Source organism: Acetatifactor aquisgranensis (genome assembly GCF_943193215.1).
GTDB classification, from domain to species: Bacteria; Bacillota; Clostridia; order Lachnospirales; family Lachnospiraceae; genus Acetatifactor; species Acetatifactor aquisgranensis.
Window position 1 is genome coordinate 57,672 of the sequence record NZ_CALPDH010000007.1, and the last position, 57,671, is coordinate 115,342.

At 52.3% G+C, this 57,671-nt stretch carries 51 protein-coding genes, 1 pseudogene and 1 riboswitch (2 of these 53 cut by a window edge); of the genes and pseudogenes, 17 read left to right on the forward strand and 35 right to left on the reverse strand.

Annotated elements, in window-relative coordinates; all coding sequences use genetic code 11:
- A protein-coding gene (locus NFS35_RS07945; RefSeq protein WP_251206593.1) for an ABC transporter permease subunit crosses the window boundary here: on the reverse strand, positions 1–48 show its beginning. Its footprint begins 1,923 nt before the window's first position; only the first 48 of its 1,971 coding nucleotides appear in the window; its start codon is at positions 46–48; its stop codon lies off the left edge, out of view.
- Positions 49–179: 131 nt separating this feature from the next.
- The gene (locus tag NFS35_RS07950) at positions 180–1,877 is read right to left on the reverse strand and encodes an ABC transporter substrate-binding protein (protein ID WP_251206594.1); all 1,698 of its coding nucleotides are present in this window, start codon (positions 1,875–1,877) and stop codon (positions 180–182) included.
- 556 nt (positions 1,878–2,433) lie between these two features.
- Between NFS35_RS07950 and NFS35_RS07955 the strand changes: the two genes are divergently transcribed.
- From NFS35_RS07955 to NFS35_RS07965, 3 genes are all read left to right on the forward strand, one after another.
- Complete coding sequence (locus NFS35_RS07955) at positions 2,434–3,276, forward strand: ComEC/Rec2 family competence protein (RefSeq protein WP_251206595.1); 843 nt, start codon at positions 2,434–2,436, stop codon at positions 3,274–3,276.
- A 49-nt stretch (positions 3,277–3,325) separates the two neighbouring features.
- Positions 3,326–4,168: a ComEC/Rec2 family competence protein gene (locus NFS35_RS07960; protein WP_251206596.1), complete on the forward strand. Its 843-nt coding sequence runs from the start codon at positions 3,326–3,328 to the stop codon at positions 4,166–4,168.
- A 248-nt stretch (positions 4,169–4,416) separates the two neighbouring features.
- A complete protein-coding gene (locus NFS35_RS07965) occupies positions 4,417–5,133 on the forward strand; it encodes a hypothetical protein (protein ID WP_251206597.1) in 717 nt (238 codons plus the stop codon).
- 100 nt (positions 5,134–5,233) lie between these two features.
- Here NFS35_RS07965 and cysK read toward each other — a convergent pair whose 3' ends face one another.
- Positions 5,234–6,166, reverse strand: coding sequence for a cysteine synthase A (cysK, locus tag NFS35_RS07970; RefSeq protein ID WP_251206598.1), 933 nt, complete (start codon positions 6,164–6,166; stop codon positions 5,234–5,236).
- 205 nt (positions 6,167–6,371) lie between these two features.
- Here cysK and NFS35_RS07975 point away from each other — a divergent pair, with 205 nt between their 5' ends.
- Positions 6,372–6,803 (forward strand): RrF2 family transcriptional regulator, encoded by a 432-nt coding sequence (locus NFS35_RS07975; protein ID WP_251206599.1) that lies wholly within the window; start codon positions 6,372–6,374, stop codon positions 6,801–6,803.
- 357 nt (positions 6,804–7,160) lie between these two features.
- Positions 7,161–8,057 (forward strand): helix-turn-helix transcriptional regulator, encoded by an 897-nt coding sequence (locus NFS35_RS07980; RefSeq protein WP_251206600.1) that lies wholly within the window; start codon positions 7,161–7,163, stop codon positions 8,055–8,057.
- A 22-nt stretch (positions 8,058–8,079) separates the two neighbouring features.
- Here NFS35_RS07980 and NFS35_RS07985 read toward each other — a convergent pair whose 3' ends face one another.
- Positions 8,080–8,526 (reverse strand): hypothetical protein, encoded by a 447-nt coding sequence (locus NFS35_RS07985; RefSeq protein ID WP_251206601.1) that lies wholly within the window; start codon positions 8,524–8,526, stop codon positions 8,080–8,082.
- A gap of 145 nt (positions 8,527–8,671) precedes the next feature.
- Here NFS35_RS07985 and NFS35_RS07990 point away from each other — a divergent pair, with 145 nt between their 5' ends.
- A complete protein-coding gene (locus tag NFS35_RS07990; RefSeq protein ID WP_251206602.1) occupies positions 8,672–8,968 on the forward strand; it encodes a DUF3795 domain-containing protein in 297 nt (98 codons plus the stop codon).
- Positions 8,969–9,124: 156 nt separating this feature from the next.
- On the opposite strand, the gene NFS35_RS07995 is transcribed toward NFS35_RS07990, so the two are convergent.
- Complete coding sequence (locus tag NFS35_RS07995; RefSeq protein ID WP_251206603.1) at positions 9,125–10,771, reverse strand: helix-turn-helix domain-containing protein; 1,647 nt, start codon at positions 10,769–10,771, stop codon at positions 9,125–9,127.
- Positions 10,768–12,510, reverse strand: coding sequence for a sensor histidine kinase (locus NFS35_RS08000; RefSeq protein ID WP_251206604.1), 1,743 nt, complete (start codon positions 12,508–12,510; stop codon positions 10,768–10,770). Before NFS35_RS08000 ends, NFS35_RS07995 begins: the two co-directional genes overlap by 4 nt.
- A gap of 230 nt (positions 12,511–12,740) precedes the next feature.
- Here NFS35_RS08000 and NFS35_RS08005 point away from each other — a divergent pair, with 230 nt between their 5' ends.
- From NFS35_RS08005 to NFS35_RS08020, 4 genes are all read left to right on the forward strand, one after another.
- Positions 12,741–14,426, forward strand: a complete 1,686-nt coding sequence (locus NFS35_RS08005; protein WP_251206605.1) for an extracellular solute-binding protein — start codon at positions 12,741–12,743, stop codon at positions 14,424–14,426.
- Between the two features lie 47 nt (positions 14,427–14,473).
- Positions 14,474–15,364, forward strand: a complete 891-nt coding sequence (locus NFS35_RS08010) for an ABC transporter permease (RefSeq protein WP_334303550.1) — start codon at positions 14,474–14,476, stop codon at positions 15,362–15,364.
- Positions 15,365–15,379: 15 nt separating this feature from the next.
- A complete protein-coding gene (locus NFS35_RS08015; protein ID WP_251206607.1) occupies positions 15,380–16,273 on the forward strand; it encodes a carbohydrate ABC transporter permease in 894 nt (297 codons plus the stop codon).
- 72 nt (positions 16,274–16,345) lie between these two features.
- A complete protein-coding gene (locus NFS35_RS08020) occupies positions 16,346–18,094 on the forward strand; it encodes a beta-L-arabinofuranosidase domain-containing protein (protein WP_251206608.1) in 1,749 nt (582 codons plus the stop codon).
- Positions 18,095–18,109: 15 nt separating this feature from the next.
- On the opposite strand, the gene NFS35_RS08025 is transcribed toward NFS35_RS08020, so the two are convergent.
- The 5 genes from NFS35_RS08025 to NFS35_RS08045 all read right to left on the reverse strand — a co-directional run bounded on the left by NFS35_RS08025 (position 18,110) and on the right by NFS35_RS08045 (position 23,425).
- The gene (locus tag NFS35_RS08025; protein WP_251206609.1) at positions 18,110–20,209 is read right to left on the reverse strand and encodes an endonuclease MutS2; all 2,100 of its coding nucleotides are present in this window, start codon (positions 20,207–20,209) and stop codon (positions 18,110–18,112) included.
- A gap of 130 nt (positions 20,210–20,339) precedes the next feature.
- Positions 20,340–21,128 carry an ABC transporter permease gene (locus NFS35_RS08030; RefSeq protein ID WP_251206610.1) on the reverse strand — a complete coding sequence of 263 codons (789 nt, stop codon included), beginning with the start codon at positions 21,126–21,128 and terminating at the stop codon, positions 20,340–20,342.
- Positions 21,129–21,201: 73 nt separating this feature from the next.
- Positions 21,202–22,005: an ABC transporter permease gene (locus tag NFS35_RS08035; protein ID WP_251206611.1), complete on the reverse strand. Its 804-nt coding sequence runs from the start codon at positions 22,003–22,005 to the stop codon at positions 21,202–21,204.
- A complete protein-coding gene (locus NFS35_RS08040; RefSeq protein WP_330640103.1) occupies positions 22,002–23,045 on the reverse strand; it encodes an ABC transporter ATP-binding protein in 1,044 nt (347 codons plus the stop codon). Before NFS35_RS08040 ends, NFS35_RS08035 begins: the two co-directional genes overlap by 4 nt.
- Positions 23,042–23,425 (reverse strand): hypothetical protein, encoded by a 384-nt coding sequence (locus NFS35_RS08045; RefSeq protein WP_251206612.1) that lies wholly within the window; start codon positions 23,423–23,425, stop codon positions 23,042–23,044. Before NFS35_RS08045 ends, NFS35_RS08040 begins: the two co-directional genes overlap by 4 nt.
- A 344-nt stretch (positions 23,426–23,769) precedes the next feature.
- Here NFS35_RS08045 and NFS35_RS29630 point away from each other — a divergent pair.
- Positions 23,770–23,958 (forward strand): annotated as a pseudogene (locus NFS35_RS29630) (recombinase family protein); the annotation flags it as partial.
- Between the two features lie 3 nt (positions 23,959–23,961).
- Here the strand turns inward: NFS35_RS29630 and NFS35_RS29245 are convergent.
- From NFS35_RS29245 to NFS35_RS29250, 3 genes are all read right to left on the reverse strand, one after another.
- A complete protein-coding gene (locus NFS35_RS29245) occupies positions 23,962–24,690 on the reverse strand; it encodes a DUF3239 domain-containing protein (protein WP_330640105.1) in 729 nt (242 codons plus the stop codon).
- Between the two features lie 123 nt (positions 24,691–24,813).
- The gene (locus NFS35_RS08060) at positions 24,814–25,263 is read right to left on the reverse strand and encodes a helix-turn-helix domain-containing protein (RefSeq protein WP_251206614.1); all 450 of its coding nucleotides are present in this window, start codon (positions 25,261–25,263) and stop codon (positions 24,814–24,816) included.
- Positions 25,264–25,545: 282 nt separating this feature from the next.
- Positions 25,546–25,836 (reverse strand): DUF6609 family protein, encoded by a 291-nt coding sequence (locus tag NFS35_RS29250; RefSeq protein WP_330640118.1) that lies wholly within the window; start codon positions 25,834–25,836, stop codon positions 25,546–25,548.
- 85 nt (positions 25,837–25,921) lie between these two features.
- On the opposite strand from NFS35_RS29250, the gene NFS35_RS08070 reads away from it, so the two are divergent.
- Complete coding sequence (locus NFS35_RS08070) at positions 25,922–26,164, forward strand: uroporphyrinogen decarboxylase family protein (RefSeq protein WP_251206616.1); 243 nt, start codon at positions 25,922–25,924, stop codon at positions 26,162–26,164.
- A gap of 106 nt (positions 26,165–26,270) precedes the next feature.
- On the opposite strand, the gene NFS35_RS08075 is transcribed toward NFS35_RS08070, so the two are convergent.
- The 6 genes from NFS35_RS08075 to NFS35_RS08100 all read right to left on the reverse strand — a co-directional run bounded on the left by NFS35_RS08075 (position 26,271) and on the right by NFS35_RS08100 (position 33,357).
- Positions 26,271–27,098, reverse strand: a complete 828-nt coding sequence (locus tag NFS35_RS08075; protein WP_251206617.1) for a pyridoxamine kinase — start codon at positions 27,096–27,098, stop codon at positions 26,271–26,273.
- Between the two features lie 211 nt (positions 27,099–27,309).
- Positions 27,310–27,555, reverse strand: coding sequence for an HPr family phosphocarrier protein (locus NFS35_RS08080; RefSeq protein ID WP_251206618.1), 246 nt, complete (start codon positions 27,553–27,555; stop codon positions 27,310–27,312).
- Positions 27,556–27,955: 400 nt separating this feature from the next.
- Positions 27,956–29,095 carry a dipeptidase gene (locus NFS35_RS08085; RefSeq protein ID WP_251206619.1) on the reverse strand — a complete coding sequence of 380 codons (1,140 nt, stop codon included), beginning with the start codon at positions 29,093–29,095 and terminating at the stop codon, positions 27,956–27,958.
- Between the two features lie 129 nt (positions 29,096–29,224).
- Positions 29,225–30,619, reverse strand: a complete 1,395-nt coding sequence (locus NFS35_RS08090) for a uracil-xanthine permease family protein (protein WP_251206620.1) — start codon at positions 30,617–30,619, stop codon at positions 29,225–29,227.
- Positions 30,620–30,810: 191 nt separating this feature from the next.
- On the reverse strand, positions 30,811–31,938 hold the full coding sequence (locus tag NFS35_RS08095) for a GDSL-type esterase/lipase family protein (protein ID WP_251206621.1): 1,128 nt from the start codon (positions 31,936–31,938) through the stop codon (positions 30,811–30,813).
- 78 nt (positions 31,939–32,016) lie between these two features.
- Positions 32,017–33,357 carry an MBOAT family O-acyltransferase gene (locus NFS35_RS08100; protein WP_251206622.1) on the reverse strand — a complete coding sequence of 447 codons (1,341 nt, stop codon included), beginning with the start codon at positions 33,355–33,357 and terminating at the stop codon, positions 32,017–32,019.
- A gap of 257 nt (positions 33,358–33,614) precedes the next feature.
- Here NFS35_RS08100 and NFS35_RS08105 point away from each other — a divergent pair, with 257 nt between their 5' ends.
- Entirely contained in the window at positions 33,615–34,373 is a 759-nt protein-coding gene (locus NFS35_RS08105; RefSeq protein ID WP_251206623.1) for a DUF6062 family protein, read from the forward strand.
- Between the two features lie 21 nt (positions 34,374–34,394).
- Here the strand turns inward: NFS35_RS08105 and NFS35_RS08110 are convergent, their stop codons facing one another.
- Positions 34,395–34,997, reverse strand: coding sequence for a TetR/AcrR family transcriptional regulator (locus tag NFS35_RS08110; protein WP_251206624.1), 603 nt, complete (start codon positions 34,995–34,997; stop codon positions 34,395–34,397).
- Between the two features lie 174 nt (positions 34,998–35,171).
- Here NFS35_RS08110 and NFS35_RS08115 point away from each other — a divergent pair, with 174 nt between their 5' ends.
- Positions 35,172–35,573 (forward strand): hypothetical protein, encoded by a 402-nt coding sequence (locus NFS35_RS08115; protein ID WP_251206625.1) that lies wholly within the window; start codon positions 35,172–35,174, stop codon positions 35,571–35,573.
- A 181-nt stretch (positions 35,574–35,754) separates the two neighbouring features.
- Here NFS35_RS08115 and pdxR read toward each other — a convergent pair whose 3' ends face one another.
- From pdxR to NFS35_RS08145, 6 genes are all read right to left on the reverse strand, one after another.
- Positions 35,755–37,173 (reverse strand): MocR-like pyridoxine biosynthesis transcription factor PdxR, encoded by a 1,419-nt coding sequence (pdxR, locus tag NFS35_RS08120; protein ID WP_330640119.1) that lies wholly within the window; start codon positions 37,171–37,173, stop codon positions 35,755–35,757.
- Between the two features lie 22 nt (positions 37,174–37,195).
- On the reverse strand, positions 37,196–38,131 hold the full coding sequence (locus NFS35_RS08125) for a DUF2225 domain-containing protein (protein ID WP_251206627.1): 936 nt from the start codon (positions 38,129–38,131) through the stop codon (positions 37,196–37,198).
- Between the two features lie 80 nt (positions 38,132–38,211).
- A complete protein-coding gene (locus tag NFS35_RS08130; protein ID WP_251206628.1) occupies positions 38,212–39,888 on the reverse strand; it encodes a glutamine--tRNA ligase/YqeY domain fusion protein in 1,677 nt (558 codons plus the stop codon).
- Positions 39,889–40,083: 195 nt separating this feature from the next.
- Complete coding sequence (locus NFS35_RS08135; protein ID WP_251206629.1) at positions 40,084–40,470, reverse strand: NUDIX hydrolase; 387 nt, start codon at positions 40,468–40,470, stop codon at positions 40,084–40,086.
- 160 nt (positions 40,471–40,630) lie between these two features.
- A complete protein-coding gene (locus NFS35_RS08140) occupies positions 40,631–41,848 on the reverse strand; it encodes a phosphoribosylaminoimidazolecarboxamide formyltransferase (protein ID WP_275564672.1) in 1,218 nt (405 codons plus the stop codon).
- A 124-nt stretch (positions 41,849–41,972) separates the two neighbouring features.
- Positions 41,973–42,698 carry an IMP cyclohydrolase gene (locus NFS35_RS08145; protein ID WP_251206630.1) on the reverse strand — a complete coding sequence of 242 codons (726 nt, stop codon included), beginning with the start codon at positions 42,696–42,698 and terminating at the stop codon, positions 41,973–41,975.
- Positions 42,699–42,814: 116 nt separating this feature from the next.
- Positions 42,815–42,893: riboswitch (ZMP/ZTP riboswitch) on the reverse strand.
- A gap of 281 nt (positions 42,894–43,174) precedes the next feature.
- Between NFS35_RS08145 and NFS35_RS08150 the strand changes: the two genes are divergently transcribed.
- Both NFS35_RS08150 and NFS35_RS08155 read left to right on the forward strand, forming a co-directional pair.
- On the forward strand, positions 43,175–43,933 hold the full coding sequence (locus tag NFS35_RS08150; protein ID WP_251206631.1) for a flagellin N-terminal helical domain-containing protein: 759 nt from the start codon (positions 43,175–43,177) through the stop codon (positions 43,931–43,933).
- A gap of 123 nt (positions 43,934–44,056) precedes the next feature.
- Entirely contained in the window at positions 44,057–45,340 is a 1,284-nt protein-coding gene (locus NFS35_RS08155; RefSeq protein WP_251206632.1) for an amidohydrolase family protein, read from the forward strand.
- An 88-nt stretch (positions 45,341–45,428) separates the two neighbouring features.
- Here NFS35_RS08155 and NFS35_RS08160 read toward each other — a convergent pair whose 3' ends face one another.
- The 7 genes from NFS35_RS08160 to NFS35_RS08190 all read right to left on the reverse strand — a co-directional run bounded on the left by NFS35_RS08160 (position 45,429) and on the right by NFS35_RS08190 (position 55,235).
- Positions 45,429–46,790 (reverse strand): glycoside hydrolase family 28 protein, encoded by a 1,362-nt coding sequence (locus NFS35_RS08160; RefSeq protein ID WP_251206633.1) that lies wholly within the window; start codon positions 46,788–46,790, stop codon positions 45,429–45,431.
- Between the two features lie 28 nt (positions 46,791–46,818).
- Positions 46,819–49,056 carry a helix-turn-helix domain-containing protein gene (locus NFS35_RS08165; RefSeq protein ID WP_251206634.1) on the reverse strand — a complete coding sequence of 746 codons (2,238 nt, stop codon included), beginning with the start codon at positions 49,054–49,056 and terminating at the stop codon, positions 46,819–46,821.
- An 88-nt stretch (positions 49,057–49,144) separates the two neighbouring features.
- Complete coding sequence (locus NFS35_RS08170; RefSeq protein ID WP_251206635.1) at positions 49,145–50,944, reverse strand: extracellular solute-binding protein; 1,800 nt, start codon at positions 50,942–50,944, stop codon at positions 49,145–49,147.
- 124 nt (positions 50,945–51,068) lie between these two features.
- Positions 51,069–52,019: a carbohydrate ABC transporter permease gene (locus NFS35_RS08175; RefSeq protein ID WP_251206636.1), complete on the reverse strand. Its 951-nt coding sequence runs from the start codon at positions 52,017–52,019 to the stop codon at positions 51,069–51,071.
- Positions 52,020–52,030: 11 nt separating this feature from the next.
- Positions 52,031–52,960, reverse strand: a complete 930-nt coding sequence (locus NFS35_RS08180) for an ABC transporter permease (RefSeq protein ID WP_251206637.1) — start codon at positions 52,958–52,960, stop codon at positions 52,031–52,033.
- 217 nt (positions 52,961–53,177) lie between these two features.
- Complete coding sequence (guaB, locus tag NFS35_RS08185) at positions 53,178–54,632, reverse strand: IMP dehydrogenase (protein WP_251206638.1); 1,455 nt, start codon at positions 54,630–54,632, stop codon at positions 53,178–53,180.
- Between the two features lie 93 nt (positions 54,633–54,725).
- A complete protein-coding gene (locus tag NFS35_RS08190) occupies positions 54,726–55,235 on the reverse strand; it encodes a DUF6106 family protein (protein ID WP_251206639.1) in 510 nt (169 codons plus the stop codon).
- 260 nt (positions 55,236–55,495) lie between these two features.
- Here NFS35_RS08190 and NFS35_RS08195 point away from each other — a divergent pair, with 260 nt between their 5' ends.
- A complete protein-coding gene (locus NFS35_RS08195) occupies positions 55,496–56,263 on the forward strand; it encodes a hypothetical protein (RefSeq protein WP_251206640.1) in 768 nt (255 codons plus the stop codon).
- 64 nt (positions 56,264–56,327) lie between these two features.
- On the opposite strand, the gene gatB is transcribed toward NFS35_RS08195, so the two are convergent.
- Positions 56,328–57,671: the 3' portion of an Asp-tRNA(Asn)/Glu-tRNA(Gln) amidotransferase subunit GatB gene (gatB, locus tag NFS35_RS08200; protein WP_251206699.1), read on the reverse strand. Its footprint extends 114 nt past the window's final position; only the last 1,344 of its 1,458 coding nucleotides appear in the window; its start codon lies off the right edge, out of view; the stop codon is at positions 56,328–56,330.

Here is a 57,671-nt window from a genome sequence, read left to right on the forward strand (position 1 = left end):
AACCAGACAGATAATTGCCGATACTATCCATACGCTTTTTTTCTTCATCCTAACCTCCGCTCCGTCTACCCCTGCTCCAAGTGCGAGAAAATCAACTGTCTGACTGAAATTGGCTACCCTTTCAGGCAGCCAATTCCAATTCATAAACTCACATTTCTTTCTTCAATTGCATTCTGTGATTATTCACCGGTAGGCTCATTTGCAGGATTTTCAAGGTCTTCCAGGGTGATTTTGGAGTTCGTCATACCTGTCTCAAAGTTCTCGTCGATGTTTGCCTGATGCTTCTCGAGGAAAGTATCTACATCAATCTTGCCCTGCAGCAGTTCCAGACAATAGTCATAGAACGCGCGATAGGACTCGGGAATCTCGTTGAAGCCTCTCGCCAGGGAGTTGCCATAGCTCTTCTGGCAGTTGCCGATCATCGTCAGGTTCTCAAATGCGTTCTGAACCTCATCCGGATATGTCACGCCATATACAAGGCTGGGGCCGCTGGGAACAAAGCCGTCTTCCAGAGCAGCATCCATAAATACGGACATTCCCTCTGAAGAAGAATAGTACATCATGAAGTCCATAACCAGATCATCATGATCCTGAGACTTGGAAACGGCGCCAAGGAATCCGTTGGAAACCTCGATTGTCCTTGCCTTTCCTTCGATTCCGTCACCCTCCATGGAAGGCATATCGAAAGTGCCGAGCGTAAAGCCCACCACATCTTCTACAGCATTGTCATTGAAAGAAATTTCCTGACCGCTGGCCAGCTTCTCCATATCCTGAGCGAACTGTACGATAGCCCAGCCGCCGTCTACGTACATAGCAGCCTTGCCCTGATAGAACAGTGTCTTTGCGCCGTCTTTGTTGGTTCCGAACATCACTTCATTGCCTGCATATTTAGGGAACACATCCGCGAAACCGCTCCACACAGTCTTCATACCGGGCGTAACGGCACTGTAGGTGTGATCTTTCACTGCAGCGTAAAAACGGACAGGGTTACGTGTAACCTTAGTCGTATCATCATTGAAAGGATCTGTAGGATCATAGGTATAGTAATCATCTATTGTAGGATCGTAGGTATAGTCGCCGGGCTGGGACCTCCAGATTTCGACGCTGGAACGTGTGGTCTGGTCTGCGTAGCACTGCGCAAGCCATCCCATGGTTCCGGAGTAGAAGCTGTCATAGTCGCCGGGCATTGCAATAGGCTGATAACCGGCAGCCTGAATCTTCTCGCATACGTCAATCAGCTCTGACCATGTGGTCGGAATGCTGACGCCTACTTCATCAAAAATATCCTGATTGTACAGCCAGAGAACCTTGACGGACTGAAGGCTCAACGCGCTGAAGTTGCCTGTACCGGCATCCACGGTCTGCATGTCGTACTCGAACTGCTCTCTCCAGGGGCCGCCTGAATACGGGCTGTCGTTCTCCATATAGTCCGCATAGTTGATAGCCTTGCCTGAAGCGGCTTCCGCAGCCAGATTAATATTTACTATATCCACTGATGTAGTTTCATTGTTATTGAAGACATTAGTCGCCCACTGGTCATAACCCTCTGACGGCTTCAAATCCACGACTACGTTCACTTCCGGATGTTTCTCCATGTAAGCCGCAGCCACTGCCGTCCAGCCGGCTTCCTCGCCTTCCGTGTTCTGTGTGCTGATCGTAATGGTCATATCGCCGCCCTCTGTACCGGCAGCTTCCTCGGAAGACTCTTCCGGTTCGGATGACTCTTCCTCTGTTGACTCGTCCTCTGTTGACTCGTCCTCAGAGGATGACTCCCCCTGACTTGACGCATCGGCATTGGAAGGAGTATCTCCACAGCCTGCCAGACTACCGACTGTCATCATTGCAGTCAACAGTAATGCAATCGTTCTTTTTTTCATATCTAATCCTCCATAGTTTGTATCTGCCGCGCTGACCCGAATTTCCTGTACAGCATCCGGCACATGAAATATTCCGCATCCCAAAATCTGTCGCCTGGTCGTCCTTAGCCTTTCTGCTTTCCAGCCGCCTCCCTCCTCCCTGACCGTTTTTAATAGCGCAATCAAGAATGCAATATCGCCCCAAAAAGTACACTTTTTGGAGACCCAAATCACCTCTGGAACGATTGCTTGATTATACTACATAAAGTTGAAAAAATCAAGGCGTTTTTGAAATAATTTTGGTAATTTTGACAAAAAACTATGAGCGTTCCCTAAAGTGTGCTTTTTGGAGATTGTTTTTTTACATGAAAAAAGCCAGTATTTAAGGGCAAGATATACTAATTGTAATTAAATATTACTTAACATATAACGAAATATCATATTTTTCTTATGGCGGGATTTGGTAAAACACTTCTTGCGGAATTTCTGATATGAATGTAGAATAAAGCTGACACATCGGGCCGCCGTATATGGCCCGAGGCGGCTACAAAAGTCAATTCGGAAGGAGAAGACACACATGCGGACTACACTGTACATGCTGCACGAACAAAGTCCTACCCAGATGATGTCCTATGTCCTGCAGACCAGCGGGGGAAAGCTGATTGTCATTGACGGAGGCAACAAGCAGGACGCCGGGCATCTGCAGGACACGCTGATCCGGCTGGGAGGGCCTGAGCCGGTAGTGGATTTATGGCTGCTGACCCACCCCCATCTCGACCATGTGGATGCGCTGCTGGAGATTTTTTCCAGGCCGCATCCCCTGAAAGTCAAAAAGGTTTACAGCTGTTTCCTGTCGTACGAGTTCTACAAGGCGAATGATTTCGAGGGCTGTACGGACGCCAGGACTACCCGGGAATTCAACGCATTTGCGGCAGAACATCCTGATATTTGCCACACATTTGAAAAAGGCCAGCGGTTCACGATAGATTCGGTGGAAATCAATGTGCTGCATGTGCCGGAAGGGGAGACTCTTCCTATGAATGTCATTAATAATTCTTCCGTGGTATTCCGAGTCGATGCGGAGGGGCAGCGCATTTTGTTTGTCGGTGACCTGGGGGAAGAAGCAGGCGACAGAGTGCTAGAGACGGTTCCGGCTGAGGCGCTGCATGCGGATTTCGTACAGATGGCCCATCATGGGCAAAATGGCGTGAAAAAAAGCTTCTATGAAGCAGTCGCCCCCAAAGCCTGCCTTTGGAACACGCCTGACTGGCTCTGGGATAATGATGCCGGCGGTGGACATGATACAGGCCCCTGGAGGACAGTGGAAGTGCGGGGATGGATGGAGGAGCTGGGAGTACGGCATCATTTTGTTTCCAAAGACGGTGACCAGGTTCTGGAGCTGCCCTGCAGGCTGGACTGATGCTGCAGCTCCCCGGTGAAAACGGGCATTGTATTATAAAGAGGTAAATATGCAGACTACATTATATATGCTTCAGGAGCAGCGCCGCTCCCCGATGATGTCTTTCATCCTGCAGACCAAGAACGGGAAGATCATTGTCATCGATGGCGGTTTCCGGGAGGACGCGCAATATCTTCTGGATACTCTTACGCAATTGGGCGGGCCCAATCCGGAAATAGAACTTTGGCTGCTGACCCATCCGCACCTGGATCACGCGGACGCGCTGCCGGAGATTTTTACCAGGCCCAATCCTCCGCGGGTAAAAGCCATCTACAGCCGTTTCCTGTCCTATGAATTCTATAAGGCCAATGACTTCGAGGGCTGTACGGATGCCAAGACCACCCGGGAATTCAATGAATTCGCAGCGGAGCATCCTGACATCTGCCATACTTTTGAGAAAGGCCAGCGTTTTGCGGTGGATTCCGCGGTGATCAATGTGCTGCGCGTGCCGGAGGACGAGTCGCTGACTAATAATGCCATAAACAATTCTTCTGTGGTATTCCGGCTGGATACCGAGGGACAGCGCATCCTGTTCGTAGGGGATTTAGGCGAGGAGGGCGGCGACAGAGTGCTCGCCACAGTTCCCAGGGAAGAGCTGCGGGCCGATTTCATACAGATGGCCCACCATGGTGAGAACGGCGTCAAAAAGAGTTTTTATGAGGCTGTCGGGCCCAGGGCTTGCCTGTGGACTACTCCCGGATGGCTCTGGGACAATGACAAAGGAGAGGGACAGGGCTCCGGCCCCTGGAGGACTCTCGAAGTGCGGGGCTGGATGGAAGAACTGGGTATCGGGCTTCATTTTGTCACTAAAGATGGTGACCATAAGTTCGTGCTGCCTTATCCTTTGGATTAAAGACAGCGACAAAAAAGAAAAACGTTCTGAAAACAATCTACCTGAATCTCTTTTTGGCATGAACCGCTCTCCATGGTTCCCTGCCAGAAGGAGATTTTTTTAGGAAACACATCTTACTATTTATCTTTAATTTTCCGTTGCTTTTTCGTCTCCAAAAAGTTGTACTTTTGGTGATTTCCAGCTTCACCTCCCTCGCTACCGAATGAAAAATTCACGATTCCGCTACGGAGAAGGAGGCAAAATCAAGTATGGGAAAAACAGATACGGCGTACATGACCTACAGACGGCGTCCTTTGGGCTATCGCCTGAAAAAATACCGGCTGCTGCTGCCATTGGTGCTGAGCGATCCGGAAATGTTCAAGCTTCTGCGCAATACCCTGACCATCAGCATCGCCAGACTGGTAGTCACATTCTTCCCACCGATTCTGCTGACCATCGTCATATTCGACCTGAGAAGCACAGTGTTCAAGAAAATCAGTCAGACATTTGTATACATACCTCACTTCTTTTCCTGGGTCATCATCTACGGAATCGTATTTGCTTTCTTTAGTGAAAGCGGTTTCGTAAATGCGCTAATCGGTAAACTGGGCGGCAATACCTATCCCTTCATGACCTCCAGCAAAGCTTTTGTGCCTCTGCTCGTAGGTTCCCAGGTGTGGAAAGAAGCCGACGACATGGACGAAGGCGAGAAAGCAGAGAAAGAGAAAATCAATGAGGGCGTAAAGGCAATGGCAGGCTATGACAGATGGCCCAATGACGGACTTCTCAGTTCCGTTTCCACCAGTACCATCGCACCGAACCTGGGCGAGTATGAGATTCAGCAGCTCTGCAAGTTCGTAATCGGCGAGCGCAGCATGGATGAATGGGATGATTATGTACAGGAGTGGCTTGACCGCGGCGGACGCGATATTCTGACTGCACAGGCTGAGAAGCTTGGCGTAGAACTTCCTGCAGAAGCACAATAAAGAAAAATAAGGTCTATAGGAAAGGGACTGCCTTGGCAGTCCCTTTCTGGCATTACGCCTGGCGGCGATATCCATGCGCCGAAACAGAGCAGGCCGCATATCATTCCGCAAACAGCGGCGTGGAAAGATAGCGGTCTCCCGTATCCGGCAGCAGCGCCACGATGGTCTTTCCTCTGTTCTCCGCACGCTTGCCCAGCTGGATGGCAGCCCAGACGGCAGCGCCGGAGGATATCCCCACCAGCACGCCCTCGCTCCTGCCGACGCGCCTGCCTGCGGCAAAAGCATCCTCATTTTCTACCGGGATGATTTCATCGTAGACTTCCGTGTCCAGCACCTTTGGGACAAATCCCGCGCCGATACCCTGAATCTTGTGCGCACCGGCGGTTCCCTTGCTGAGCACGGGGGACGCCGCAGGCTCTACGGCCACGATTTTCACTTCCGGCTTCCGGCTCCTTAAGTACTCACCGATACCTGTGATCGTGCCGCCGGTGCCCACGCCTGCCACGAAGATATCCACCTTGCCGTCGGTGTCCTCCCAGATTTCGGGGCCTGTGGTGGCTTTATGGGCGGCAGGGTTGGCGGGATTCACGAACTGGCCGGGGATGAAGCTGTCCGGAATCTCCTTTGCCAGTTCATCGGCTTTGGCTATGGCTCCTGCCATGCCTTTCGTCCCCTCCGTGAGCACCAGCTCCGCGCCGTAGGCTTTCATCAGCTGGCGGCGCTCCACGCTCATGGTCTCGGGCATGACGATGATGATGCGGTAGCCGCGGGCCGCAGCCACGGATGCCAGGCCGATGCCGGTATTGCCTGAGGTGGGCTCGATGATCACAGAGCCCTTCTTCAGCAGGCCTTTCGCCTCCGCATCGTCAATCATGGCCTTTGCGATACGGTCTTTTACGGAGCCTGCGGGGTTGAAGTATTCCAGCTTTGCCAGAATCCTGGCCTCCAGATTCTCTTCTTTCTCGATGCGGACCAGTTCCAGTAATGGGGTCCTGCCAATCAGCTGATCGGCGGATGTGTAAATTCTGCTCATATTTTCTCTCCTATTCCAGTTATGCACAAACATGCTTCCGTTCTTTTTATTCCTATATTTCAAGTAGGTTAATGTGATTATATGATGAAATACATATTTTGTCAATAGAAATATATTTCATATTTATATTGATTTTCCTATTAACCATGTTTTATAATAGGTTTATCGAAAAGCCTGCAGGCTATGGAAAGGTATGGGGATTACTATGTTGATTTCTACAAGGGGCCGCTATTCACTCCGGGTAATGATCGATTTGGCCGAGCACCAGTCGGATGACTACATTCCGCTGAAAGAAATTGCCGCAAGGCAGGAAATTTCCGAGAAGTATCTGGAGAGCATCATCAAGCTTCTGGTCAAGGGCAGGTTCCTGACCGGGCTGCGCGGGAAAGGCGGCGGCTATAAGCTGACCAGATCCCCTGACCAGTACACCGTGGGCAGCATCCTGCGCCTCACGGAGGAATCCCTCGCGCCCGTGTCCTGTCTGGAGGAGAGCGCCCCTTCCTGTCCCAGGATGGCAGTCTGCCGGACCCTGCCCCTGTGGAAAGGGCTGGACAAAGTCATCAATGATTATCTGGACAATGTCACAGTGGCCGACCTGGTACAGCAGAATAATGAAAGTTATGACTATATTATATGAATTCCGCGATGCGCAGCCCTACAGGAGCATGCCGCGGAGCCATGGCTATCGGTGCGGCCGAATCCGACGGCTATCCGGCTGGTATGTGTCCCTATGCTTTCACGCCATTCTGTTTTCGGATATCCCCTGTCGATCAGGCCTCTGTTAAAGCGTCTTTATCATGACGAATTCCGCAAATCTTGGCAGAATGAAGGATATCTCCCCATATGTGCCCGTATCGGGAACCCCTTGTCAAGAATCTCATTGGTCTGTGCGATACGTGATTATATTGCAGCGGTTTTTTCCAAAAGAAAATCTTTTTCATGTACCGATTCATTTCTATAATTTTTTAACGTTTACAAAAGGAGAACATCCCGCATGAAAATATACCGCCTGATCGGCATCATCACCACCCTGCAGCAGCAAAAGACCGTCACCGCCCCCTACCTGGCCGAGAAGTTCGAGGTGTCCCGCCGCACCATCAACCGGGACATCGAGGACATCTGCAAAGCCGGCATCCCCCTGGTCACCACCCAGGGGGCGGGCGGCGGCATCTCCATCATGGAGGGCTTCTCCCTGGACACCACCGTCTTTACCAAACAGGAGCTGGCGGCCATCTTCACGGGGCTGAAGTCCCTGGACAGCGTCTCCCGCTCCGCCTCCGGTGAAACCCTGGCCCGGAAGATCGGCGGCAGCCAGGCCGTCAGCCTGGCCGACCATATGGCCATCGACCTGGCCTCCCACTACAAGGACGATCTGGCGTCCAAGCTGGAACAGATGAAAGCCGCCATCCAGGCGTCCCGGTGCATCTCCTTCCGCTATTACTACGAAAAGGGCGAGGCGGACAAGCTGATAGAGCCTTGCCTGCTGGTCTTCAAATGGTCTGACTGGTACGTCTTCGGCTTCTGCAGGCAGCGGCAGGACTTCCGCCTGTACAAGCTGCGCCGCCTGTGGAACCTGACAGTGACACAGGAGCCCTTCTCCCGCAGGGAAATCCCGGAGGAGAAAAAGCTCTTCGGCTCCCACATGACGGACGACTACATGGTCGCCGCCCTCTACGACCCCTCCCTGAAATACCGCCTGGTGGAGGAATACGGCCCCGTCTGCTTCACCCCGCGGGAAGACGGCAGGCTCTATGCGGAATGGGGCTTCACCACCCGGGAACAGGCCGTGGAATGGTTCCTGCGCTTCGGCAGAAAGGTGAAAGTCCTGGGGCCGCCGGAGATGGTGGAGCGGATGAAAGCCGAACTGGACGCCGCCCGGGATTTATACTGAGAACGATCTCTGATCAGCGGTATTATGCCGCCATTTCTTTACAGCTCTCTGCAAAAAGCGACCGGGCGACTGTCTGCACTGTCTCAATAGGGAGCCCGGCCAGCCTGCCGCGGTCTTTTTTCAGGCATATCTCGAATCCTCTTACAATGTGCTCAGCGGATAATCCGTGCCCATTGTCTGCCCTTGTTGCGTCGGCCTGACTCACGAAACGCTCCAACATCCTCCGCTCTTTGCAGTAAATCAGTTCCACCAGCTTGGCCCGGTATTCCAACTCCTTGTTTGTGATGTCCTTATAGCGGACCTGGTCCATGGCGTGCTGGGCTTCGTGCTTCAGGAGGGACACCCGGAAATCTTCTGAATCCAGATTCCAGGCGGCTCTGACGCAGTGAATCAGACTGTCGCCGTTGGAGCATCCTCCGGTACCTGTCTCGCCGAAGGAAATGTAGTCCAGCCAGCGTTCAATTCCCACCGCAGGGCCTTTACCTGCTTTGCAAGCAGTGATAAGCCAGCAAAGCACCAAGGACAATTCTGGCGTTATGCAATATACATCTCAACATGACATACAGTTGTCATGTTCAAAATGGTATAGTGGAGGAAAAAAGGAGGTAACTGACATGATTGATTCAAGATGCGGACTGCACTGCACCGGATGCGGATACAAGGAGGCCTGCGGCTGCGGCGGCTGTATCGAGACAGAGGGACGCCCTTTCCACGGGGAATGCCCCGTAGCAGCCTGCTGCCAGGAGAAAGGCTTCCTGCACTGCGGCCAATGCCCGGACATCCCCTGCGACATGCTGACCAGCTATTCCTGCGACCCGGAGCACGGCGATACGCCCCATGGGGCACGAATCGAGCAGTGCAGAATCTGGCGCAGGGACGGGGAAGGAAGCCAGGAAACATTTGCCAAATAAGGGATACAAGCATGGAACGGCAGTGCCTCCTCCGCAAAGCGGACGAAACCGAATACATAGCCCTGTACCGGGACACCCAGCCCGGGGCAGTCGAAACGTTTCATGGGAAAAGGCCTTTGAAACGCATCCTCTTTCATGCCCAGTCTTCACACCCTGTTAAACAGTACAAGCTCCGCCGCGGCTCTGCTGGCGATATTCATTGGGGGACATCCCTGTGCTTTTTCGAAAAGAAGAGGAAAAATACTGGGAAGTATGAAATCCCGCTTTCTGGGAGATGACCTGCACCGTGTCCTCTGTCTGCGCCAGCAGCTGCCTGGCATATGTGATCCGGCAGGCTGTAATATAATCTGTAAGCTTGTCCCCTGTGACGCGTTTATACAGCCGGGAAACATGGGATTCATTATAGTTCACATAATTCGCTATCACCGTAAGGCTCAAATCCTCCGACAGATGGCCCTGCACATAATTCTGTATGGAAGAAATCAGCTGCGTCGTTTTGTCATTGCTGAACTCCCCGGCAATACAAAACAGCGCTTCCGCCAGACGCTTCAGATAGACAAACGCCTGGTTCCAGTCCGCAAAATCATTGATGCAATAGAGAGGATACAGCGCGATTTCCATGGAAAGCCTCTGTTCCAGCCCATAGTGTTCAATATAGTCCAGATAGATCACTGCCAAAGAAAAATACAGCTTCACAGCCCCTGTATGATGTCTGCTCCGGACAGAAACACAGTACTGGCGACAATATAAAAGCTCCGTGAGAAACAAGTCTCTATTTCCCTGGTACAGCGCCTGTTTCATGGAAACCAGCTTCTTGGGCAGGACAGCTGACGCAGACAGTGCGGAGGGCTCCGGCTCCAGCGCCGGAGCCAGGGCCTCTATCACTCTTGCGGCAGAGGCATTCATGGACAACAGCGCGCTTTCCCGGTAATAAGCGTCATATAAAAGCTGGTAAGCGCCCTGCAGCTGCTCCCAATCCACTTTTTCCCGGTACAGGCACAGCGAAACCGTCTGATGCCTGATATCTGTGCAGATATCCAGAAAAGCATCCATAGTGTCTTTCAGGCAGTCAAAACAGGAAAGTTCCTGCTCCAGGCCGGCCTTTTCCTGAAAAATCCACAGCAGCATCCCTTTCTGTGTCTCCACAAAAGAGAAGCAGAACAGATTCCCCAGCAGCCGCTCCATCCTGTCCAGATAGAACACGGATTCCAGACAGGCGGAGGGAGCCTTTTTGATATCCATCAACATCAGGTATACTTTGTCCTGAAGCGAAAAATGAATCTCCAAAGCCGCGCTTTGGGCAAAATCAATCAGATTGCCTGACAGATTCCCATGCAGCACTTCCCGCAGCAAAAGCTGTTCCTGCAACAGCAGCAGTTGTTTTTGCTTCTGCTGGATATCAGTCAGATATTCTTTTTCCTCTCTTTTGCGCAGAATGGTTTCACAACTTGCTTCCGCCACGCTTCGAAGCTTCTTGTCAGGCTCCGCCTTCAGCAGATAGACAGCTCCCGGATATTGGTTCGCCTCATAGATATAATCGAACACCTCATAGGCCGTCAGAAAAACAATCTGGCAGTCCGGCCACTGACGGTGCAGCTTATCCGCAATCATAAGACCTCCCACTTTCGGCATATTGATGTCCAGAAAAGCGATATCAATATGAGACGACGCTATCAGAGACAGCGCCTCCGGCCCGGAGCAGGTGCTCACGATGTTCAGCTCATACTGTTCCATCTGCTGCAGCAGATTGGTCAGATGGCTGATTACATGAAATTCATCATCCACTAACAATACTTTGATCATAAAAGTCCTCCCGGCAGGCACAGCCGTATGCAGAGCCCTCCCAGCTCGCTGCGTTCGGCCCTCAGATACTCCTCTCCTGCCACTTTCTCCCGGACTGCTGCCGGATTTTCTTTTTCCTGTTCCCTGAAATAAATACACAATCTGCGCTGGATGTTCAGCATACCTGTCATCTCCTGCAGCACATTTCCCCTGGCGGTTTCTTTCAGCTTATTCTGTATCCGGGACAGTTGATCCTCCGAAAGATCCTCCCCGTTTTCTTCTATGGAAATCGTAAGGCCCGAGGCGCCATCCTCCACTTTCACCCGCAGCAATCCTCCCTCCACCTTGTCGCGCAGCCCATAGTTAAAAGCATTCTCTAAAATCGGCTGAATAATCAGCTTCGGTACAAGAATCCGGTGGTATTTCTCAGGAAGAGGGTCTGTCTCAATAAGAATCCGATCCCCGAAACGCAGCCTCTGGATTTCACAGTACAGCATGGCATGGTGGTATTCCTTTCCTAACGGCATATAGTCCTGACTGTTGCGGGTGATATACTGATAGTAAAGCCCCAGCGTGTCCGCCATCTCTCCCGCTTCCTCGTACAGCTCGTCATGTATCATACGGCGCAGCAGGAAGAAAGAATTGTAGAGAAAATGAGGGTTGATCTGAGCCTGCAGCTGTCTCAGCTCCGCTTTGCTCAGAAGAAGCTGCTGCTGGTAATTTTTCTCAATCAGAATTTCCAGCTCCCCTACCATCTGGTTAAATTCCTGATACAGATAATCAAAATCCGATCCCCGCCTGCTGGGAATCCGAATGCTGTAGTCCTGCCTGTTAATATGCTGAAATCCGCCCACCAGCATCTGTATGGGTTTGTTGATCAGGGAATAGCTCCCCAACAGGAACAAACAGCAGGCGGCAAGCACAATCATCCCAAAATACAGATATAAAATCTGATATGCCCTGGAATCCCGGAACAATTGATCCTCTGGAAAAAAGAATTCCAGCTTCCCGTCTCCATAAGGAAGCGTTGCCGCAAAAACATAATACCGCGTTCCGTCAATGGACACCCTGCCTGTCTGCCCTGAAAACTGATCCAGCTGTTCCTCCGAAAGATTTGTCAGCTCATAGGCATGATCGAAGACATCCAGCAGATAGTAGTAGTCATACTCTGAAAAAGCGTTTTCCAGCAGCGCCGCAATAACAGGCGAAGCCAGATCCACCCGGATCAAAAACTCCGCGCCTGAGGTGGGAAGTATGACTTCTGTCAGCTTCTGATTGTACACTGTGAGAAAGTCAAAACGATTGCGCTCGCCGGCAAGCTCGGCATATTCCTCCTCGGTGAACTCGAAAAAGCTGGGAACCCCGCCCTCTTTCACATTAAAAGCCTGTAGTCTGTCAGGATAATAGATGACGAAATTCTCAATATATGGGTTGGCGTTCCGGATGCTGGTCTGCTGCTCCTGAAGCTGCAGAATATTCCTGGCGGCTTCATAGGGAGTCATGAGAAAAGCCAGCCTGGCCAGTTCTTTCAGATTTGCCTGCTCCGCCATCTCCGCCGCTGTATGCTGCAGCTGTTCTATGGTATCTGTCAGCTCCGCCGCCGTCCTGTCCGTTTCATCCTGAATCACGGAAAAGGTTCGGCTCCTTTCCGATGTACTGTTCTGATAAATCATAAACATTCCAAGCAACAGAAAGGGAAGAATGACTGTCGCAAACAACATAATCAGTTTTTTAAAGGTAATATTTTTCTTCTGTTTCATTATCCTTCCTCCCCTGCTTATACAGCTGCAGCCCCCTGAAAAGCCGGTTCACCGAATATTATTATAGTACAAAATTTTGCGCCCATAAAGATATTTTGCCCTATGCGGAAATAATAGTCAAAATATTATACAAAACGCAAGAAAACCCATAGAACCCGGAATGGCTGTCCATTATAATAAGACCGTGCAATAGATACCGTATCCGCTTAAAAGAAGGGAGAAATTAACTTATGAAGAAAAGATTCGTATCCTTGTTACTGGCAGCTGCAATGGCAATGTCTCTGGCAGCCTGCGGCGGCAAAGAGCCTGACGGAAGCCAAGAGTCCGATGGAGGCAAAGAGTCTGACGGCGGCAATACCGTGCAGAGCGCCCAGGACGGTTCCGAAAGCCAGGCGGGCACCCCGGAGGCAGACGGCCCGCTGACTCCCTATGACGAGACCGTCACGTTGGAAGTAGCCCTGATGATCAATTCCGGCCTGAACTATGAGTCCGGAGACGACATCACCAACAATCCCTGGACCAGAGGCTACAAGGACAAGCTGAACATTGAAGTAGTCCCTGCATACACCGCGGAATGGGACGATTATTTCACGAAGATCAACCTGGCCATCGCCGACAAAAATCTGCCGGATGTATGTATGGTGCAGACTTATCAGCTGCAGCAGATGATTGAGGCAGATCTGCTGTATGACATGACAGAGATATATGAGCAATATGCCAGTGACATCGTCAAAGGCTACATGGCTATAGAGCCCGAAAGCTTTGACTCCGGAAAATCCGACGGCAAGCTGTACGGCATCGCCCAGCTGGGCGTAGGCCCCATCGCCCAGATCAATCCGGTATGGATCCGCCAGGATTGGAAGAACGGCCTGAATCTGGATGACCCCAAGACCATAGACGACCTGGTCGCCATGGAGAAAGCTTTCCAGGAAGAATACGGCAGCACCGGAATCGCTGTAGACCAGAGCCTGACCACCCTGAAGATTCTGGCTCCCGCATGGGGCGCTTATCCTGACATCTGGATTGATCAGCCCGACGGCCAGATTGGCTATGGCTCCATACAGCCTGAAATGAAAGAGGCTCTTGCAGCATGGGCGGAGTGGTACAAGGAAGGCATCATCAATTCCAATTTCTCTCTGACCAACGGCGACAAACTGAATGAGGATGCTGTCAACAACAAAGTCGGCATTTATCCTTTCAAAAACTGGGTGGGATGGTCAGCCGGAACCGACATGATCTCCAATCTGGGCAGAGAGGCTTACATGGAAGCCTATCCCGTCCCCAGCGCAAATGGCGGAAAAGTTCTCTATCCTTTGAACTGCGACAATTTCTCTTATATTGTAGTCAGCAAGAACTGCGAAAATCCGGAAGCGGCCATGAAGTGCATCAATTTCTACGCTCACCTGGAGAAAGAGGGCATTGCAGACGGCATGAGCCAGGAAGAAATCCTTTCCTACTTCAACATCGACCATGCGGCGCAGGTTCTGCGCGTACAGGATCCCAACCTGGATCGCGACACTTTCCTTGTGGCCTCACAGGCAGCTGCTGCCGGCGATGACAGCGCGCTGAGCAGCACAAAGCAGACACAGGCTTATGCCGACATCAAAAACTTCCTGGACTGCGGCGATTCCGCAGCAGTAGGCGGCTACATGCTCTGGGCTCCTTACAAGAGCGCATACAGCGTGGCTGAACCCATCATCGCCTCCGGAGATGTAATCAAGAACAAGGTATGGGCTATCACTCCTGAAGCTGTTGCCCAGATGGGAACCACCCTGGACGACATCCTGACAGAAGGCTTTACCAAGATTATCACAGGCGAGGTGCCCGTGGACTATTTCGACACTCTGGTTGAGGAGTGGAGAACCGCAGGCGGCGACACTGCCACAAAGGAAGTCAACGAGATGTACGGCAGCTAAAGACATAGTTTCCTGGAAAACAATACAAGGAGCGGCCTATGAAACATATAAAGAAACGCATCCGGAGAGAATGGCAGATGCACTTGATGCTCCTGCCAGGAATCCTCCTGATACTCATTTTCTCCTATATACCTTTATATGGGCTGGTGATCGCATTTGAAGATTATAATCCAGGGAGAGGTTTTTCCTCTCCCTGGGTGGGCATTAAGCATTTTCAATTTCTTTTTTCCCAGCCCAACTTCGTCCGGACCATCTGGAACAGTCTTTATATCGCAGTCTTCAAGATGCTGGGAGGCATATTGACCTCTGTGGTGTTCGCACTGCTGTTGAATGAGCTCGGCAACAAAATCCTGAAGCGGATTTTCCAGACATTAATCTATATACCAAACTTTCTCTCCTGGGTCATTCTGGCAGGCATCCTGACAGACCTTCTGGCTGTCGACGGGCTCGTCAACCAGGCGCTGCAGGCATTCGGCATGAACCCGGTGAACTTTTTAGGAAGCCCTTCCATTTTTCCCTGGACCATGATTCTGTCTGATATCTGGAAAGGCTTCGGCTTCGGCACGGTAGTATATCTGGCGGCCCTGACCGCCATTGATCCGGAACTCTATGAGGCGGCCAGAATCGATGGCGCAGGAAGGCTGAGCCAGACGCGCTATGTCACACTGCCCATGCTGGCTCCCACCATTGTCCTGATGCTGGTCCTGGCTCTGGGCGGAGTCATGAATGCGGGCTTTGACCAGATCTACAACCTTTATGCCCCGGTGGTGTACAAAACCGGCGACATCATCGACACCTATGTCTACCGTCTGGGAATCACGCAGGCACAATATTCCGTGGGCACTGCAGTGGGACTGTTCAAATCGGCCATATCCCTTGTGCTGGTGGTCTCTTCTTACAAACTGGCTGACAAGCTGGCAAATTATCGAATTTTTTAGAAAGGCGAAGCGTATATGAAAAAGCAAAAAACAAGTGTTTCAAGAAAAATTTTTCTGGCATGCAACTACACGCTTCTGGTCCTGGTCTGCTTAAGCTGCGTTCTGCCTTTCGTACATTTGTTCGCCATATCTCTCAGCGGACGGCCTGCCGTGGCGGCCGGAAAGGTGACCTTCTGGCCTGTAGAGTTCACCCTTTCCTCCTATGAATATGCGTTCAAAAAGGGGGATTTCATGCGCGCTCTGGGAAACTCCCTGGTGCGGACTTTCCTGGGAACTATGATCAACCTGATTCTGATGGTACTCACCGCCTATCCTCTCTCCAAGGACAAAAGCCGGCTGATGGGGCGAAATATCTACATGGCCTTTTTCGTATTCACCATGCTGTTCAGCGGAGGCATGATTCCTACCTATCTGGTCGTTTCCAAAGCCGGGCTTAAGGATACCATATGGTCTATGATCCTGCCGGGAGCATTGCCGGTCTATAATATGATAATTTTGATGAATTTCATCCGGGGCCTGCCGGAAGAGCTGCAGGAAGCCGCCAGAATTGACGGCGCCTCGGAATTCCAGCTGCTGTACAAGGTGGTGCTTCCTCTGCTGAAGCCCTCCCTGGCCACCGTAGGTCTATTCTGCATCGTAGGCCACTGGAATGACTGGTTCAGCGGAATCATCTACTTAAATGACCGTGCCATGTACCCCCTTGCCACATACATGCAAAGTCTCCTCCGCAGCTTTGAATCCCTGATGCGGCAGGCAGGTGCCGACTACAGGCAGCTGGCTTCCCAGATCAATGTACGAACCGGACGCGCAGCGCAGCTGTTCCTGGGTGCCCTGCCCGTGATGGTGGTTTATCCCTTTCTTCAGAAATATTTTACTTCCGGCCTGACTTTGGGCAGCGTAAAGGGCTGAAATCGCATGTTCATGCATCTGCCCATGTCCGGGTACTGGCGGGGCAGATTCCAAACTTAATAAGGAGGTTTTATGCAAAAATCAAGCGAAAAAGATATGATGCGCACAGTGCGGATGCAAAAGAGCCATCTTCCGGGCATCACCGGCAAATTGGCGGGCAACATAACCAGAAACTGGCTGATCGGACTGCGGGAGAGCAACCCCGGCATCCTGGACATGTTCAAGGAAAGGGATCTGCTGCCCTACAGGCTGATGCTGGCCTGGCTGGGGGAGTTTGCCGGAAAATATATTACCGGAGCCTATTACATTTACCGCCTGACGCTGGACCAGGAGCTTTATACCTACCTCCAGGGCTTTCTGGAAGAGCTTCTGACCTGTCAGGCAGAGGACGGTTATCTGGGGCCTTTCAGCAAAGAATGCCGCCTCACAGGCTCTTTCTCCCAGAAGCCCGACGAAGTGGAGGGCACCTGGGATGCCTGGGGCCACTATCACATTATGTACGGCCTGCTGCTGTGGTACGAGGAGACTCAGAAAAAACAATATCTCCAATGTGTAGAAAAAATCGCCGGACTGTTCCTGCACAAATTCTACAACCCCGAAACAGGAATGAAAAGCCTGCTGTCCTTAAAATCCCCTGAGGCGAACCTGTCTCCCATCCATGCTTTCGCCATTCTCTACCGCCTGACTGACGCCCCCCGCTACCTGGCGTTCGCCCTGGAGGTTGAAAAAGATCTCTCCGGTGAGGGCGCCGGAGATTATATCAGCTGCGCCATGGACAAGGTGGAGTTCTATCAGTGCCCGCAGCCCCGCTGGGAAAGCCTGCACATCATCCTGGGGATTGCGGAATTATACCGGGCTACAGGAAAAGATTACTATCTGCGCACCGTGGAGCAGATTTATTACTCTATCCAGAAAACAGATATCCATAACACTGGCTCTTTTTCCACCGAAGAGCAGGCTGTGGGCACCCCTTTCTGCAACGGCCATATGGAAACCTGCTGTACAATAGCCTATGACGCGCTGGCAGTAGAGGTCCTCAAGCTGACAGGCAATCCTGAAATCGCAGATTTCCTGGAGCTGGCTCATTACAATGCCTGCATGGGCTCCTGGTCTCCCACCGGGCGCTGGTCTGCTTACCACACACCCATGGTGGGAGAAAAGCATTCCAGCGTCCACGACATCACTTTCCACTGCCGGGCCGGGTCGCCGGAGCTGAACTGCTGCTCCACCAACGCTCCCCGCGGGATAGGGATGCTCAGCGAATGGGCCGTGACCAGCACTTCCTCCACCCTCTGCATCAATTACTATGAAGACGCAGATTTCATGACCGAGGAAGGAGCCCTCATTCAAATAACCGGAAATTACCCTGCCCAGGGCAAAATACAGATTACCGTAGAGCACTACACCGGAAATCTGGCTCTGCGAATCCCCAAATGGTCCGCCTGCACTATCGTTACGGCAGACGGCACCACCAGTCATCCAAAAGCCGGAACCTACTTCCGCCTGCAGTGTCCGGGCAGGCTGTTCCTGGAACTGAGCCTGGATCTCTCCACCCGCTACCTGGACGGTCAGGAAGAATTCCAGGGACTGGTCAGCATTTACAGAGGCCCTATCCTGTTCGGCACCGATATCAGCCTGGCAGGAGGCCACAACCTCCTGGCCCTGCCCTCTATAAACCGCACAGAGCTGGAAGAAACCTCTTCCGTCTCCCTGGAAGGCAAAATCCATATTCCTCTTCCCTGCGGCATTACTTTGGGCGACTTCTACCACCTGGGGTACACTGGCAGCCAGTACACCACCTGGCTTAAGTCAGAGCCGTAAAATTTATGAGCCCTATCATTCCCCCTCCACGACAATCTCCGCTCCCTCCACATACTCGCGCCCCATCTGGTGTCTGAGCTTGCGGTTCTCCACAGTGTCGAAGATAATGGAGAAATCGTAATCCTCCGGATACAGCTCCTGAGCCGCCACATGCAGCTTCACACGCTTGTGGTTGATCCAGATTTTCTTGCCCGGCAGCTGCAGGCGCAGGACGCCCTTGTCATTGGCGGGCTCGCACACGATGCCGATTTTCCGGTCGGGATAGATCATGACGCTGTCTCCCCGGTTGAAGGTGGTTCCGTGCTTTTTCCCGGCTTTGGCGCCGGCTCTTTCGATTTGGGGCACCGGCACTTTCTCCAGCCGTTCTGCGCCTGTACCGATTGCCGATTTCCAGGAGGGCTCCAGGCCTTCGTTTTCAGAGAGGCTTCCTTTCCGTCCATTGTCTGCCTGGCTTCTATGCTTTGTCGAACCCCCATCTTCAGTCAGGCTTCTGTCACGTCCGCTGTCCGCCTGGTTTCTGCGCTCCGCCGGCTCACTGTCGCCACACTGGCCACTGCGGTAAATGCCGGAAAATGCCAGCTCCTGCCCGCTGCCCTCCCCATAGGCCTCCCTGGCCGCCCTCCGCAGCATATACCCGGGCATCCCCAGGCGGCTGGCAATATAGAACGCACAGCTCTCCCCGGCCTCCCCAATCACCATCTGGTACAGGGGCTTCAGGTTCTCCCGGTCAAAGGTCATCCGGGCGTTGACGATTCCGGCTTCCCGCTCCGCGTAAAGTTTCACCTCCGGGTAATGGGTGGTGACCAGGAACAGCGCCCCGCTTTTCTTCAGCTCCTCCAAAATGGCCACGGCAATCCCCATGCCCTCGGCCGGATCCGTGCCGGAGCCCAGTTCATCCATCACCACCAGGCTCTCGGCGGTCACCCGCTTCAGAATGTCCAGCACATTGACGATATGGGCCGAAAAGGTGGACAGGTTCTCCGAAAGATTCTGCCCGTCCCCGATGTCGCAGAGGATGTTCCGGTTCATGCAAACCTGCGCTTCCTCGCAGGCCACATGGAGCCCGCACTGGGCCATCAGGCAGCTCAGGGCCACGGTCTTGATGGCCACGGTCTTGCCGCCGGTGTTGGGCCCGGTTATCACCACGCCGTTCACGCCCTCCCCTATGGAAAACTGCAAAGGCACGCAGACTTTTTTGTCCATCAGCGGATGTCTGGCATTCCGTAGATAAATGCGCCTTTCAGCGACAATCTTCGGTTCTCTGCCGTCATATTGCTCCGAGAGCTTTCCCTTGGAGAAAATAAAGTCCAGCTTCTCCATCATCCGTATGTTCGTCTCCATGGCAGCCCTGTTCTCCGCAACCAGAGCGGTGAGTTCATACAGGATCCGGCGCACCTCGTTCTCCTCGTCTATGCGCAGTTCCTGCAGCTCCTCATAATATTTCCCCGCAGCCGCGGGCTCTATGAACAGGGTGCTGCCTGTGGAGGACTTGTCGATCAGGATGCCGTTGATCTTGAATTTGTACTCTTTCTTCACCGGGATGCACACATGGCCGTTCCGCATGGTGCTGAAATGGTCGGACATGCATTCCTTGTTGGCCCGCATGACGGCTTCCGCTTTCTCCCGCATTTTGTCCTGCGCCCGGAGGATGTCTCCCCGCAGATTTTTCAGCAGCTTGGAAGCATTGTCGGAGACCTGTTCGTTCCAGATTTGGTACCGCAGCTGTTCCCGCAGTTCCTCCAGGGGATCCAGGTTCTCCTCGTAATAGGCCAGGGGGATTTCATGGGATTTCCCTCTCGCCAGGTAATCTTTCAGCCGGTTCACCGCCACCAGCGCCGTGGCTATCTTTTCCAGATCCGGCGGCATCAGGCACTGCCCCTTTTCTCCGGCGGCCAGCAGCTCCTCTATGCCGTCCAGGGATACCAGGGGCGGGGTGCCGCATTTCTCCAGCATCTGGCGGCTCTCCGTGGTCTCCCGCAGCCTGGCGGCCAGCTCTGTCTCCGACAGGATCATGTGGGTGTCCTGTATCTTACTCCTGGCAGCCTCCGTCAGGGCACAGTCTGTCCATTGTGCCTTTATTTTGTCAAATTCTAAACTTATTTCCGTTTTATCCATTTTCTTTTCTCCTAGTTTTGTTCCGTATGCTCACATCCCGCGCCAGTTCCAGCAGAGGATGCCCGCATACTGTTTCTGGTTCCGCGCCTCTCTGCGCCAGCGTCCTGCAACAGTCATTTCCATACCTTTCTCACGAACTGGCGCTGTTGTAATGCCTCATCCCATTTCTCCAAACCAGGGCCGTCAGCCCGCTGAAAGCGCACACCACCGCGATTCCGAAAGCCGCCGTCCCCCAGCTCATCTCCCCGATCAGGCTCTGGACAGGCAGCGTCGCCATGATGCCATAGGGCAGGATGCAGTAGAACACGAACTTGTAAATCCCGTAAAACGCAATCCCCGGCAGGTTCATGCACAGCTCCAGCCCCGCTTCCTCCAGCTGCTCCATCCTGGCGTTGGACACCAGATAGAACGCCACGGAGCGGATCAGCACCTCCATCTCATAATAGAGCAGAATCATGATCCCCAGAAAAAACAGGTATCCCAGCACCCTCCCGGCGCTGACCGAAATCCCCGCCGCACGGACACCGTACCCTATGATGCAGATACTGAAAAATAGCAGCGGCAGCGAGCCCGGATTCATCCGCTCAAAAGTCAGCCGAAACAGCGGGCTCACCGGCTTCGTCAGGTACAGATCCATCTCCCCGCTCTTGATTTTAGACGTAATCCCGTTTACCCCGAAGAAATACACCACCATATTCACGGCGTTGATCAGGGAAAAGGTACCGATATACAGAATCATCTCCCCCCGCCCCCAGCTGCCGATCCGATCCACATTGGCATAGATGGCGTCAAATACCGCCAGCTGCACCAGAAACAGGCTCCCGTCCACAAAGAACGGCCCCCAGAAGCCCAGACGGAACATCATCAGGTTCTGGAACCGGATTTTCAGCAACGCTTTCCACACTCTGTAATATTTCATAAAAACCTCCGTTTATCACTCCACAATCCTACAATAGCACTTCAAACCAACCGCTTCCGTGTGAATGTACTTCTCACACTCCCACGCCGTCATATTTTACACGATATTTCCTCCAGGTAACCACAATCGCCCACTGCATCAGGACGCACCAGAGTCCCAGAACCACAAGCCCTCTCACCGCTTCCTCCGCGCACCGCCCCGTGAACAGCATGGATGGCAGATACGTCACGTAATAGAAAGGCAGCAGCCTCATGACGCCCACCACGCCCTCCGGGAACAGCGCCAGCGGCACAATCGTCCCCGTCACCAGCGAGACCAGGTTGTCCTTGATCATCAGGAAAGTGCTGATCTCCTCATATTTCAAAGTCAGAATCCCCAGGAAATAATTCAGCTGCACCATGAAGAACAGCCCCAGCACCGTCATCAGCAGCGCACACCCCAAAACCACAGCGCTCCTTGCGAACAGGAACTGAATCCGGAAGACAAAAATCCAGACCATCGCCGCCAGCAGGTCAAAGCACAGATAGAACAGCACTACCCCCACCTCCATGGCGGCGAAATACCCCTCTATGCTCACAGGCATCACCATATAATTGGAAAAAGTCCCGTTCCGGATCCTGGCGCTGATCTCCCCGCTGATTCCCCCGGACATCTCCAGCTGGGACAAAAAGGAACTGACGATATAATACGACAGCATCCCATGGAACGTAAAATCTGCTACGGTATTCCGTTCCCTGAAAACCATTCCCCACAGCAGCCAGGCGAACAGAATCTTCGCCACCGTGAACAGCATATTGAACACCACATCCGCCCGCCACGCCAGCTGGGACTTGATGTAGACATGCATGATTTCCCTGTATTTCCTCATCTCTCTCATCGCTCCTCCCTGTTTTCCCCTTCCCCGTAAATCCGCTCCACCACCCTGCCGATTTCATCCTCTTCCACAATGATGTCTTTGGGCCCATACCCCATCAACCTCTGCAGAAGCGCACCCGACTCTTCCCTGGGCACACGGATCACTTTCTTATAAGGCGTCTCCTCCACCAGCACCGCCCCATCCGGCAGCTCCGTCCTCTCCACTGCCTGGTCAAAGCTCACTGTCACCTGTCTGTCCCTCTGATACTTTTCAAAAAGCTCCCATGTCTCACCGTCATAAATCTTCTGCCCATGGTTGATGACGACACTCCTGTCGCACAATGACCGGATGTCCTCCATGTAATGGGACGTGAGAAGAATCGTCGTTCCCCTCTCCTGATTGATTTCCCTTAAGAACCCCCGAATCTGCCTGGATGCCACCGCGTCCAGCCCGATGGTGGGCTCATCCAGGAACAGAATCCTGGGGTTGTGCAGCAGCGCCGCCATGAGCTCCATCTTCATCCGCTCCCCCAGCGACAGGGTGCGCACCTGCACGTCCAGCAGCTTCTCCGCCCCGAACAGCTCCGTGAAATAAGCTTTCGTCTCCTGAAACTCCCGCTCTTTCAGGCCGTAGATCTCCTGGAACATCCGCAGCGTGTCGTTGGTGGTCAGCTCAAAGAAAAGCTGGCTCTTCTGTCCCATGACAATAGCGTACTGCCGTTTGAAATCATTCTTTAAATCGTTCGGACAGAATCCCATGACCTGAATCTCCCCGGAGGTGGGCGCGATGATTCCCGTCAGCATTTTGATCAGGGTGGTCTTGCCCGCTCCGTTGGGCCCAATCAGGCCTACGAATTCCCCCTCGCGAACCGAGAAATCCATGTCCCGTACCGCCTGCTTTTCCTCGTATTCCCTCCTGAACAGGCTCCTGACGCTTCCCCCAAGCCCCTCCCGCTTCACTACTCTGCGGTATGTCTTCGATAGCTGTCTCGTCTCTATGATATTCATATCCTTTCCCCGCTTTCTGTTATCCATTCTCTGCCATTCCCTCACTTTCGTCACTTTCGTCCATCCTCTGCTGCCCCTATTCTGCCATTCCCTCTACTGCTACCCATTCTCTGCCATTCCCTCACTTTCGTCCATCCTCTGGCTGTCCATTCCCTGCCATTCCCTTTCCGTCTCCCCTCTGCTGCCCATTCTCTGCCATTCCCTCTCCATCGCTCCTCCCGCAACCCCCTGCCCCCGCTCCTGTCGTCCCTCCCGCAGCATCCCGTCCCCACCCAAATGCACAAAAAAGGCCATGGCATCTGTCCATTCGGACATACCTCGCCATAGCCGTCATCCTCAGCGTCAGCACGCAGCGCCGCAATCCAGACCTGATCCATGGTCTGCGGACACTGCACGCACAGAATCCAGAAAAAGACACAAAAAAACATGGCCATACAGCCATGCTCCTCGTCCAATCCATCCTGTCGCAGAAAAAGAAAACGCACTCTATGCGCCCTCTGCTGCCACTAAACTCTCGAAACGATTGAAATATGTCAAGCACCCGGTAAGGCAGATACACCGGTGTTTCCCCACCGGCATGCGGGCAGACTCCCAGAGGGAATACATCCTGCCCGGCAAATATTCAATTCGCCATGCCCTCATCTCTCACAATGCTTAACATAAACAACCTCCGCTTTCCTAATAATCAGGAGTGCCGCGCCGCACAGGCACTGCTCCCTACTTCCACAGCTTACCATACCTGGACGGCAAAGTCAACCAGAAAAAATGTACAGGCTTTGAGTGTGACGTGAATTATTATTCGTGGGGGAGCGCAGGAATCAGCCATATCCTGCGGAACCCGTTTTACAAGGGCACACATTTTGTCTGCCGGACGCACCAGAAAGGAATCCGCTCCAATACCTATGACATCATTCCCCATGAGGAATGGGAAGTCCTTGAGGGCTGCCATGAAGCCATCATAAGCCCGGTATTACTTGGTGTCAGCTTCCTCATTGAGGGGCTTATAGTTGCTGTCCATGTAGTTCTTTTTCCCAAAGGGAACGTAATTTTCATCCAATAGAATCAAATTTCCGTTTCCCAAATCAGGGAACTGCCGCGCAACCTCCTTGAGCACTTCCCATTCATCTTTTGTATTTTCTTTGTTGTCTTCCTCCACCTGTCTTAGCGCTTCTTGAATAGACTGCTGATCTGCCGTTCCCCAATAGAGAGGATGGGGCTGGAAGGAAGAATGGTAATCGCCGCCCTCATAGCAGAAAAAACAGGAGCAGGGGATTTTTTCAAATAGAATTTTTTGCGCCCCGTCAAGCTCCTTTACCTCCAGACAGTAGCACCCATTTACAGCTGCCGCGCCATCCCGCGCGGTCATGTTTGCGATTGCCATGATAGTAAGGGGTTCCGTTTTCACGATCATGCCGGGAACCAAAAGCCCCTCCTCGTACATTTCACGTAAATATTCGTCAGAAAATTTTCCGACAGCCCGCCATAGGAAAAACAATGCAAGAAGGAGGCAAATAACGGCGGGAATCCAGCTTTTAAATAAAGAAATTCCTGCCATACACAGGAAGCACACACAGATTATCGCGGAGCTTCTCCGCTTTTTGACGACGGCTTTTATTATTTCATCCTTCTGCCGTATCCGGCTCACATCTGCGTGGATGCCGGATTTTACACTTGCCTCAAATTGTGAATAATCGACCATTTTTCTCCGTTTCTTACGTTTCTGTATATAAACGGCGATTAATCTTTACCATTTCATTCTATATGTTTCAATCGCCGTTTATCGGGTTTATTGGCAGAATTTAATCACCGAATATATAAATTGCTAATATTTTTTATAGATATATTCAGTAAAAATCCGATAAAAACAATATACAATCCAGACTACCCAGGTTATTTCCCACTTGTGTGATATTACAGAAATCATCAAATAAAGAACAGCAACAGTAATAGCAATCATCCAATTCGTTATTTTTTTCTTCCTGGTTATTTCATTGGCTGATACTTTTACAACATCTGACAACAGACTTTCGTATTCGATATCAACGCTGTTTCCTGTTCTTTCGCCCTTGAATAATTCTGCTATGGAAATCCCCAGGGATGCAGCTAATGGTTCAATAAGAGATACATCCGGAAATCCGATACCTCGTTCCCATTTTGAAACAGCTGCACTCGATACTCCCAATTCATTCGCTAAATCCTGCTGCGTGCGATTTTGTTCTTTCCTGATAGCGGCAATCAGACTGCCTGTTTTTTGAGCGTTCAATATTTTCACCTTCTTTCCGATTTCATAATATCACAAGAAACACCATATTCAAGAAACGCTCCGTTGAAATGTGAAACGCTGCATTGGATTTATGCAAAAATAACTTCCCATTATTATCTATTGGCTAAATAATTTTATTTTTCCCAGTACAACTTCCCATTTGTCGCTCGCCATAACCTCCCGATAACTGTGATTTTTCACAAGTCTTTCGTCTCTGCGTCTTATGCGTCTGGCTCTGTGATGATGTGTTGTTCTGCTCGACAAATATAAAGTTGTTTCTTTGCACATTCGCTACTTTATCACATTAGGAATGTATTTTGATGGTTTTGCAATAAATAACAAATATATTCCGCATATCAGTTTAACCATCGCATCTGCAATGCAAATAACTGAAACTGGTATGCCCGTAAAAATATAGCCCATTGTTACGATAACCATACATACAATCCCCAATACTACCATACTCCAACCATGTACAAAAAACCATAAGAAGAAATGTATTGATGTTGCCATCAGTACACCAAGCCATATCTGCCTCCAATGCCATCCGGGGATAAACGGGCCAGCAATACAAGAATGAATTCTTCACTTGACAATGTGGCAGAGACATGATGTCCGAGGACGAAATGGCGGAGTTCCTGCTGAACAAGGTGAGCAGCCGGAGTGCATGGACTTCGGGGAGATTCATGGGAAATACGGGGACAGGCTCTCCTTCCACGGGACGATTGGAACCCAGACCACCATGCCCTTCGGGACGCCGGAACAGGTACGCGCGGAGGTGTTCAGGAACCTGGACATCACCGGCAAGAAGGGAGGGCTCCTGGTCTCGCCCACCCATCTTCCGGAGCCGGAAGTGCCCTGGGAGAACATCCGGGCTTACATCCAGGCCTGCCGGGATTATACGCGGTAAGCTTTCCCGAGACAGGCGGTTCCTATCCAAACACCTTGAGAATCCTATTGCATTCCATTATACAGAGAATTCCCCTGATGGCACGCTACAGGCAGCGCCGGCTTCCTCATTCCATCCCGATCAGCTCCGGAATGGTGGCCTCGAAATCCACGCCGTACCAGGGCTTGTCAGGATTGCCCAGGGTCACCTCTATGGTATGGGCCGTATAATCGGCGGCGATGCGCATGGCGTCGCGCCAGTCCTTCCCTCTCATGATTTCCCCTACGCAGGTGCTGGAGAACAAATCACCCGTGCCGTGATAGGCCGCGTCAATCCTCCGGTTCTGATAGACATAATACTCCCCTGTCCCGCGCTCATATCCCATCACGCCGGTCTTCCCCTTTTCCAGGGACACCCCGGTCAGGACACTGATGCCCGCGCCCAGTTCATTGAGCCGTGCCAGCAGTTCCTTGATATAGGCTTCGTCGTATTCCTCCCTGTACTCCATGCCTGTCATCAGAGCGGCCTCGGTAATGTTGGGCATGATGATGTCCGCTTCCCCGCAGAGCCGGGCGTTCTTCTTTACATAGTCCATGTCAAAGGCGGGATACAGCTTTCCGTTGTCCGCCATCACGGGATCCACGATGATCGTCGTATTTTCACCCCGGAAACTGCGGAACAGCTCCTTTATCTGGTCAATCTGCTCCACTGTCCCCAGATATCCGGTATAGATGGCGTCAAAGGCCACGCCCTCGCTCTTCCAGTGGTCCGCGATGGGCCGGATCTGGTCAGAGAGGTCTTTGCAGGTAAAGTTCCGGAACATGGTGTGGGTGGACAGGACTGCTGTGGGCAGGATGACCGTCTCGGAGCCAAGGGCGGATATGACAGGCAGCGCAATCGTCAGGGAACATTTCCCCAGGCATGAGATGTCCTGTATGGTCAATACTCTTTTCAAACCAATCTCCATCTGCGCGTTGCGGCGCGCACTTCTGCAACGGAACGCATTCCGTCATCCAAGACGGCGGAGCCCATTCTGTTGTCCGGGACAGACAGGCCGGATACGCTTATTTTTCGGCCCCGATACAAACTGTCCAGAGACATCGTATCACTATTTACATACTACGTCAATAGGTTGATTGATTTTAAACCCACCCCCGGGTATCCCGTTATGCCCTCAGCCTGTCTTCTCTGACGAGAAAAGGCTCTATCTCTTCCAGAATCGCCGAATCATCAGAATCGCATACCAGCCGCTGGGGCTGCGCCAAATCAAGGGCGAATACGCCCAGAATGGATTTCGCATCCACTATACGGCTGCCGGAGCCCAATTCAAAATTAGCCTCTGTCATGCTGACTGCATTTACAAAGTCCCTTACCTGATCTACATCCTCGAACTTAACCAATACCTGCTGCATAAATATCACCTTTTCTCGCCTTTCTCCGGAAGACAGCTCCGATTTTTTCTTTCCGAGGTAAAATAATATATCAGGTTTTCCATTTTGTAAATTGTTGTTTTCCATAATTTTTTAAAAATACTTTTATTTAATCTGCCGAAACTTTTTCCTCATTTTATGCAGACTGCTCAGCGTATATCCCCCACTGAAATACCGTATATGTTACTATAGGACAAACCCCGCTGGCAATGCCGGCCGGAACCACAGTGTAACAAAGCCGTCAAAAGAAGCGGGGCAGAGAGATCAGATGCGCTCTCCTGCCCCGCTATTGAAATAAAAAAACTGCGTCAACGTACAGTCCCGGCGAAGGAATCTTAACCGGAATCAGACGCCGATACCGATAAAGCTCCTCCCCGGACGCTCACCCCAGCGTATCCCTATACACCCGCAGCACATTTCCATAGAAAATCTTATCCAGCTCACCCTCCGAGAACCCGGCATCCCGGAGCGCGTCCCACAGCCTCCCCATGCTCTGCGCGCCGGGCAGCTCTCTGTGGGTGGGAATTCCGTCATAATCGCTGCCCAGTCCCAGCACGTCGATTCCGCCTGCGTTCACGATGTGCTTCGCATGGCGCACCACCGCCGCGATGGTGCCGGGATTATCCTCCCCCAGCGGCTTCTCCTCCAGGAAATCCGCGCAGAAGTTCAGCCCCATGACGCCTCCCCGTTCAGAAAGCTTCGCAATCATGTCATCCGTCATGTTCCGCACGTTAGGGCACACGGCCCTGGCATCCGAATGGCTGGCCACGAAAGGCTTCTTCGTCACCTCCAGCACATTGTAGAACCCGGCGTCCGACAGATGGGACACATCCGGGATTATGCCCAGGTTCTCCATCTCCGCCACCAGCTCTATTCCCTTTTCCGTCAGCCCGCCTGTCAGGTTCGGCGTATGCATGTACACGTCATAGGCCGCCTGTGCCGCCAGCCGCGCCTCCTCCCATTCCGCCCGGTGCAGCTTTTCCTGCTGCACCGTGTGCAGCTGTTCTTGCTGCACCGTGCCCTCCTCCAGGGCTTTCCAGGCTTTCATGGCCGTCTCCATCTTCTCCCGCAGCCCATTGTCAAAATTGGGATGCCCGATTTCATTATCGAAATTCCATGTAAGAGTAATCATCCGGACGCCCATCCGGTAAAGTTCCCGCAGTTTCTCCGCCTCTCCCCTGCATACGGCTCCCTCTTCCACAGTGAGCAGAGAGGACACCTTGCCTGCAGCCTCGTTTTGCGCAATGTCCCGATAGCAGAACACAGGGGCCAGAATGTCCTGATTGCGTTCCAGCTCTTCCTGATAGCAGCGATACATGGCACATACCCGCTCCCAGGGGTCATCGCACCCGCTAAGGGGGACGAACATGGCGAAGTTCTGAATCAGATAATGGCTTTCCCTCAACCGCATCAGGTCAATGTGGCCGCTGTTGCGCCGCAGGCTCCGGGCCTGTGCCTCTCCCCTTTCCTTTAAGGCAAAAAGACTGCCGATCGTATCACAGTGCATATCGATGATTTTCATGATTACCTCCATTCTCCGGGAGATTGCCCCCGCTCTTTGCAAAGCTTGTGTTTACCACAGATGAATGTTGCAGCCCAGTCATCGACTGAGCTGCAGCACAGGTAAGTCTTTATGGATTTCGTTTACGGCTTATCTTCCCCTCACGGCAAAGTCCACGCCCGTGCCGTCCGGCTTGTCGTCATCGAACTTATAATCTTTCCCGGGCAGGATGGCGTTCAGGATGATGCCTGTCAGCGCTCCAACCGCGATTCCGGAGAAGCTGATGGACAAATCGCCTACCGTGAATCCCACAGAGCCCGCAGCGCTGTAATTGATGCCGATGGACAGCACCAGAATCAAAGCGGCGATGATGACATTGCGGCTCTTTGCGAAGTCCACCCGGGTCTCTACGATATTGCGCACGCCAACAGCCGAAATCATGCCATACAGCACCAGCGACACGCCGCCGCAGGTGGCGGTGGGCATGCAGCCGATGACAGCCGCGAATTTCGGCGAGAAAGAGAACAGGATTGCGAACAGCGCCGCCATCCGCACCACCAGGGGATCGTACACTTTCGTCAGGGCCAGCACGCCGGTGTTTTCACCGTATGTGGTATTGGCCGGAGCGCCGAAGAGCGCCGCCATGATTGTGGCCAGCCCATCGCCCAAAAGCGTCCTGTGAAGTCCCGGATCCTTGATGAAATTCTTCTCTACAGTAGATGATATGGCGGAAACATCGCCGATATGCTCCACGATCGTAGCCAGAGCAATAGGCATGATAGTGATCACGGAAGTAATCAGAAGAGATACGTCGCCGTCCGACAGCGCCCAAAAGGCTGTCTGGTTCCAGTGGACGGGGAGCCCGATCCAGCCGGCTTCCTTCACGGCGGTAAAGTCTACCCGGCCCAGGATGCCTGCCAGCACATAAGAACCGATGACGCCGATGATGATGGGCACGATCTTCACCATGCCCTTGCCCCAGATATTACAGACAATCACCAGGGCGATGGCCACAATGGCGATCAGCCAGTCCGAGGAGCAGTTGTCGATGGCGGACTGGGAAAGGGTCAGGCCGATGGCAATGATGATAGGCCCCGTCACGATAGGAGGGAAGAACCGCATCACCTTTCCCGTGCCGAACAGCCTGATCAAAAGGGAAAGCAGCAGATATACCAGCCCGGCACAGGCGACGCCGAAGCAGGCGTAGGGCAGAAGCCCGGAATTGTCCATGGCATTCCCGGAGGCATCCGCCAGTGGCGCGATGGTCGCGTATCCGCCCAGGAACGCAAAAGAGGATCCCAGGAATGCGGGTACCTTACCCTTTGTCAGGAAATGGAACAGCAGGGTGCCCAGCCCCGCGAACAACAATGTAGTGGACACGTCAAGGCCTGTCAGCATGGGCACCAGAATCGTGGCGCCAAACATGGCAAACATGTGCTGCACGCCCAGTACCAGCACTTTGGGTGCTCCCAGGCTTCTGGCATCATAGATGCATGTTTCACCGATGCCTTTCGCTCCGGAAGCCGTTTTCTTTTTTTCGCTCATGAACTCTTCCTCCTGTATCCGTCAGACAGCTCTCCCCCACCTGACTGTATATTTTTCTGCCACAAGAGAGCTTTCGCTCCTCATGGAAAGAGGCTGCAGTCGTTCCAACTACAACCTCTGACATTTATAATAATATTTCACTATCCATCCGTCAAGGAGAGATTTCATAAAATCCATGGACTAACTCATTTTTATGGCAAAGCAATGGCATGGCTCTTCAGGAAATCTTTCCAGATATCGATATATTGGGCCATCAGGTGCACCCCGTCGAAGGTATATTCCGGAACCATCCCGCCGGTCTCATCACAGATAAGCGGATTCACATCCAGGAAAAAGACATGCTCATTGTCCGCCATCAGGGCGATTCCCTCGTTGCGGGCCGCGATGCCCTCGTTGGTGATATAATCTCCCTGACCGGAGCGCTCCGTGGTCACCTTGATAATCGCCTGCAGATATATGATGGCATCCGGCTGCAGCTCCCTGAGGTGGTCCACCGCCTCCTGATACGCCTCCAGAAAGGACTCCACCGTGCCTGTGCCCATCTCGTTGATGCCGATGCAGAGATAAATCTTGGCAAAGGAATTCTGCTGCAGGGCCTCCTCCACGGTTATCTTCCCGTTCTGCGCGGGCACGATTTCCGAATCGAACATTTTGTACACCGTCAGCCCGGTAGAGCAGTAAAACGCTGCCGTCTCCTCCAGGCCCCCATACTCGAACATCCCCATTGTCCTGGAGTCCCCGATGAATACGGCATCCGCGAAATAATCATCCTCCACGGTCATATAGGCCACTTCTTTCGGCTCTGCCGGTTCGGACGGGGCATCGCCGCCCTGCCCTCCGCTTCCCTCCGGCGGGTTTTCCGGGCCCTCTGCGGGGGGATTCTCCCCGGAAGACTCTCCGCTTTCACCGTTCGGAGCAGATGTTCCCGCCGGACCGCCGCCCTGCTCCCCGTTTTCCCCGGAAGGAGGCATCTGACCGACACCCGCCGTATCTCCCCCGGCAGGCTGGCCGGGCTGTGTCCCGCTTTCCACCGTTTCTCCCTCCGCGCCCGAACCGTCCGGCGAGCCGTTCCCCTCTCCGTCGGCACCGGGCTGTCCGCCTGCATCTCCACCGTCAGAATCGGCATCTGCCATTCCCTCTGCCATACTATCCACCGCGCCGTCCGCCAGGAGCACGTCTCCCTGCCTTAAGTTTTCATACCAGTTCTTTGCCGTCTGCACGGATTCTGCATAGACCTGCCATTTGTCCACACAGGTCAGATATATGATTCCCATTCCCACCAGCAATATCAGGTAGAACCATTTCTTCAGCCATTTCATTTACATCACCCGGTTTATCTCTTTCCGTTTCCCCGCACTAAGCAGTTTTGGATTCCTGCCGCGCGGCTTTCTTTTCCCTCAGAAGTGCAGATACATAAAAGGGTTCTGCCCCTCCACCCGGAGCCGCCAGACACACAGCCAGAACAGCGCCGCCAAAAGCGCCATCACGAGCCAGTTGTCCTTGAACCGCCGAAACAGCTTCTGCAGCAGCGGCGTAGAGGCAATGGCCCCCAAAGCAAACAGCACGCCGTAATTCACCAGGGCCTTGTGCCAGTCCCCCGCGCTGACCCGGATGCCCGGAATCACATGGAACATCCTGCCCAGGAAAACCTGCAGCTGCCCGATGTCCGTAATGGCGAAGCACACCCATGTAATCGGAATGTACGCCCACACATAGAGGCGGGACAGCAGCTTTCCGGGCGCCTTTTCCAGCACTGCCGTCACCCCCAGGGCATCCAGCTGTCTCTCAATCACAATCGCCAGCCACAGGAGCATCCCCCAGATCAGGAAATTGCCCGTGATGCCATGCCAGACGGAGGTCAGGAACCAGACCGCCAGCAGATGGCAGACTGTCCGGTACTCTCCCTTGCGGTTCCCGCCCAGCGGAATGTACACATACTCCCTGAACCACCGTCCCAGCGTCATATGCCATCTGCGGTAGAAGTCCCGGACCGATGTGGCCATGTAGGGATTGTTGAAATTCTCAGGCAGCGTAAATCCCAGCATCCTGCCCAGCCCCATAGCCATCAGAGAATAGCCGAAAAAGTCAAAGTATATCTTCAGGGAGTAGGCGATGGCCGCCAGCCAGGCCAGGGGCGTGGAGATGCTCGCGAATCCCGTCACCTGCACCTCCTGCCACAGGAGCCCTATCCGGTCCGCCAGGAGCACCTTGGCAGCCAGCCCCATGGTGAATACCTTGAATCCCTCCTGCACCCCCTTTGCCGTGAACTCCCGGGAGGTCAGGCTCTTCCGCACTTCCCCATAGTTCACTATAGGCCCCGAGAGCAGCTGGGGAAACATGGAGATGTAGGTGGCGAACTTCAGGAAAGAAGGCTCCCTGCGCTGGTTTCCCCGGTACACATCTATCAGATAGGAGAGAATCTGAAAGGTGTAAAAGCTGATGCCCAAGGGCAGGCAGCCCCCTGCCATACCATGATCAACATACTTAAATGCCGCCAGAATCCCCACATTGTACAGGATGGCTATGACGAACACCGCCCTGCGTCTTCTATTTAGTTTTAATCTATTCGCTCTAAGCTTACTCTTCTGTTCCCCATCTGCCTTGTGCGGCTCCCTGCGTCCCAGATGCAGGCCAAAGAAATAATTGACCAGGATGGACAGCATGAGAAGCGGCAGATACCTCAACTCCCCATAAGCATAAAAAATAAGACTTCCTGACAGAAGTGTCACATTTTTCATCTTTGCGGGGACCATGCTGTAAAATATCAAAAATAACGGAAGAAAGAAGAGTAAGAATTCTATACTACTGAATATCAAGAATCATCACATCTTTCATCGGTTCTAATTTTATCGTCTCTATATATAATACTAACTTGCTTTCGCTCACTTTACAACTTAAAAATAATTAATTTCTCTTTCCAAATCGTTACAAATATGTAGCATTTATGTAAAAACTATTGTAAACTATCTATAACAAGCACAGAAAGGACGAGACCATGAAAGAACAACTATACACCATCCCCTTAAATGACGCCGTGAACGCGGATGACGAGTGCCCATTTTGCTTCATCGAGAGAAGCGTGGAGCGCAATCTCCTGGATTTTGTGCTGGGAAGCGGCTCCTCCTATATGGAGGCTGACATCCGCGAGATGACGGACAAGGCCGGTTTCTGCAGACAGCATTTTCAGAAAATGTTCGACTACGGCAATACGCTGGGCAATGCCTGGATCTTGAAGACCCATTATCAGAAAGTCATCGGCGAGATGAAAAACGAGTTCGCCCATTTCAAGCCCGCCAAGACCTCTTTCAAGGACAAGCTCCGCAAGGCCACGGATTCCAACCCCATCGCCGCATGGGTCCGTAAAAAGGAATCCTCCTGCTACATCTGTGACCACTTTGCCGACACTTACGCCAGATACATGGACACCTTTTTCTACCTCTGGAATCAGGACGATGCGTTCCGCCAGAAGATAAAGGACGGCAAGGGCTTCTGCCTGCACCATTTCGGAGACCTGTGCGAGGCGGCGGATACCAGGCTCTCCAACAACACAAAGGAAGAGTTCTACGGTACTGTATTCCCCCTCATGGAAAGCAATATGAGCCGCCTGTCAGAGGACGTGGCGTGGATGGTGGAAAAATTCGACTACCGCAACAAAGACGCTGACTGGAAGAACTCCAGGGACGCCATCCAGCGCGGCATGCAGAAATTAAAAGGCGGTTATCCCGCGGACGGCCCCTATCAGATGAGCAAATAACCGGCCGCGTTCCTGAATCCGTCAACGATAGACGATTCCCCTGACCATGTCCAGATAGCCGCAGATTTCCTCATAGAGCATCTCCGGCTGGAAAGAAGCGTCCTGGAACCGCTCTGTCAGCAGGCCCTTGATGGTGAAGTCCAGCATCTTGCGCAGCCTTTCCCCATCCACGCTCTCTGGCAGGGTAGCATAGTCAATCTGGCTGTCTATGACGGCGTAGGTCTCCGCCAGGGCATCCCGCTTCTCCTCTGTGGAGAGCAGCGCCTCATAGGAGTCCTCCGACAGGGAGCGGTTCAGGAACTGCTGCATGTAAGGATACCCTTTCATCGCATGCATCTTGGCGCATTCCACCTGCTTCATAAGCGCGAACAGATCCGTCTCATCGGCGTCCACCGTAGACCGCAGCTCCAGATTCATGAACCTGACGCTGTAGTCGTAAACGAAGCAGTAGAGCCCCACCTTGCTGCCAAAGTAATGGAAGAGCAGCCCCTTGCTGATGGCCGCCTCTTTCACAATGTCATCGGTGCTGCCGCGGCGGTAGCCCTGCATGGCGAAAACCTTCAGGGCAGCGTTGATGATTCTGTCCTGTTTCTCTTTTTTTATGTCGAAGAATTTACTATTCATATGTAAGACGCTCCTCTGAAAGGGATAATAAAATGATTATAACATGCCCTGACCCTAACGGAAAGCAAATCATAAATTTTTAGTAAAATTATGCATATTCTCTTTTCAATTCTGCAAAATAGTATTAATATCATAGTATCAGAAAAAATGAACCCATATTGAAAGGAGTCACTTATGGCTAAAAAATTTGGAAAGCTTTTGGTGTTCAGCGCAGTAATCGGTTCCGCGATTGGCGCCGTCTGCTATTTCGCTCGCAAGAAAAATGCAGAGGCGGACATCGCAGAAGAAGATTACGATGATTTCAGTGAGGACGAGGAGACCAAGTCCGATGATTCCCGCAGCTACGTCCCTCTGACTCCCGACGTACAGCCCGAGACAGCGGGAGAAGAAGCGCCTGCCGGTGAGGCTGCTTCTGAGGAATCCCCCGGGAAAGAGGCTGCTGCTGCAGAAGAAAGCGGTTTCACCCCTCTCTCGGAGCAGGTTGCGGAGACCGCCCAGAAAGCGGAGGAGACTGTGGAAGAATTCTTTGACGAAGAAGACAGCTCTGACGAAGAGCCTCCCATCAGCGACAACTAACCTGCGGCCAGGCATGGCTTTAGGCCCGCCACTATCGCAGCCGCATGAACCACATTTTCGAAAATCCAAAATAAGGCAGATGCACAGGATATGGCAGGGAAGAACCGTCCCCGCGATATCCTGTGTTTTTGTGCAAGGCACATTCCCGCCGCAGGCGGCAGTGCGCGGATTCTATCGTTTCTTACTTCCAGGCTTCATGCAAGAGAGCCATGCCCTCCCTGATTTCCGCCTCTCCGAGCCCGCCGAAGCCCAAGAGCACCGTCCGGCTGTCAGGGGCCGCCTCCACCATGCTCTCGGACAGTCCATAGACCCGCACGCCCCGGTCTGCCGCCCTGCGGATCAGCTCCCCTTCCCCCATGCCGTTCTTCGCAGTCAGTACCAGATGCAGCCCCGCGTTCTCTCCCGACACCTCAAAGCTGTCCCGCATATCTCCCAGACAGTCCAGAAGCAGCTCATGCTTTGCCCGGTAAATCTTGCGCATCTTGTTCAGGTGCCGCTCAAAATATCCCTCCCCGATGAACTCGTTCAGAATGCTCTGATCGATGCGGGACACCGTACAGGAATAAAAGGAACAGTCCTCCAGGTATTTCTTCAGCAGCGAATCCGGCAGCACCATGAAGCTGACGCGGATGGCAGGAGCGATGGCTTTGGAAAAAGTCCCCACATATATGACTTTCGCGTGACCATCCGACGCCAGCAGGGCAGGAATCGGCTTGCCCCGGAAGCGGAATTCGCTGTCGTAATCATCCTCAATCAGATAGCGGTCCGCACTTCCGTCAGCCCATTTCAGCAGCTCCATCCTCCGCCCGATCGGCATCACGGTCCCCAAAGGGAACTGATGGGACGGCATCACATAAGCAGCCCTCACATCCGCCTGCTCCAGCTTGTCCGCCCGCATGCCGCACTCGTCCATGTCCACGGTGACGATATCATATGCAAAAGAACAGAACAGCCTGTAAGATCTCTTGTAAGTGGGATTCTCCATGGCGATACGCACATGGCGGCCTAAGATTTTTTCCAGCAAAAGCAATAGATAGTCATTTCCCGCCCCCACGATAATCTGCTCCGGCCTGCAGTCCGCCCCTCTGGATGAATGGAGGTAACGGCTGATGGTCCGGCGCAGTCCATAGTCCCCCTGGGCCTCGCCTCTGGCGAACAGGTCACTGTTGGCATAAGTAAGGATATTTTTGGTAATCCTTTTCCATACGCTGAACGGGAATCCCGTCATGTCAATGTCATAGGGGGAAAAATCAATGATCCCTTTGGACTGCGTACCGATGGAATTCTCTGCTCCGGCCTCTCTTTCTGCCGATATGCTGCCGGCCAGCGCCGGCAGGCTAGCGTCCAGCTGCAGCAGATCTTCCATGGGACAGACAAAATATCCCCTATAGGGCCTGGACTCGATATAGCCCTCGCTGAGCAGCTGCCCATAGGCATAGTCCACCGTGCTCCTGGCCACCTGGAGATATTCTGCCAGAGAACGCGTAGAAGGAAGCTTCTCCCCCGAAAGAAGCTTCCCTCCTTTGATTTCCCCTTTGATATGCTGATATATCTGCTCATACAGACAGCTGTCCCCCTCTGTCCGTATCTGAAACGTCATCTCATTCAAAGCATTCCCCCGTTCATCCCTGCTGTTTCTTTTTCATCTCCAGCATCACCTGTTCTTTCATATCCCTCGCCCTGTCCTTGATACGGGAATTGGCTGTCCTGGACGTGATGATGCTGCTGAGGAGACGCATGGATACCTCAAAATCCTGAAACCGCATCCCCAGCGCCGCAAGCAGATAATCCACAGTGACCTCATTCATGCCGCACATGGGAAACATCTCCGTCTGCCTGGCCTCCGTGAAGCCCTTGTAGGTATGCTGCAGAAGTTCATTTTCCTGCCCTGCCAGTTCCGTAATCAGCGTCTGATCCGGCTGCTCCTTTTCTTTCAGGCTTTCGGCGTATCCTCTGGCCAGCCAGGCATACTTCAGACAGATATACGCCCTTTCGCTGTTCTTTGCATGTTTTACCACTGCTCCCACCAGCGCCAGCTTATACCGCTCCAGCGCCTCCTTGTAGGTATAAATATCGCCCTGGTGAGGCGTGATGCGCACGGTCTGGCTGATCTTCTCCCTGATGAGCTTCGCCTGACTGGATGTAATGCCCGTAAAATACCGCATCAGCGCCGCATAGCCGCATATCGGGCACATCACCACCTCATACTTGGCTGCATCGATTCCGTCATACCTGGCCCGGAGATCAAAATCCGTGCCCAGGAGCTTCGCCTTATTGGACTTCATGATTTTGGAAGTAAAGGAACTGTCGCACACCGGACATACGAAAGACCTGTCGTATATCAAATCCTTTTCTTCCGGTTTCGGTGCGGCCATGGGCTCCGCTTTTGCCTTCTCAGCTTTCTTCGGCTCCTCGAAAAGGCTCACATCCTCCAGGTTCCCCAGGCCCAGACTCTTTAAACCTGATAAGATTCCCATACTCTTCTCCACCCCGCCCAGGACTCTGTCAAAGCCCTGCTTCATTCCACGGCGCCCGGAGGGCGCCTTTTCTTTTTGCATGGGCCCCTGCTGTGCTCAGGCCCGTAATCCTCTCTTCTGCCGACGGATGCTTTCAGCCTGCTGCCCCTGACGTTCCCCCCTCACTGCGCGGCATCGGGCTTCGGCAATACATAGGAACTCTTCAGGGACACGATGCGGTTGAACACCAGCGCGTCCGGCGCAGAGTCCTTTGCGTCCACACAGAAGAAGCCCTGTCTCACGAACTGGAACCTCGCATATTTTTCCGCTCCCGCAAAGGCAGGCTCCAGATAGCAAGTCTCCCTGACGGTCAGGGAATTGGGATTCAGGTTCAGGCTTCCGTCCTCGTTGTAGACCCCTTTTTCCTCATCGATGATATTCTCATACAGCCGCACTTCCGCCTTCAGGGCAGTGTCGGCGGCCACCCAGTGGATGGTGCCCTTCACCTTCCTTCCGTCCGGGCTGTTCCCACCTCTGGAAGCCGGATCATAGGTGCAGTGCACCTCCACGACTTCGCCTGCCTGGTTCTTGACGCAGCCGGTGCACTTCACGAAATAGGCATTCATCAGGCGCACTTCATTGCCCGGGAACATCCGGAAGTACTTCTTCGGGGGCTCCTCCATGAAGTCCTCCCGCTCGATATACAGCTCCCTGCCGAAAGGCACTTCCCTGCTGCCAAGGGCTTCGTTCTCAGGATTGTTCCCCACTGTCAGCATTTCGGTCTGCCCTTCCGGGTAATTGTCGATGATCAGCTTCACCGGATCCAGCACCGCCATCAGACGGGGCGCCTTCGCCTTCAGATCTTCCCGGATACAGTATTCCAACATGGCGTAATCCGCGATGGACTGGGCCTTGGAGACGCCGCACAGTTCCACAAACTTCTGGATCGACTCCGGCGTAAAACCCCGGCGGCGCAGGGCCGCGATGGACACCAGCCGGGGATCGTCCCAGCCGTCCACGATATTCTCCTGCACCAGCTTCTTGATATACCGCTTTCCCGTCACCACGTTCTTCAGGTACAGCTTGGCGAACTCAATCTGCTTGGGAGGATGAGGGTATTCCAGCTCCCGCACCACCCAGTCGTAGAGAGGCCTGTGATCCTCGAACTCCAGCGTGCAGATGGAATGGGTGATTCCCTCTATGGCGTCCTCAATGGGGTGAGCGAAATCATACATGGGGTAGATGCACCATGCGTCTCCGGTATTGTGATGATTCATGTGCGCCACACGGTAAATGACGGGATCGCGCATATTGATGTTGGGCGAGGCCATGTCGATGCGGGCCCGCAGCACCTTCTCCCCGTCCCCGTACTTTCCGTCCTTCATCTCCTGGAACAGCTGCAGATTCTCCTCCACCGTGCGGGTATTATAAGGGTCGTCTTTCCCCGGCTCGGTCAGGCTTCCCCTGTATTCACGAATCTGCTCCGCGGTCAGGTCCGAGACATAGGCCTTGCCCTTTTTGATCAGCTTCACCGCCGCCTCGTACATCTGCCCGAAATAATCGGAGGCGAAGAACAGCCGGTCCTCCCAGTCCGCCCCCAGCCACTGAATGTCCTCCTTGATGGATTCCACGAACTCGATGTCCTCCTTGGTGGGGTTGGTGTCGTCGAAGCGCATGTTGAATTTGCCGTTGTACTGCCGGGCCAGGCCGTAGTTCAAAAGTATGCTCTTGGCATGTCCGATATGCAGGTAGCCGTTAGGCTCCGGCGGGAAGCGGGTGTGCACGGTCTCGCATGCGCCTTCCGCCAGGTCCTTGTCTATGATCATTTCAATAAAATTTCTGGATTCCGTCTCGCTCATCTGTCAGGTCCTTGCCTTTCCTATACGTCTGCGGCATCTGCTGCCCTCCGGCCTGCATTCAGGCCGGGTATCCTCAAGATGGCCATTCCGCCCGCTCCATGCCGCGAATAAAGCCATTATATCATAACTTCGCAATTTCTTTCAACAAGATTCAGTACATTCCTGAAAAAAACATGAAAGTCCTCTTGTCTCTTATCAAGATTCCGGCAGTTCCAGGATGTCCCCTTTATCGGCGCGTGCGGCACAGATATAGGTTTTGTCCGTGCGGCGCCCGGTTTCCCGGAAATGATCCATGATATATTTTGCCGAAAGGGGCATTTCCAGAGAGCCTGTCTCTTCCAGAGGAAACCATTTGCACAGACCCTCGTTGGAGACAAGATTATCGTCCACATGTTCTTTTATATCCGCGAAAAAGTAATAATTCTGCCTTATCTCTCCCTTTGTCTTCCGGAATGCAATATAGCCCCCTGCCGAGCCCGTCCAGACATCGCTGACCACCCTGCCGCCCTGTCTGTAGAGGAGGAGCACCCTGTCTCCCCTGAACAGATAGATGGCCGTCATGTTCCTCAGCTTTCCTTCCACAGCGTTTTTCCTCCTAACCGGACAGACAGGCATTTCACGATGCGCCCTCGCAAATCCGTACATGCTTTTTACTCTTTTTGCCACATTCCCCTGCTGCGGCGCTGCCTCTTACCGCAATCCCTTTTTAGGGTATTTGTCAGTCAGAGACGATTCTCTGATATCAATGATGGAACAGGCGGATTCCCGTGAACGCCATCACCATGTTGTATTTATCGCAGCATTCTATCACGGCATCATCCCGGACGGAACCGCCGGGCTGGGCGATGTATTTCACGCCGCTCTTGCGGGCCCTCTCGATATTGTCCGAGAAAGGGAAGAACGCGTCCGAGCCCAAAGTGACCTCCTGCATCCGGTCAAGCCATGCGCGCTTCTCTTCCCTGGTAAAGACGGCGGGCTTCACCTTGAAGACCTTCTCCCAGGCGCCGTCTGCCAGCACGTCCATGTACTCGTCCCCGATGTAGACGTCTATGGCATTGTCCCGATCCGCACGTCCCAGCTTGTCCACGAACTGCAGGCCCAGCACCTGGGGGGACTGACGCAGGAACCAGTTGTCCGCCTTGGTGCCCGCCAGCCTGGTGCAGTGGATGCGGGACTGCTGGCCAGCGCCGATGCCGATGGCCTGGCCGCCCTTTACATAGCAGACAGAATTGGACTGGGTGTATTTCAGGGTAATCAGGGCAATCTTCATGTCTGTCAGGGCTTCCTCCGGAATCTCCTTGTTCGCCGTGACCAGGTTGGACAGCAGATCCCCATTCACATCCAGCTCGTTCCGCCCCTGTTCAAACGCAATTCCGTATACTTGCTTTCGTTCAAGCGGAGCAGGCGCGTAAGATTCGTCAATCTGAATGACATTATAATTTCCGCCCTTTTTGGCTTTCAGCATGGCCAGCGCCTCTTCCGTGTAGCCGGGGGCGATGCAGCCGTCGGACACTTCCCGCTTAATCAATCTGGCCGTGTCCTTGTCGCAGACATCGGACAGGGCGATGAAGTCCCCGAAAGAGGACATCCTGTCGGCGCCTCTGGCCCTGGCGTAGGCACAGGCCAGGGGAGACAGCTCGCCCAGGTCGTCCACCCAGTAAATCTTCGCAAGGGTCTCGTCCAGAGGGAGGCCCACTGCCGCGCCCGCGGGAGACACATGCTTGAAGGATGTGGCGGCGGGCAGGCCCGTGGCCGCCTTCAGCTCTTTCACCAGCTGCCAGCCGTTAAAGGCATCCAGGAAATTGATGTAGCCCGGCCTGCCGTTCAGCACGGTGACCGGCAGATCGCTGCCGTCCTCCATATAGATCCTGGAAGGCTTCTGGTTGGGGTTGCATCCGTATTTCAGTTCGATTTCTTTCATGATTTCGTTTTCCTTTCCTGATTTTCTGCTTTGCCGCATCGTCTGTTTCATTTCCGTCTGTTTCATTTCCGGCTTTTCCACTTCCCGCCGTTTGTTTTACGTCTGCCTCCTTTTACGGGGCATAATCCAACAAAATCTGCGCCATGGCCGGAACGGGCTTCCACTATTGGTTCTTATTTAAAATGCGGGTCTCATACTGTCCTGTGGCAATATCGATGAAGCGGACGAACAGGGATACCTTGTTCTCCTCGTTCAGACTCTCCCACAGCATACCCGCGAAGCTGTCGATGTCCCCTTCTATGGCCACAGTCCCTGGCTCTCCCCGGAAGCTGGGCAGCGGGTCTCCGTCATGCATGTAGGTATGGAGGAAACGGCCCTCCCCGGGGGCTGGGTTGTCATAGGTAAAAGTATATCTGTTGCAGCAGGAAGGGTCTCCGCCGTTGCTCTTTAAAATGGACATGCTGTAGTCGAAGCAGCCCTCCCGGATATGCACCAGCCCGGAAATCCTTGGGGTGTAATTGGGGCCGTCCGGCTCGAACTGGCGGCTGCGCAGGGACTGCTCGAAGGTAAGCCCTTTCGACAGGCCTTCGTAGATGGTGTCCGTCTGATCCCCATTTGTGACAATCGTGTCAGTTCCCTGTCCGTCCCCGGCGTCCAGCACACGCACCGGGGCGTAGATGACCAGGCTGGGATCCGACAGCTTGGCCGGGTCAAAGGCCTGGGTGCGGATGCCCTCTCCCTCTGTGACGAAGATACGGTTGCGGCTGTTCACGCTCCTTCCCATAATAAAGTAGGCAATGACCGCTTTTTTGCCGTCAGCGGACCGCCCGATGACGATTCCCCTGCCGGGGTATGCATTGTTTTTCAGTTCCTGATTCAGTTGCTGCATCTCTTTTCCCTCCTGATTCCAGCTCCGTATATCCCCCGCCAGATATCAATACGCGGGGCATATACTGTTTTGAGTTCCGCCAAACAAAACAAACCGACTCTCCGGGCACCAAAAACAAGCGGTGCCCAGACGGTCGGCTTCTACTCACTGCACTCCCTGTGGGTCATCCCACTTCCGTCAGTCATACAGTTCATTCTCTCAGAGATTCCATATTCTTCAGCGGCCAACTCTGATTTCTCAGGCGGCCTGCTTTTTATCTTACACTTTCCTTTCGGAATATGCAAGGACTTTTTGGAATTTATTTGTTCTTTTTCCTTTTCTTTTGGCAAATAAGTTTTCCATTGCACTTTCCAAAAATAGGCAAAATTCCAGTTGAAAAATCCTGGAGAAAATACTATAATGAAGAAAAGCAGGTACGAGCGAAAGGTTATGTGCTTTTATTGGAATATAAATATAGAAGAACAGGAGGTTCCGTTATGAGTAGCATGACTGTAACCAATAGAATTTATAATTCATATTCCCATCTCTCCAGCGGCAAGCGTATCAACACCGCGGCTGACGATGCGGCAGGGCTTGCCATAGGCAAGAAAATGCAGGCCCAGGAGACCGGGCTGAACGTAGGTGCCCAGAACGCGAAAGAAGGCATGGGCGCTCTGAATGTGGCCGACGGCGCCCTGGGCGGCGTGATGGATTATCTGCAGAGAATCCGTGATTTGGCTCTGCGCTCCATGAACGGCCTTGCTTCCGCATCAGACAAGAAATATTACCAGGACGAAATCAACCAGCTGAAAGACGGCATCCAGTCCATGTCCAAGACCACTTCCCTGAACGAGCAGAAGCTCCTGGACGGAAGCATGGCCGACATGCACATCGCCACCAATCCCGACGGAAGCGGCATGCGCATCGGCATGGCCAATTCCACGCTGGAGGCGCTGGGCATCGCAGATTTCGATGTGACCAAGAAGTTCAGTCTGGACACCATCGACGACGCCATCAGCAGAGTGGCCAGCCAGAGAAGCGGCCTGGGCGCTTCCACCAACCGTCTGGAGCATGCCTATAACTACAATACAGGCGCAAGCTTAGAGCAGCTCAGCTCCAGGAGCCGCATCGAAGATTTGGATATGCCCCAGGCCATTTCCGAGAAGAAGAAAGAGGATTTGCTCAGCGAGTACAGGAACCTGATGCTGAAGAAGCAGATGAATCAGGATTCCATGGTGCTGAAATTGTTCCAGTAGAACCTGGTGCCAGCTGCAGCCGCGCTCCGCGGATCGGCTCATTGAACCGAAAGCATACCGGACTTATGATGACAGTCATGGGTCCGGCTTCTTTTTACGAAAAAGCAGGAGGTATTGTGCGATATGAAGACAGCTTTTACGAATCTGGTTCTCCTCGACGGCAGTGAGAATATGATTCCCCGGCGGGACTGTGCCGTTCTTGTGGACGGAGACAAAATCACAGCAATCCTGCCCCAAAAGGAATGTGATTTCACAGACTTTGAGGTTGTGGATCTGCAAGGCCGGTATCTGATGCCCGGCCTGATCAATCTGCATGTCCATATCCCGGCGAGCGGGAAACCCGTCAAAAAGCCCATGGATGCCAAAAAGAGCGTGAAGCTGGCCACCTCCAACGCCCTGACCCGCAAGTACATCGAGCACATGTACAAGGTCTATTGCCGCACGGAGCTTTTCAGCGGCGTCACCACTTTCCGCTCTGTGGGCGGCATAGAGAATTACGACACCCGGATCCGCGACCTGATCAATGCAGGCAAGACCCCGGGCCCCCGCATTCTGGCAGGCAACATGGCGGTATCCGTGCCGGAGGGGCATATGGCAGGCTCTCTGGCCTATGAGGCCACCACTCCCGAAGAGGCGGCCATGTATGTCCGCAGAATCGCCGGGGACAAGCCTGACCTGATAAAGCTCATGATTACAGGCGGCGTGCTGGATGCCGCCGTAAAGGGAGAGCCTGGCGTCCTGAAGATGTCTCCGGCACTAGTAAAGAGCGCCTGTGAGGAAGCGCATAAGCTGGGGCTTCCCGTGGCCGCTCATGTGGAGAGCCCGGAGGGCCTCCGCACAGCGCTGGAAAACGGCGTGGACACCATCGAGCATGGTGCAAAGCCGGATGCGGAAATCCTGCGCCTGTTCAAGGAGACAGGCGCGGTCCATGTGGCCACCCTCTCCCCCGCTCTGCCCTATGCCCTCTTTGACCCGGAAGTCAGCCATGTAAGCGAAACGGAACGGTACAATGGGGAAATCGTCTTCAAGGGAATCGTGGAATGTGCGAAGCAATGTCTGGCAAACGACATTCCGGTAGGTCTGGGCACGGATACCGGATGTCCTTATGTGACCCATTACGGCATGTGGCGGGAGCTGCAGTACTTCCATAAATGCTGCGGCGTCCCAAACTCCTTTGCGCTGTATACCGCCACGAAGCGCAACGCGGAAATCGCAGGCATCGGGGATGTGACAGGAAGCATTGAGACCGGCAAATCCGCCGACTTCATCGTCTGCGAAAAGAATCCTCTGGATGACCTGACTGCCCTGCGCGATTTAAGCATGGTGGTGGCCCGGGGCGGGATTTTCCGTGATCCTAAAGTGAAGAAGATGCCGGAGGTGGAGACAGAGCTGGATAAATTCATGTAAAATGCGCAGGCATCGGAAATCCTGTCCGTAGCGGTGTGAAATCAGTGGATGGATATGCAGATTATAATCGGCTTTAAATCCCATTTTTCTATATTGCCTGACACGCAAAGGGTTTCTGGGAAAGCCCGACGACACATGTATTGTCCGTCTGTATACCGCTCATTTCAATTTCGCCTTCTTTCTGCCAGGTGAGTATCAGGGGTTCCGATTCATTATTTTTCAGCACAAGATTTTTGAGCACTATTTTTTTATAATGATTTGCCTGCATGAGCGGCTCTTTCTGTGCCCCATCCCGAAAAGATATCTCAGAGTTAGTTATCTCTAATTCCAGCGGGACCTCTTTCGATCCATATGCAGTACTCGTCATGCCTATATTCGTCGCTTTAATATTATGTAATTGCAGGGATTTCAAAGGCCGGTTCTTCTGCCATGTCTCATTGCCAGAAAAATTATAATGCAATAAGCGATCCGCACCATCAATCTCACAGTCAGACAGAATGATATTTCCCGGCTGCAGCTCAATCGGAAAAGAGAAATCTGCAAAATAGGTGAATGCACTCAGCATATTCTTACGCTTTCCCTCAGAAGACGCTGCCGCTCCACGCCTTTTTTCCTCCAGAGTCAGACTTCCCCGGAAGAAGTAACGGCATGGTCCGAACATTTTACATTTTTCCACCAATACATTCGTACCGCCGAACCGCAGCGCGCTGCAGGCGGAATTCATGATGCATTCCCCCACGTACACATTCAGGTTTGCAGTCCCTGCTACACAGTCATCTCCTGTATAAAATCCGCACTGTGTGACGCGGACATTTTTGCAGGATTTCAAATGGATTCCGTCATGGCCTGCCAGGACAGTCACATTACCCACAGCTACATTCTCACAGCAGAAAATCGCATGGGCCCAATTGCCGCTATTTTGAATCGTATAGCCGCTCAGCCTGACATTCCCGCAATGCCACAGGCTGATTCCGTGAGGCCCGCGATAGTATTCCTCTCCTTGCTCATCATAACAATCACTGCCGTCGATAACAGCTCCCTCTTCCCCGATGACTCCTGTATTCTGCGCCCGATACGCGCGAATCAGAGCATTGTTCCAGCGGCTTCCCGGCCTGGATGCAACAGATACCCTGCCCGGCGTGCCGGCCGGCGTCCATGCCGCCTCCACGAGGTCTTCTTCCTCAAAGGGCTCTATCCTATCCTCCCTGTATGCGCAGTAGTCCTGCGGGGCGCGAGTGCCTTTCAGACGGGCCCCTCCCAGCAGGCGCAGATAGACATCGCTTCTGAGCCGTATTCCTCCTGTAATGAATTCTCCAGCCGGTATCACCACGATTCCCCCGCCGCGCTCATAGCAAAAATCGATGGCCGCCTGAATGGCTTTAGTCTGTACACAGGATTCATTGACTTTCAGTCCAAACTCGCATGCGGATATTTCATATTTTAATGACATTTTCTCCCTCCCGTCCTATCTCTAAAGTTCAGTCTGCACTGTCTGCAAATCCGCTGGCGCGGTACTCACCGGGGGACATGCCCCTGATTTTTTTAAATGCTCTCCGAAAGCTTACATCTGAGGAATATCCTACCGCTTCCGCGATATCACTGATTTTCATATCTGTATTTTTAATCAGCTTACATGCCCTCTCCATGCGCCGTTTCTCAATCACTACAGAAACCGGCTCTCCGTACTGACTGCTGAACAGATTGGATATATAATTCTCATGAAGCCCCAATGCCTGAGAAATCTGCTTTAAAGACAGCATATTGTCACAGTAGTTCTCATTGATATATTGCATGATCTTAAGTGCCGTATGTTGTTTCGCGTCATTCTTTCTGCTCACGATGCTCTCTGTGATGATATCCACCGTCTCTAAAACAAGCTGGAAAAAGCTCATGCTGCTCTTCTTGCTCTGCATCATATCCAGTCTGTCTTCGATGGAAATCTCATATTTTCCTGCCAGCAGAATCAACAAATCCCGAAGCTTTCCCTCTATGGCTTCCGAAGCGCTGGCCGTCAGAATCCTTTCATTCTCCTCAAAATTTTCCCTGTATATCTTCCGGATGAGCCCTCTCGCCTCCGCTCCTTTGCCCGCGATCACATAGTCGCTGATCATCTCATCGTACTCTTTCGGATAAAAGTAAACATCCTCCAGCTGCACCAGTTCCGAATACAGGTGTACATTTTTTCCGGAACTCTCCCGGTACCGCAGCACCGCTCTTGCCTGTTGATAGGACTCGCTTATCTGGTATATGGAATCCACCATATTTCCCACGCCGATTTCCATATCGATTTTATAGCAATACGCAATTTCCACATTCATCCTGGAAACGATATCCTCTGCCACACCTTTCAAATCCCTGCCATCCATATACAGCACGCAGATTGTCTCTCTGGAAGAAGTGTCAAAAACTTCAAATTTTCTTTCTATAATCTCCTCCAGAAAACTTTTCGTAAAATCTTTTACCGTAATGTTCTCGGAAACAAAAGTCCGATAAGACACGCCCTTGTATCTGATGCACAGAACCGCGCACTTCCCATCCAGCAGCGATTCCCTGCCAAGCGCCTTTGAACTCTCTTCCGGACCTTCATAAGTATTGCGAATCAGCTTATCAAGCACTTCATATTTGCGAGCATCTTTCAGTCTGAGCGTGTCCTCTTTCATTCTGTCATTCTCGGCAATGAGATTGCCCGCATATTCCTTTATCACCTTATATCCTACAATACTGTCTTCCTCTTTCCGAAACAGCGCCAGTATCTCCTGAATCTCCCTGTGATTACGAAAGGTAAAGTACGCGCAGAGCATCGCGCTGACCACCAGCGATACCCCCATCAAAAACCATACGTACCATGTGCTTGCATCAATGCCGCCTCTCACGCTGAAATTTGACAGACCGATTTTCATCTTCCACAACCTGTCGCCGGACTGCCAGACCATCCCATATACTTTCTGCCTATCCATCTCCAGGATCCGCAGGCCCCCTGTACTATCATCCGGGAACATCTCTTCATACTGATTTCCATTTCCGTAAATCAGATTCCCCTGATAGTCATACAGATACAGTTCGTCTCCTTCCTCCAGAACATCAAGCAGATCATCCAGAATCTCCTCTGTCTCCATGGACAGCACTAGCTGAAGCTGATTGTTGCTGATCTGAAAAGGCAGCATCAACCTATATTCAATCACTTCCGTAGCTTTTTGATACAGTTCCACTTTCATGCTGGGACTGAACTCATATCCTTTTGAAAAGGCATCTAACCGCTCCACGCCCTCTGTCGGCAGATAGCCATCCAGCAAGTATGCGAACCTGAAATAATCCGACGCATTACTGTAGACCATTCTGGGAGTAATGATTCGATGATTGCTTTTGTCATACAGATACATAATCGCCACATCGCTGTTGGTCAGGAAATTACTGAGCAATTCCATGATTTCCATGTTGTCCACCAGGGAGAGCTCCTCCCCCCTTAAGCTCTTATAGACATAACGCACTATGATATCATTTTCTTCAATCATATAGGATAAAGTTTTTACATTGCTTATCTTTGAATAGAATCTTTCAACTGCGGATTCAATATTTTTCTGTTTGTCTGTCACGATTTTTTCCAGATAAGCATCTGTGACCATTTTTCCCAGCCAAAAAACCGCAATAATCGGCAAAAAAACTGTAAACATGTACGGCAGTGCCAGCACAAATATAGACCTTGCTCTCTTCCTCATCCTTCTCTTCCTGTCCAAAAGCAGGGGAAGCAGCTCTGCCGTACTTCCCCTGTCTCTGACCATAAGGCAAATATATACTCCTGGCTTCTTAATCAAAATAGCCGCTCAGGAAAGTGCTATATGCCTTTCGGTTAATCTCCAGCAAATCCTCAATGTTCATGCCCTTAAGTTCTTCCTGGAACGCATCAATTTCATTCAGCGGGCGAAGTCCGCTGGCAAACTTTGCAGACTCGGCATCAATGTGATTGTCGGTCACGGAACTGATATCGGAAAGCCGTATGGCATCCTCTTCATCCACGAAAGCAGCCGGAAGACGGATTGCCGTCAGATAAGGTTCTACCGCATCGGCGCTGACAAGACGCCAGTGCCCATCTGCATTGTCATGAGTATAGTTGGTCATGGCCTTTCCGTTGATTGCCTGTCCAGTAATCACATCCGTGATACTGTAATCCGAAGCCTGGGTCGGATATCCGCCCAATTCTCTGGCATATTCCCTGCCGCGTACCATATACCCTACATAATCCCAGGAATAGATATACTGACGCGCATAATCCTGAAACACCGGGAACTTGCCTTCCTCAACAAGCTTCGTCGTGATTGTACCATCCTCTTTTACCGTAAAACCGTCTACCAGTCCAAGGGGATCCTGCCCCTCCTGGGGGCCATAGTTGTACAGCATGGCTCCCTCGGGACTGTATAAATAATCCATAATCAAAGCCAGCAGCTCCGGGTGCTCCGTGCCGGCTGATGCCCAAGTCAGCGCACCGTATGTGTTGCCTAAGGAAATCGCGATTTCATCGGTGTCTCCAATCGGGAAAGGCGGGATTTCGACCCACTCGGCGTAATCCGGCGTATTTCCTAACGTCCAGTCGCATAGCACGCCGCAGACGCCAGCCTGGGCCAGACCAGTCGCCGTAGTAGAATCCATGGTAAAATAATCAGGAGAAATCAGTCCTTCGCTGTAGCATGTATTCAAGATTTCCATGAATACCTTATACTGCTCTGTGTACGCAGGCACTACGATTTCACCGTCCTTGATGGCCACACTGTTTCCGTACTTGGACAAATCATTGCCGTAAAATCCCAGACATGTCCACAAAAACTTTTCAAAAAAATTGGCATTCTCTATCAGAGGTATTACTTCATCACCGTTTTCCAGCGTAATCTTCTCCTTGAAAGCGCGAAGCATATCAAGAAATTCTTCGATATTCGCAGGAATCTCCAAATCACATTGCTTTAACCATGTGGAATTGACGTAGCAGCGGTCGACCATGCCGAAAGTCAGCATAGGGCCGCCGACCTGACGCATGGAGAGATAGGGCAGCCCATAGATGCCTCCGTCAATACAGATATTTGCATCCAGCGCACTGGCATCAGCCTGAAAGGCACTGTGCAGATTCGGCATCGTCTCCTCATTGATGTACGGAGTCCAGTCAAGAATGATGTGTTCCGTCGCGCCATATTTCACCATATTCGTCGCATTAATTCCCGCCCCCCATACAAGGTCAGGCAAAGAATTCGTGTTCAGCATCAACTGGATAGCTGTCTCCGGCTCTTCTGTCTGCTGCACATCGATAGTCACATCATAACCCTGTTCACTCAGCCAATATTCAAGATATTTAAAGAACCAGAGCTCATCTGCCCCATTTGTGGTACCCTCATGACGGCAGGTCAGGATGCTGACTGTCACAGGTTCTGTCACGATCGGAGTTTTAGAAGTTCCCTCCCCGGAAGACGGCTCCTGTTCCCGGGACTGCTCCTGAGACGACTCATCCTGCTGAGAACTCTGCTGTGTCTGCCCACTGCCCTGCCCGTCATTTTGTCCACATCCTGTCAGACAGCCTGCCACAAGCATGGCTGCAAGCAATATCGCCAAACAACGTTTCATTTTCGCTTCCTCCATTTTGCCGCACGAACGGCATATTTAAATGATTAGAGTTTACAGTTTCATTTATTTTGGCATTCCCCGCGCGCTTAGAGAATTCAAAATACACATTTAAGGAACTTTTCATTCATCCTTTTAGGGAGCCTATCATGATTCCTTTTACAAAAAACTTCTGGACAAAAGGATAGATGGCAAGCATCGGCGCACTGGCAATAAAGACAAGGGAAAATTTCATCGTCAGCGCCATATAAGCTTGTTTCGCAGCATTCTCTATCGTCTCCGCGGTGGCATCACTGGCCTGCAGGGCGTCTTGGTAAGCTGATTCATTTAAAATCAGTATATTCCGCAGCACTACCTGCAGCGGCTGCAGCTTTGTATCCCTGATATAAACCATGGCAGAAAAATAGCTGCTCCAATGTTCCACTGCGTAGTACAGTGCAATTACGGCAATAATAGGGCCGCTGAGCTGAAGTACGATTTTAAAGAAAATGCTGAATTCGCTGGCTCCGTCAATCCTGGCCGCCTCGTACAGCGTCTCCGGAATATTGTTCTGGAAATAGATGCGCGTCACAATCATATTATAAACACTTAATCCCGCCGGTATAATCAGGACCCACCGGGTATTGATCAGGTTCAGATTAGTGTACAGAATATAACTGGGAATCAGTCCTCCTCCGAAATACATGGTAATCAGAAACAGAACCGTCAGGACGCCTCGTCCGTACATGCGCTTCTTACTAAGCGCGTATGCGGCAGGAAGTGTCAGGAACATATTATACGCCGTACCCGCAATCGTATAAAACAAAGTGTTTCCATACCCTCTCCATATGCTCTTGTTCTGGAATACCAGTTCATATGCCGCCATGGTAAATCCTTTCGGAAACAGATTCACTTCGCCGCGGTATACGGAATGTGCGTCTGAAACCGATGCTATCACTGTAAAATACAACGGATAGAGACATATCAGCGTAAGCGATATCAGGATTGCGTATACCGCAATCAAAAATATTTTGTCGCTCCTTGAATAATTTGACCACCTGGATTTCTTATGTATCGTTTCACTTTTCTTTCTCTTCATCATCATTTCTCCTAGAACAGGCTGACCTGTGATACTTTTTTTGAAATCTGGTTTGCAATCAGCATAACACAGATGTTGATTATATTGTTGAACAGACCAATTGCCGAAGAATAACTGTACTGCCCCTGAAGCATACCGATTTCATATGTATAAGTCGATATTGTCGTAGAGACGTCAAGGTTCAAATCATTCTGGAGCAATAGAATCTTAGTGTACCCAAGACTCATAAGGTTTCCCACGCGCAGCAGGAAAGTAATGACAATCGTAGGCAGAATCCCGGGAATATTAATATGCCACAGAATCTGCAGCCTGCTGGCCCCATCAATCCTGGCCGCTTCCACCTCTTCCATGGAGATGGAAGACAGGGCCGATATATATAGGATAGAGCTCCAACCGATACTCTGCCACAATCCGGAGAATACATAGATGGAAGGAAAAGCTTGCGGTATTCCCATAAAAGCGGTTCTCTCCCCGCCCAGTGCCGCTATCAGATTATTGACAGGCCCGGAAGTTCTGTCAAGAAACAGAATCACCAGGGAGCACACTACCACCTCCGACAGGAAATGGGGCATATATGTAATCATCTGTACCGACTTTTTAAAACGGAGATTTTTTACTTCATTCAGCAAAAGCGCAAAAATAATGGCACAGGGAAAAGTAGCCAGCGACAATGTAGTGATTGACAGCGTATTTTTAAGCAGCTTCCAAAAATTGGGATATTGTATAAAGCGTACAAAGTGGTCTAGTCCAACCCACGGACTTCCCCAAATACCTTTTGAAGCCCGGAAATCCTTAAACGCAATCTGTACTCCGTACATTGGCCCATACGAAAATATAATCAGCTGAATCAGAGCCGGAAGCAACAGCACGTACCACTGCCAGCTCTCCTTTAAGCGTTTGCGCACATACCCTTTTTTGTGTTTTGAATCTTTTCGCTTCATCACATACTTACCTCCGGCTTTCGCTCTTTTGGTAAAAGTATAAGCACAAAAAAAACTATTCACAAGGAACAATTCCTAAGATTTCATCATGCAAAAGATAAGCAATCGGCTAAAATCCAACAATAGTAAGGTTTTTGGACTTTAACGTCCAAAAAAGGGAATGTCCACTGGACATTCCCTTTTTCATGTATGGCTCATGCAAGCTCTCTTTTATCCTTTATTCATCCACGCTGTAGTTCGGCGCCTCCTTCGTGATATGGATGTCATGAGGATGGCTCTCCTTCAGGGACGCCGCGGAAATCTTCACAAATTTCCCGTTATCTTTCAGCTCCTGAATATTATGGGCACCGCAGTAGCCCATGCCGGAACGCAGGCCTCCCAACAGCTGGAACACCGTATCCTCCACATCCCCCTTGTAGGCCACCCGGCCCTCCACACCCTCGGGAACGAGCTTTCTGGCGTTCTCCTGGAAGTATCTGTCCTTGCTGCCGTTCTCCATGGCGGCGATGGATCCCATGCCGCGGTAGACCTTGTATTTCCTGCCCTGGAACAGCTCATAGTCCCCGGGGCTCTCCTCACAGCCGGCGAACATGCTTCCCATCATGCAAACGCTGCCGCCTGCGGCGATGGCCTTGGTGATGTCTCCGGAATACTTGATGCCGCCGTCCGCGATGATCGGCACGCCGTACTGCCTGGCCACTTCGTAACAGTTCATGATGGCCGTGATCTGGGGCACGCCGATGCCGGCCACTACTCTGGTAGTGCAGATGGAGCCGGGGCCGATGCCCACCTTGACGGCATCCGCGCCGCTCTCGATCAAATCTTTCGTGGCCTCAGCCGTGGCCACATTTCCGGCGATGACCTGCAGGTCAGGATATTTTTCCTTGATCATCTTCAGGCAGTTCAGCACGTTCTCGGAATGGCCGTGGGCGCTGTCCAGCACGATGACATCCACCTTGGCATCCACCAGCGCGGCCACGCGCTCCAGCACATTCGCTGTTATCCCCACGCCTGCGCCGCAAAGGAGTCTCCCCTGGGCATCCTTTGCCGCAAGAGGGTATTTGATGGCTTTCTCGATATCCTTTATGGTGATGAGGCCTTTCAGATTGAAGTCCTTGTCCACGATGGGAAGCTTTTCCTTCCTGGCATGCGCCAGAATCTGCTTCGCCTCCTCCAGCGTGATGTCCTCATGGGCGGTAATCAGCCCCTCGCTGGTCATGGATTCTTTGATTTTCTTGGTGAAATCTGTCTCGAATTTCAGGTCGCGGTTGGTGATGATGCCGACCAGCCTGCGGCCCTCTGTGACGGGTACGCCGGAAATGCGGAACTTTGCCATCAGGGCGTCCGCGTCCGCCAGCGTATGATCGGGAGTCAGGGAAAACGGATCCGTGATGACGCCGTTCTCAGAACGCTTAACCTTGTCCACTTCTTCAGCCTGTGCCTCAATGGACATATTCTTGTGGATGATGCCGATACCACCCTGCCTCGCCATGGCGATAGCCATGCGATGCTCTGTCACCGTGTCCATTCCCGCGCTCATCATGGGAATGTTCAGCTTAATCTTCTTCGTCAGCCATGTGTCAAGTTCCACCTGGTTCGGTACCACCTGCGAATACGCGGGTACCAGCAGCACGTCGTCAAAGGTTATGCCCTCACCGATAATCTGTCCCATACTCTCCTCCTATTCCAGTCACGCAACCGTTCAGTCAGTGTTTCAATATAATTCTTCTGAGTGTAACAAAAATTGGTTCCGATGTCAATAATCTCAATCGGAAAAAATCTTTCTGGGCGCCACATTTTTCATCAGCTTGATCATTTCCTCGGAAGGGCTCAGCATAATCTTCTCGCCGCCCTCATAGAACAGCAGGTAACGTCTGTCCGGCTGAAGCTCCTCGCCGATGCTGTAGTCCTTTTCCTTGTTCATCTGGCGGTTCCTGTAGTTGTCCAGATGATAGCTCTTGATGGGCGCTAGGACCTCTATCCTGTCCACCTGATAGGTGGCGACTCTCTTTCTCCTGGTCTTCGCCATAATCTTGTCCACCACCAGCTCCTTGTCCAGATAGAGATACTCGTACTCCAGATCCGTGAACATCCTCACGAAATAGGCTCCCACACCGAACACAACCGCGCCTATGAAAGCAAACAGCATCAGAGGAGGCAGCACAAATATCGCCAGGATACAGATCACCATCAGCGTCATCAGCACGGCTCTGCCTATTTTGCCCAGTATAGAAGGCTTCGCCTTTACCAGACATTCCACGTAAGCGTCACTCATTTTTCATTACCTTCCTTTATCTTAGTTTCTGGTGCCATATCACTACTTACCATAATAACCTATCTTTCCCCAACTTGCAAGGCGGTTTCCGAAATCTGCCGGGGATCGGCGCTTTTTTATCTTTTTTTTAGAATCTTGTTAGAATAGTTCCATTGACAATCCGGGCTCCTGAGTATATGATTTGATTCAGATATAGTCACGAGCGGCCTTAAAACGTGAATGCAGCAGTAAATACTGATTGCAGGAAAGGTGGACTTGTCATGCCGGTAATGGATGAATTCAAAGAAGAACGGGAAGCGTTGAAGCATGGAACTCCAAAACAGAAGTTTGCTTATTTTCTTGATTATTATAAATGGCATGTCGTCGCTGCCCTGGCAATCACAGGCTTTGCCGGCTCTCTGATCTACCAGGCTGTGACCCGCAAGGAGGACGCTTTCTTTGCCGCGATGGTCAATATCTATGAGATGGCTTCCAGTGAGGAGCATATCCGGAACTTTGCCGAATACGCCGGAATCGATCTGGATGAGTACAATGTCGTGTTCGACACCTCCATACACATCGACAATTCCTCCATGACGCAGGACACCATCGCCTCCACCCAGAAGCTGATGGTCTTCATCGCCGCCAGCGAACTCGATGTAATCATGGCGGACGAGGCCGTCATCGATCAGTATGCCTACAACGACAGCTTCTACGATATCAGAGATGTCCTCACGGACGAGCAGATTCAAAAATATGAACCCTGTTTCTTCTATATGGATCAGGCTGTGGCCGAGGCGGTCAGCGCCGCCCAGGATGATCCGGACTATGATTACAGTCAGGCGCCGGCCCATCCGGATCCCAGGAAGCCGGAGATGATGGAAAAGCCCGTCCCCGTAGGCATCTATCTGGACAACGCGGATTCCCTGAAAGAAGTCTTTTATTTCCTGAACGGGGACGGAGTCCTGGCAGTGCCCGCCACCAGCCCGAATCTGGAGACGGTGCCGAAATATGTGGATTTCATATTAGAGCCGCAGGCTGCACAATGAAGCCGAATATCCGGGCTGCCGTATAAGGCAGCCCGTTTTCATTCATGGCATCCGTATTCCGGCTTCACAGCAGATCTTTCAGCATCCGGTTCACGCCGGCCGGGTCTGCCTTACCTTTCATGGCTTTCATGGTCTGTCCTACCAGAAAACCCAGCGCCCTCTCCTTGCCGCCTCTGTAGTCCTGCACGGATTTTGGATTCGCCGCAATGACTTCCTCCACGGCCCTGCGCAGGGCATCTTCGTCACTTACCATCTTTAACCCCCGCTCTTCCACATATTTCTCAGGGTCGACGTCTTCTTCAAACATCCGTTCGAATATTTCTTTTGCCACAGTGGAGTTGACCGCCCTGCTCTCTGCCAGCGCGATGAGGCTGGCCAGATGCTCCGGCGAAAAACGGATATCCTCCGGATCCATCTCTTTTTCTTTCAGCAGGCGCAAGGTCTCCCCCATCAGCCAGTTGGACACTTTCTTGGGCTGGCCTCCCAGCGCCACGGTGGCCTCAAAGATATCCGCCATATGCTTGGAGCCGGTGATGATTTCGATGTCGTAGTCAGGGATATCGTACTCCGCCTTGTAGCGGGCCATCTTTTCCGTGCGGAATTCCGGCTGTCTGGAACGGATTTCCTCCAGAAACCCGTCGTCGATGCTCACAGGCACCAGGTCGGGATCTGGGAAATAGCGATAGTCCCGGGCATCCTCCTTGGAGCGCATAGCATAGGAAGTCCCTTTCAGGTCATCCCACCGCCTGGTCTCCTGCACCACGGCCTGGCCCGCCTCCAGCAGATCGATCTGGCGGTTCTTCTCCCCCTCGATGGCCCTTGCGATGGCGTGGAAGGAATTCAGGTTCTTCATCTCCGTGCGGGTGCCGTACTGCGCCGCTCCCGCCTCCCGGACGGACAGGTTCACGTCCGCCCGCATGGAGCCCTCCTGGAGCTTGCAGTCGCTGGCCCCAAGATACTGGATGATCAGCCGCAGTTTGTCCAGATAGGCTATCACTTCCTCGGCGCTTCTCATGTCCGGCTCGGACACGATTTCAATGAGGGGCACGCCGGACCGGTTATAGTCCACCAGCGTGCAGTCCTCCCACTCGTCGTGAATCAGCTTCCCGGCATCCTCTTCCATATGGATTTCATGGATGCCGATGCGCTTTTTTCCCTCCCCGCTCTCAATCTCCACATAGCCGTCCCGGCAGATGGGGAGGTAGAGCTGGGATATCTGGTAGTTCTGGGGATTGTCCGGGTAGAAGTAGTTCTTTCTGTCAAATTTGCAGTATCTGGTAATGGTGCAGTTGGTGGCAAGGCCCACCGCCACAGCATGCTCCAGCACTTTTTTGTTCAGCACGGGCAGAGTGCCCGGCATGCCGGTGCAGACCGGACAGGTATGGGAATTGGGCTTCCCGCCGAAGGC

What these genes read in the sequence shown, in the direction of transcription:
- NFS35_RS07995 (WP_251206603.1), bottom strand. Translation starts at nt 10,771, where the DNA reads ATGATCAAAGTATTGTTAGTGGATGATGAATTTCATGTAATCAGCCAT.
- NFS35_RS07975 (WP_251206599.1), top strand. Translation starts at nt 6,372, where the DNA reads ATGTTGATTTCTACAAGGGGCCGCTATTCACTCCGGGTAATGATCGAT.
- NFS35_RS08045 (WP_251206612.1), bottom strand. Translation starts at nt 23,425, where the DNA reads ATGGCCATGTTTTTTTGTGTCTTTTTCTGGATTCTGTGCGTGCAGTGT.
- NFS35_RS08000 (WP_251206604.1), bottom strand. Translation starts at nt 12,510, where the DNA reads ATGAAACAGAAGAAAAATATTACCTTTAAAAAACTGATTATGTTGTTT.
- NFS35_RS08170 (WP_251206635.1), bottom strand. Translation starts at nt 50,944, where the DNA reads ATGAAACGTTGTTTGGCGATATTGCTTGCAGCCATGCTTGTGGCAGGC.
- NFS35_RS08125 (WP_251206627.1), bottom strand. Translation starts at nt 38,131, where the DNA reads ATGCAAAAAGAAAAGGCGCCCTCCGGGCGCCGTGGAATGAAGCAGGGC.
- NFS35_RS08090 (WP_251206620.1), bottom strand. Translation starts at nt 30,619, where the DNA reads ATGAGCGAAAAAAAGAAAACGGCTTCCGGAGCGAAAGGCATCGGTGAA.
- NFS35_RS08015 (WP_251206607.1), top strand. Translation starts at nt 15,380, where the DNA reads ATGAAAAAGCAAAAAACAAGTGTTTCAAGAAAAATTTTTCTGGCATGC.
- NFS35_RS08105 (WP_251206623.1), top strand. Translation starts at nt 33,615, where the DNA reads ATGAAAGAACAACTATACACCATCCCCTTAAATGACGCCGTGAACGCG.
- NFS35_RS07960 (WP_251206596.1), top strand. Translation starts at nt 3,326, where the DNA reads ATGCAGACTACATTATATATGCTTCAGGAGCAGCGCCGCTCCCCGATG.
- NFS35_RS08095 (WP_251206621.1), bottom strand. Translation starts at nt 31,938, where the DNA reads ATGAAATGGCTGAAGAAATGGTTCTACCTGATATTGCTGGTGGGAATG.
- guaB (WP_251206638.1), bottom strand. Translation starts at nt 54,632, where the DNA reads ATGGGACAGATTATCGGTGAGGGCATAACCTTTGACGACGTGCTGCTG.
- NFS35_RS08180 (WP_251206637.1), bottom strand. Translation starts at nt 52,960, where the DNA reads ATGAAGCGAAAAGATTCAAAACACAAAAAAGGGTATGTGCGCAAACGC.
- NFS35_RS08100 (WP_251206622.1), bottom strand. Translation starts at nt 33,357, where the DNA reads ATGAAAAATGTGACACTTCTGTCAGGAAGTCTTATTTTTTATGCTTAT.
- NFS35_RS08195 (WP_251206640.1), top strand. Translation starts at nt 55,496, where the DNA reads ATGCCGGTAATGGATGAATTCAAAGAAGAACGGGAAGCGTTGAAGCAT.
- NFS35_RS08030 (WP_251206610.1), bottom strand. Translation starts at nt 21,128, where the DNA reads ATGAAATATTACAGAGTGTGGAAAGCGTTGCTGAAAATCCGGTTCCAG.
- NFS35_RS07980 (WP_251206600.1), top strand. Translation starts at nt 7,161, where the DNA reads ATGAAAATATACCGCCTGATCGGCATCATCACCACCCTGCAGCAGCAA.
- NFS35_RS08145 (WP_251206630.1), bottom strand. Translation starts at nt 42,698, where the DNA reads ATGCAGCAACTGAATCAGGAACTGAAAAACAATGCATACCCCGGCAGG.
- NFS35_RS08165 (WP_251206634.1), bottom strand. Translation starts at nt 49,056, where the DNA reads ATGAGGAAGAGAGCAAGGTCTATATTTGTGCTGGCACTGCCGTACATG.
- NFS35_RS08070 (WP_251206616.1), top strand. Translation starts at nt 25,922, where the DNA reads ATGGACTTCGGGGAGATTCATGGGAAATACGGGGACAGGCTCTCCTTC.
- NFS35_RS07965 (WP_251206597.1), top strand. Translation starts at nt 4,417, where the DNA reads ATGGGAAAAACAGATACGGCGTACATGACCTACAGACGGCGTCCTTTG.
- NFS35_RS08005 (WP_251206605.1), top strand. Translation starts at nt 12,741, where the DNA reads ATGAAGAAAAGATTCGTATCCTTGTTACTGGCAGCTGCAATGGCAATG.
- NFS35_RS08025 (WP_251206609.1), bottom strand. Translation starts at nt 20,209, where the DNA reads ATGGATAAAACGGAAATAAGTTTAGAATTTGACAAAATAAAGGCACAA.
- NFS35_RS08150 (WP_251206631.1), top strand. Translation starts at nt 43,175, where the DNA reads ATGAGTAGCATGACTGTAACCAATAGAATTTATAATTCATATTCCCAT.
- NFS35_RS08175 (WP_251206636.1), bottom strand. Translation starts at nt 52,019, where the DNA reads ATGAAGAGAAAGAAAAGTGAAACGATACATAAGAAATCCAGGTGGTCA.
- NFS35_RS08190 (WP_251206639.1), bottom strand. Translation starts at nt 55,235, where the DNA reads ATGAGTGACGCTTACGTGGAATGTCTGGTAAAGGCGAAGCCTTCTATA.
- NFS35_RS08140 (WP_275564672.1), bottom strand. Translation starts at nt 41,848, where the DNA reads ATGCGGCAAAGCAGAAAATCAGGAAAGGAAAACGAAATCATGAAAGAA.
- NFS35_RS08085 (WP_251206619.1), bottom strand. Translation starts at nt 29,095, where the DNA reads ATGAAAATCATCGATATGCACTGTGATACGATCGGCAGTCTTTTTGCC.
- NFS35_RS08035 (WP_251206611.1), bottom strand. Translation starts at nt 22,005, where the DNA reads ATGAGAGAGATGAGGAAATACAGGGAAATCATGCATGTCTACATCAAG.
- NFS35_RS08155 (WP_251206632.1), top strand. Translation starts at nt 44,057, where the DNA reads ATGAAGACAGCTTTTACGAATCTGGTTCTCCTCGACGGCAGTGAGAAT.
- NFS35_RS08130 (WP_251206628.1), bottom strand. Translation starts at nt 39,888, where the DNA reads ATGAGCGAGACGGAATCCAGAAATTTTATTGAAATGATCATAGACAAG.
- NFS35_RS07950 (WP_251206594.1), bottom strand. Translation starts at nt 1,877, where the DNA reads ATGAAAAAAAGAACGATTGCATTACTGTTGACTGCAATGATGACAGTC.
- NFS35_RS08020 (WP_251206608.1), top strand. Translation starts at nt 16,346, where the DNA reads ATGCAAAAATCAAGCGAAAAAGATATGATGCGCACAGTGCGGATGCAA.
- NFS35_RS07990 (WP_251206602.1), top strand. Translation starts at nt 8,672, where the DNA reads ATGATTGATTCAAGATGCGGACTGCACTGCACCGGATGCGGATACAAG.
- NFS35_RS08160 (WP_251206633.1), bottom strand. Translation starts at nt 46,790, where the DNA reads ATGTCATTAAAATATGAAATATCCGCATGCGAGTTTGGACTGAAAGTC.
- cysK (WP_251206598.1), bottom strand. Translation starts at nt 6,166, where the DNA reads ATGAGCAGAATTTACACATCCGCCGATCAGCTGATTGGCAGGACCCCA.
- NFS35_RS29245 (WP_330640105.1), bottom strand. Translation starts at nt 24,690, where the DNA reads ATGGTCGATTATTCACAATTTGAGGCAAGTGTAAAATCCGGCATCCAC.
- NFS35_RS08080 (WP_251206618.1), bottom strand. Translation starts at nt 27,555, where the DNA reads ATGCAGCAGGTATTGGTTAAGTTCGAGGATGTAGATCAGGTAAGGGAC.
- NFS35_RS08110 (WP_251206624.1), bottom strand. Translation starts at nt 34,997, where the DNA reads ATGAATAGTAAATTCTTCGACATAAAAAAAGAGAAACAGGACAGAATC.
- pdxR (WP_330640119.1), bottom strand. Translation starts at nt 37,173, where the DNA reads ATGACGTTTCAGATACGGACAGAGGGGGACAGCTGTCTGTATGAGCAG.
- NFS35_RS07955 (WP_251206595.1), top strand. Translation starts at nt 2,434, where the DNA reads ATGCGGACTACACTGTACATGCTGCACGAACAAAGTCCTACCCAGATG.
- NFS35_RS08115 (WP_251206625.1), top strand. Translation starts at nt 35,172, where the DNA reads ATGGCTAAAAAATTTGGAAAGCTTTTGGTGTTCAGCGCAGTAATCGGT.